The organism is Paraburkholderia rhynchosiae (genome assembly GCF_002879865.1).
Taxonomy (GTDB): domain Bacteria; phylum Pseudomonadota; class Gammaproteobacteria; order Burkholderiales; family Burkholderiaceae; genus Paraburkholderia; species Paraburkholderia rhynchosiae.
In genome coordinates, this window is sequence record NZ_PNXY01000043.1 from 1 (window position 1) to 41,423 (window position 41,423).

At 62.1% G+C, this 41,423-nt stretch carries 33 protein-coding genes and 3 pseudogenes; 19 read left to right on the forward strand and 17 right to left on the reverse strand.

Going from position 1 to position 41,423, the window contains the following annotated elements; genetic code table 11:
- Positions 1 to 20: 20 nt before the first annotated feature.
- Positions 21 to 938, forward strand: coding sequence for an NAD(P)-dependent oxidoreductase (locus C0Z16_RS32895; protein ID WP_102636193.1), 918 nt, complete (start codon positions 21 to 23; stop codon positions 936 to 938).
- Positions 939 to 969: 31 nt separating this feature from the next.
- Here C0Z16_RS32895 and C0Z16_RS32900 read toward each other — a convergent pair whose 3' ends face one another.
- The 3 genes from C0Z16_RS32900 to sauS all read right to left on the reverse strand — a co-directional run bounded on the left by C0Z16_RS32900 (position 970) and on the right by sauS (position 5,563).
- The gene (locus tag C0Z16_RS32900) at positions 970 to 2,352 is read right to left on the reverse strand and encodes an MFS transporter (RefSeq protein WP_102636194.1); all 1,383 of its coding nucleotides are present in this window, start codon (positions 2,350 to 2,352) and stop codon (positions 970 to 972) included.
- Between the two features lie 116 nt (positions 2,353 to 2,468).
- Positions 2,469 to 4,121 (reverse strand): AMP-binding protein, encoded by a 1,653-nt coding sequence (locus C0Z16_RS32905; protein WP_102636195.1) that lies wholly within the window; start codon positions 4,119 to 4,121, stop codon positions 2,469 to 2,471.
- Positions 4,118 to 5,563: an acylating sulfoacetaldehyde dehydrogenase gene (gene sauS, locus C0Z16_RS32910; protein ID WP_102636196.1), complete on the reverse strand. Its 1,446-nt coding sequence runs from the start codon at positions 5,561 to 5,563 to the stop codon at positions 4,118 to 4,120. Before sauS ends, C0Z16_RS32905 begins: the two co-directional genes overlap by 4 nt.
- Positions 5,564 to 5,776: 213 nt before the next feature.
- Here sauS and C0Z16_RS32915 point away from each other — a divergent pair, with 213 nt between their 5' ends.
- Positions 5,777 to 6,541: an IclR family transcriptional regulator gene (locus tag C0Z16_RS32915; RefSeq protein WP_102636197.1), complete on the forward strand. Its 765-nt coding sequence runs from the start codon at positions 5,777 to 5,779 to the stop codon at positions 6,539 to 6,541.
- Positions 6,542 to 6,632: 91 nt separating this feature from the next.
- On the opposite strand, the gene C0Z16_RS32920 is transcribed toward C0Z16_RS32915, so the two are convergent.
- Positions 6,633 to 7,940 (reverse strand): MFS transporter, encoded by a 1,308-nt coding sequence (locus C0Z16_RS32920; RefSeq protein WP_027798350.1) that lies wholly within the window; start codon positions 7,938 to 7,940, stop codon positions 6,633 to 6,635.
- Positions 7,941 to 8,136: 196 nt separating this feature from the next.
- Complete coding sequence (locus C0Z16_RS32925) at positions 8,137 to 9,792, reverse strand: GMC family oxidoreductase (protein WP_102636198.1); 1,656 nt, start codon at positions 9,790 to 9,792, stop codon at positions 8,137 to 8,139.
- 194 nt (positions 9,793 to 9,986) lie between these two features.
- On the opposite strand from C0Z16_RS32925, the gene C0Z16_RS32930 reads away from it, so the two are divergent.
- Both C0Z16_RS32930 and C0Z16_RS32935 read left to right on the forward strand, forming a co-directional pair.
- The gene (locus C0Z16_RS32930) at positions 9,987 to 10,841 is read left to right on the forward strand and encodes an IclR family transcriptional regulator (RefSeq protein ID WP_102636199.1); all 855 of its coding nucleotides are present in this window, start codon (positions 9,987 to 9,989) and stop codon (positions 10,839 to 10,841) included.
- Between the two features lie 195 nt (positions 10,842 to 11,036).
- Entirely contained in the window at positions 11,037 to 11,789 is a 753-nt protein-coding gene (locus C0Z16_RS32935) for an IclR family transcriptional regulator (protein WP_027798348.1), read from the forward strand.
- A gap of 27 nt (positions 11,790 to 11,816) precedes the next feature.
- On the opposite strand, the gene pdxR is transcribed toward C0Z16_RS32935, so the two are convergent.
- Positions 11,817 to 13,343: a MocR-like pyridoxine biosynthesis transcription factor PdxR gene (gene pdxR, locus C0Z16_RS32940; protein ID WP_102636200.1), complete on the reverse strand. Its 1,527-nt coding sequence runs from the start codon at positions 13,341 to 13,343 to the stop codon at positions 11,817 to 11,819.
- Positions 13,344 to 13,632: 289 nt separating this feature from the next.
- On the opposite strand from pdxR, the gene tauA reads away from it, so the two are divergent.
- The 8 genes from tauA to C0Z16_RS32980 all read left to right on the forward strand — a co-directional run bounded on the left by tauA (position 13,633) and on the right by C0Z16_RS32980 (position 22,452).
- Positions 13,633 to 14,667 carry a taurine ABC transporter substrate-binding protein gene (tauA, locus tag C0Z16_RS32945; protein WP_407070719.1) on the forward strand — a complete coding sequence of 345 codons (1,035 nt, stop codon included), beginning with the start codon at positions 13,633 to 13,635 and terminating at the stop codon, positions 14,665 to 14,667.
- A gap of 32 nt (positions 14,668 to 14,699) precedes the next feature.
- Positions 14,700 to 15,515 (forward strand): taurine ABC transporter ATP-binding protein, encoded by an 816-nt coding sequence (locus C0Z16_RS32950; protein ID WP_102636202.1) that lies wholly within the window; start codon positions 14,700 to 14,702, stop codon positions 15,513 to 15,515.
- Positions 15,508 to 16,428, forward strand: a complete 921-nt coding sequence (locus C0Z16_RS32955; protein ID WP_102636203.1) for an ABC transporter permease subunit — start codon at positions 15,508 to 15,510, stop codon at positions 16,426 to 16,428. Before C0Z16_RS32950 ends, C0Z16_RS32955 begins: the two co-directional genes overlap by 8 nt.
- 51 nt (positions 16,429 to 16,479) lie before the next feature.
- On the forward strand, positions 16,480 to 16,815 hold the full coding sequence (locus C0Z16_RS32960; protein WP_102636204.1) for a GNAT family N-acetyltransferase: 336 nt from the start codon (positions 16,480 to 16,482) through the stop codon (positions 16,813 to 16,815).
- Between the two features lie 219 nt (positions 16,816 to 17,034).
- Positions 17,035 to 18,492: a phosphonoacetaldehyde dehydrogenase gene (gene phnY / locus C0Z16_RS32965; protein WP_102636205.1), complete on the forward strand. Its 1,458-nt coding sequence runs from the start codon at positions 17,035 to 17,037 to the stop codon at positions 18,490 to 18,492.
- A 170-nt stretch (positions 18,493 to 18,662) separates the two neighbouring features.
- Entirely contained in the window at positions 18,663 to 20,495 is a 1,833-nt protein-coding gene (gene xsc, locus C0Z16_RS32970; RefSeq protein ID WP_175130761.1) for a sulfoacetaldehyde acetyltransferase, read from the forward strand.
- A gap of 152 nt (positions 20,496 to 20,647) precedes the next feature.
- Positions 20,648 to 21,694 carry a phosphate acetyltransferase gene (pta, locus tag C0Z16_RS32975; RefSeq protein ID WP_102636207.1) on the forward strand — a complete coding sequence of 349 codons (1,047 nt, stop codon included), beginning with the start codon at positions 20,648 to 20,650 and terminating at the stop codon, positions 21,692 to 21,694.
- Entirely contained in the window at positions 21,691 to 22,452 is a 762-nt protein-coding gene (locus C0Z16_RS32980; protein WP_102636208.1) for a TSUP family transporter, read from the forward strand. The genes pta and C0Z16_RS32980 overlap by 4 nt, the downstream gene beginning before the upstream one ends.
- Before the next feature lie 39 nt (positions 22,453 to 22,491).
- On the opposite strand, the gene C0Z16_RS32985 is transcribed toward C0Z16_RS32980, so the two are convergent.
- From C0Z16_RS32985 to C0Z16_RS33010, 5 genes are all read right to left on the reverse strand, one after another.
- On the reverse strand, positions 22,492 to 24,231 hold the full coding sequence (locus C0Z16_RS32985; protein WP_244201443.1) for a cobaltochelatase CobT-related protein: 1,740 nt from the start codon (positions 24,229 to 24,231) through the stop codon (positions 22,492 to 22,494).
- Positions 24,228 to 25,208: an AAA family ATPase gene (locus C0Z16_RS32990; protein WP_102636210.1), complete on the reverse strand. Its 981-nt coding sequence runs from the start codon at positions 25,206 to 25,208 to the stop codon at positions 24,228 to 24,230. The genes C0Z16_RS32985 and C0Z16_RS32990 overlap by 4 nt, the downstream gene beginning before the upstream one ends.
- Before the next feature lie 128 nt (positions 25,209 to 25,336).
- Positions 25,337 to 26,749, reverse strand: coding sequence for an amino acid permease (locus C0Z16_RS32995; RefSeq protein WP_102636211.1), 1,413 nt, complete (start codon positions 26,747 to 26,749; stop codon positions 25,337 to 25,339).
- A gap of 213 nt (positions 26,750 to 26,962) precedes the next feature.
- Entirely contained in the window at positions 26,963 to 28,363 is a 1,401-nt protein-coding gene (locus C0Z16_RS33005; protein ID WP_102636213.1) for an NAD(P)/FAD-dependent oxidoreductase, read from the reverse strand.
- 34 nt (positions 28,364 to 28,397) lie between these two features.
- The gene (locus C0Z16_RS33010) at positions 28,398 to 28,802 is read right to left on the reverse strand and encodes a nuclear transport factor 2 family protein (RefSeq protein WP_102636214.1); all 405 of its coding nucleotides are present in this window, start codon (positions 28,800 to 28,802) and stop codon (positions 28,398 to 28,400) included.
- A gap of 368 nt (positions 28,803 to 29,170) precedes the next feature.
- Between C0Z16_RS33010 and C0Z16_RS33015 the strand changes: the two genes are divergently transcribed.
- The 4 genes from C0Z16_RS33015 to C0Z16_RS33030 are packed head-to-tail and all read left to right on the forward strand — an operon-like array spanning position 29,171 to position 33,399.
- The gene (locus tag C0Z16_RS33015) at positions 29,171 to 29,380 is read left to right on the forward strand and encodes a DUF3311 domain-containing protein (protein ID WP_027798334.1); all 210 of its coding nucleotides are present in this window, start codon (positions 29,171 to 29,173) and stop codon (positions 29,378 to 29,380) included.
- 12 nt (positions 29,381 to 29,392) lie between these two features.
- Positions 29,393 to 30,778 carry a sodium:solute symporter family protein gene (locus C0Z16_RS33020; RefSeq protein ID WP_102636215.1) on the forward strand — a complete coding sequence of 462 codons (1,386 nt, stop codon included), beginning with the start codon at positions 29,393 to 29,395 and terminating at the stop codon, positions 30,776 to 30,778.
- A gap of 21 nt (positions 30,779 to 30,799) precedes the next feature.
- Positions 30,800 to 32,467, forward strand: coding sequence for an amidohydrolase (locus tag C0Z16_RS33025; protein ID WP_102636216.1), 1,668 nt, complete (start codon positions 30,800 to 30,802; stop codon positions 32,465 to 32,467).
- Positions 32,464 to 33,399: a CobW family GTP-binding protein gene (locus tag C0Z16_RS33030; protein WP_102636217.1), complete on the forward strand. Its 936-nt coding sequence runs from the start codon at positions 32,464 to 32,466 to the stop codon at positions 33,397 to 33,399. Before C0Z16_RS33025 ends, C0Z16_RS33030 begins: the two co-directional genes overlap by 4 nt.
- Before the next feature lie 37 nt (positions 33,400 to 33,436).
- On the opposite strand, the gene C0Z16_RS33035 is transcribed toward C0Z16_RS33030, so the two are convergent.
- Genes C0Z16_RS33035 through C0Z16_RS33045 form a run of 3 tightly spaced genes read right to left on the reverse strand, consistent with a single transcriptional unit; the run spans position 33,437 to position 38,141 of the window.
- The gene (locus C0Z16_RS33035; RefSeq protein WP_102636218.1) at positions 33,437 to 34,396 is read right to left on the reverse strand and encodes a dimethyl sulfoxide reductase anchor subunit family protein; all 960 of its coding nucleotides are present in this window, start codon (positions 34,394 to 34,396) and stop codon (positions 33,437 to 33,439) included.
- Positions 34,397 to 34,438: 42 nt separating this feature from the next.
- The gene (locus tag C0Z16_RS33040; protein ID WP_102636219.1) at positions 34,439 to 35,194 is read right to left on the reverse strand and encodes a 4Fe-4S dicluster domain-containing protein; all 756 of its coding nucleotides are present in this window, start codon (positions 35,192 to 35,194) and stop codon (positions 34,439 to 34,441) included.
- A 13-nt stretch (positions 35,195 to 35,207) separates the two neighbouring features.
- Positions 35,208 to 38,141 carry a molybdopterin oxidoreductase family protein gene (locus C0Z16_RS33045; RefSeq protein ID WP_102636220.1) on the reverse strand — a complete coding sequence of 978 codons (2,934 nt, stop codon included), beginning with the start codon at positions 38,139 to 38,141 and terminating at the stop codon, positions 35,208 to 35,210.
- A 369-nt stretch (positions 38,142 to 38,510) separates the two neighbouring features.
- On the opposite strand from C0Z16_RS33045, the gene C0Z16_RS33050 reads away from it, so the two are divergent.
- The 3 genes and pseudogenes from C0Z16_RS33050 to C0Z16_RS38440 form a co-directional block, all read left to right on the forward strand.
- Positions 38,511 to 39,008, forward strand: coding sequence for a Rieske (2Fe-2S) protein (locus C0Z16_RS33050; protein WP_244201444.1), 498 nt, complete (start codon positions 38,511 to 38,513; stop codon positions 39,006 to 39,008).
- Between the two features lie 466 nt (positions 39,009 to 39,474).
- Positions 39,475 to 39,702, forward strand: a pseudogene (locus tag C0Z16_RS33055) (DUF2384 domain-containing protein); the annotation flags it as partial.
- Positions 39,703 to 39,734: 32 nt separating this feature from the next.
- A pseudogene (locus C0Z16_RS38440) lies at positions 39,735 to 40,292 on the forward strand (hypothetical protein); the annotation flags it as partial.
- On the opposite strand, the pseudogene C0Z16_RS39070 reads toward C0Z16_RS38440, so the two are convergent.
- The 3 genes and pseudogenes from C0Z16_RS39070 to C0Z16_RS38445 all read right to left on the reverse strand — a co-directional run.
- Positions 40,218 to 40,444, reverse strand: a pseudogene (locus tag C0Z16_RS39070) (IS66 family transposase); the annotation flags it as partial. The pseudogenes C0Z16_RS38440 and C0Z16_RS39070 overlap by 75 nt on opposite strands.
- A gap of 71 nt (positions 40,445 to 40,515) precedes the next feature.
- Positions 40,516 to 40,830 carry a PX domain-containing protein gene (locus C0Z16_RS33070; RefSeq protein WP_102636221.1) on the reverse strand — a complete coding sequence of 105 codons (315 nt, stop codon included), beginning with the start codon at positions 40,828 to 40,830 and terminating at the stop codon, positions 40,516 to 40,518.
- A gap of 347 nt (positions 40,831 to 41,177) precedes the next feature.
- Positions 41,178 to 41,423 (reverse strand): hypothetical protein (locus C0Z16_RS38445; protein WP_208638658.1); only part of this gene is annotated, 246 nt, incomplete at its 5' end.

A 41,423-nucleotide genomic window follows, 5' to 3' on the forward strand; every position in this document is an offset into this window, starting at 1 on the left:
CCCCCGTCTACGGAGCCCCAATGAGTCATTCAGCAGCGCAGCCCTCCCCGCCCCCCGTTCGTCGCGTCGCGTTTCTCGGCCTCGGCGTCATGGGTTATCCGATGGCCGGCCATCTCGCGAAAGTCGGCCTCGAAGTGACGGTGTACAACCGCACCGCGTCGAAGGCAGAACAATGGGCGTCCGAATACGGCGGCCGGGTGGCGCGTACCCCGCGAGAAGCCGCCGAGGGTGCGGATCTGGTGCTCGCGTGCGTCGGCAACGATGACGATCTGCGCAGCATCACCCTCGGCGACGAGAGCGCGTTTGCCGGTATGGCGCCCGGAACCGTGTTTGTCGACCACACGACAGCGTCGGCCGACGTCGCGCGTGAACTCGCCGATATCGCTACACAGCAAGGCCTGTATTTCATTGATGCGCCGGTCTCAGGCGGCCAGTCCGGCGCGCAGAACGGCAAGCTAACGATCATGTGCGGCGGCGAGTCACCCATCTTCGAGCGAACGTCTTCGGTACTTCAGCACTATGCGGCGGCGGTCACACTGATTGGCCCCGTCGGCGCGGGGCAACTGGCAAAAATGGTCAACCAGATCTGCATCGCCGGAATGGTGCAGGGATTGTCGGAGGCAATTAACTTCGGTCAGCTGGCAGGTCTCGACATGGACCGGGTGCTGCAAGTGATCGGCAAGGGTGCGGCGGCAAGCTGGCAGATGGATAACCGCGGCAAAACCATGATCGACGGCAAGTTCGATTATGGCTTTGCAGTTGACTGGATGCGCAAGGACCTTGGCTTCTGCCTGGAGGAGGCAAGGCGCAATGGAGCATCCATGCCGGTGACCGCGCTTGTCGATCAGTTCTACGCCGAGGTTCAGGCCTTGGGTGGCAGCCGCTTCGATACATCGAGTCTGATCATGCGCTTACGCGCGCTCAAACCGGGCAGCTGAGATCGGCCGGCGCGCGTGCATCCAGTGCCCTTCACTTGCGCCATCGCAACGGGCGGCGCAAGTGGTGGCGCTCCAGCCGCACTGCCGGGCCTGCGTGCAGGAAGGCAGGCATGCCACCAATCTGCACGCCGGCCTCGCGCTCGCGTTCCTCGTCGGCCTCCACAGTCTTGGTGGTATCGATGAAAAGTGCCGCCACGATACCGATCGCGAGCAGGCCCGCCGAGATATTGAACGGGAGGCTGTAGCTGCCGCTCTTCTCAATCAGATAGCCGAATACCACCGGGGACACCATGCCCGCCACGCCGAAACCTGTGTTCATCATGCCGCCGGCCGTGCCCGCATACTTGCCGGCAATGTCGAGCGGCAAGGTCCACAGCACAGGATTGGTGATTTCGAGGAAGAAGAACGATGCAGACAGCAACAGCACGGCGGTCAGCGGATTGGACGCGGATACCATCGGCAGCAGAAACGCCAGCGAGCCGCCCATGCCGACCACCAGCACCGCGCAGCGCGCGAACCGCAATCGCCCGGTAACCTTGTAGATCTTGTCGGATACGACGCCGCCAAGCGTGTCGCCGATCACACCTGCAAGCAACGGCAACGCCGTGAACAATGCAAGCTGTTTGAGATCGAATCCCCGTGACTCCCTGAGGTATGACGGCAGCCAGGTCAGATAGACCCACAGCAACCATCCATAACAGAAGTCGACAAACGTGACGAGCCACATCCGGCGGATCAGCTTGCGCCACGGAGTGGCCGCGTGCTTTGCGCGGTCGCAGTCGCCCGTACGGTAGCCGATTTCCGCCGTTTCCTCGGGCGTGATGCGCCGGTTCTGCTCCGGCGAATTCGTGAACACGAAGAGGTAAAGCACCGTCCACGCGAGACTCGCGACGCCGAGCAGGATAAATGCGTCGCGCCAGCCGCCCGTCGCCACCACCGCTAGAACAAGCGGCGGCGTGACCGCACCGCCCAGGCGCGCAAAGCTATGTGTAATGCCTTGCGCAAAGCCGCGTTCGCCGACCGGCATCCAGTAGGTAAACGCACGCGTGGCGGTCGGAAACGCGCCGCCTTCGCCGATGCCGAGCGCGAAGCGCAGCAGCACGAGAGTCGTGACACTGCCGGCAAAACCCGTGGCGAACGTGGCAGCGCCCCATATCAGCGAAAGCACCGTAAGCACTACTTTCGGCCCGTACTTGTCGGCGAGCCAGCCGCCGACAATCTGCATCGCGGCATACGGATAAGCGAAAGCCGAAAATACCAGCCCAAGCTGGACCGTCGTGAGGCCCATTTCATGGCGAATCAACGGACCCGCCACTGCGATATTCACGCGATCGATGTACGAAATGAAGTACATCACGCACATGACCGCGAGGATGATATGGCGTGTTTTGACACGCCGGATACGCGTCTCCATACTGTCTCCTATCTCTCTTATGTGTGTCCAGGTCGTCCGTGATCCGCCGATGCATGTGACGGATCGCGACTACCAACGTGTACCTGCTGGCTCAACCGTCTGACGTCGGCGCTATCTCAGGTGGGCACCAGCTTGAGCCGCTGAACCTTGCCCGACGGCCCACGCGGAAGTTCATCGACAAAACGAAATTCCTTCGGCGTCTTGTAGCGGCCGAGTTCGCGCAGGCAGTGCTCGCGCAAATCCGCCGGATCTGGCGCGGGCTGCCCTTCTCTTAGGCGCGGCACCACAAAGGCGACGATGTCCTGTCCATAAGCCGGATCGGGCATGCCGACCGCTGCCGCATCCTGTACATCGGGATGCCTGAGCAACGCTTCGTCTATCTCGCGCGGCGCGATGTTTTCGCCGCCCTTGATGATCAGCTCCTTCGCGCGGCCGTTGATGTAAAAGTAGCCGTCGTCGTCGCGGTAGCCGAGGTCGCCCGTGCGCAGCCAGCCATCGGCGGTGAAGGCCGCCGAGGTTTCTTCCGGTTGTTTGTAATAGCCGCCCATCACCTGTTCCCCGCGCAAGACAAGTTCGCCGCATTCGTTGGGCGCGCACTCGCGGCCATTGCGATCGATCACTTTCGCCTCGCCACCCGAAGGCAGTCCGATGCTGCCGATGCGCCGGCGCTCTGAATCGTACGGATTGCTGAATACCGGCGCGGCGGTTTCAGTCATGCCCATAGTCTCGATCACGCCGATACCGAAACGCGCCTCGAAGGCACGATGGTGATCGACAGGCAACGCCGCCGATGCGCTGCGGCAGAACTTCAGCGCCGACAGATCGAAGGTGCAGGGTTCGTCGGCGTTGAGCAGATAGGCGACGATCGTCGGGACCACATTGATCCAGGTACACGCATGACGCGCGACGTCACGCCAGAACGTGCGGGCGGAAAAGCGCGATGTGATCACCACGGAACCGCCGTGAAAGAGCGGCGCGAGCAGCGTCACGACCAGGCCGTTGATGTGATAAAGCGGTAGCGATGCTAGCACGCGGTCATCAGCGTTCAGCCGGTGTTCGCCGGTGATGTTGCGCGCGTTCGCCAGCAGGTTGCGATGCGTCAGCATGACGCCTTTGGGCGTGCCTGTGGTGCCGGAGGTGTACATCAGCAGAGCCACGTCTTCGCCATCCGAACCGTATGTCGGGTTCTCTTCTGCAACGCGCTGCGTGGAAGCGGGGGCTGCTTCGAGGGCCGACGCAGACCGCGCCGTGCCGCGCGGCACCGTTTCCGCCAAAGCGGGCTCGCAGCGCGCTAGTTCCGGCGGTGCGATAGCGTCCGGTTCTGTTTGAATCAACGCGATCTCGCGACTCAGGCCGTTTACCCGCAAATCGGCCACGGCCGCTTCGATCGCGTCGTGCGTGTCGCGTGCGACGAAAATCATCCGCGTATCCGAATGCTCGACGATATAACGCGCTTGCGACGCCTGGCACAACAGATTGAGCGGGTTCGCAATCAGCCCGCTGTACATCGCGGCGAGCAACAGACGCGCGGTCTGAATGCCGTTGCCCATGAACACCGACACGACATCGCCGCGCTGCAGGCCGGCCTCCCTGAAGCGCGTTGCCAGCATGCGGCAGTCATCGCGCAGTTCACGAAACGTCAGTACCCCTTCATGCCGCCCGTCCAGTTGCATTCCTTCTTCGTCGAGCGCGGTCAGCAGAAAGGGTTTATCCGCGTACTGCGCGGCGCGCTCGTCAATGAGCGCACGAATCGTTGCGGGCGTTTTCATTGGCCGAACCTTTTGAAGAAGTCCCCGAGCAGTTCGTCCACGTCCGGTACGCGCTCTTCAATCGGATAGGCAACCCGCGTGATGTTCAGGTAATGGCGAAACCCAAGGTTGTCCGAGAAATTGTTGCGGCCCCACGTGCCGCAGCCCATTGAAAGCGAGAATGGCAGACCGTTATCGAAATTGCCGCCGGTAGCCAGGCAGTGCGCCTGATTCACGATGACGCGCGCGACCGGCAGCGTGACGCCGAGTCGAACCGCCTGGCCCGCGTCGCCGGAATGCAGCCCGACGGAATGTCCTGCGCCCATATATTCATAGATGTCGCGCACCACGCCGGCCGCCGCGTCGAAATCGGCCGCGCGATACACGGCGAGAACCGGCGCGAGTTTCTCGCCGGAGAAGGGATAGTCGGCGCCAGCACCGCTTTCCTCCACCATCAGAAAGGCGGGGCGGCGCGCGGCGACCTCTTCTAGGCCCGCGACCCGCGCGATCACTTCAGCCGACTTCGCGGTGCACTGTTCGGAAAGCTTGCCGTCGACCCACATCGCTGCCTGCAAACGGGCTTTCTGGGCGGCGTCGAGCAGCACGCCGCCGCATGCGTCCAGTTCGGACAACATCGGCTGATATACCGCGTCTTCGATCACGAGGCTATTTTCGGAAGAACAGCTCGTCGCGTTATCGAACGTTTTCGAGTGAAGAATCTTGCGCGCCGAATCCCGCAGATCGGCGGATGCGGTGACGATCGATGCAACGTTGCCCGCGCCCACCCCGAAGGCGGGCGTCCCGCTTGCATAGGCCATGCGCACGTTCGCCTGCGAGCCGGTCGCAACCACCAGATCGCAATGCCGCATCAGGGCCGCAGTCGCCGGCTTGCTGATCGGCGCGGGCAGCATCTGTACGAGGTCCGGATGAATGCCGGCCTTGTCGAATTGCTCGTGGATGAACTCGAGCAGCAGCGAGCAAGACGAATACCCTTTCGGCGACGGTGCGACAATTACCGCATTGCCGCATTTGAGCGCATTGATGATCTTGTTGGCCGGCGTCGCGGCGGGATTGGTGGACGGCGTGACCGCCGCGACCACGCCGGCCGCGCGCGCAATTTCGACAACGCCGCGCGCCTTGTCCACGGCGATCACACCCGTAGTCTTCTGGCCGTGCAGATCGCGCAGCAGGCCGAGCGTCTTGCGAAAGTTCTTGCGGTACTTGTCGTCCGCATTGCCGAGGCCCGTGTCGCGCACAGCGAGGTCGGCAAGCTGCAGGTTGCGCCCAGGCTCCATGATGGCCCACGCGGCTGCGGCTGACGCTGTGTCCAGCGCCTGCTGCCCCGCGCTCTCGAATCTGCGCTGCGCGGCGCGGGCGCGTACAACGAGCGATGCCGCGATGCGCTCCGCTTCGCTGTCCACGGGTGTGTTTCTGAGTTCGGCTCCAGTGTCCCTGGCATTCATACGTTCAGCTCCGGATGGAAAGAGTGGCTGCGGTGGTATCAATCTAGCGAGCCGGGTCCAATCCGAAGTCCCGTTTTTTGCGCTATCGCTTATAACGCACTCCATAGCATCGAAACATGCAAAATTCGGTACTTTCCTTAGTCCCGAAAAACGATCAAGTCGATGCAAAATTGATCTTGTGGATACGGATGAATCCGGCGGCCAGGAGAGGGAATGACGACTTCCAATCAGTCGAATGCAGCGGCGGTGCGCGCGTTTAGGGTCCTCGAAATACTCGCCGAAGCCGGCGTCCCAATGTCGATGACGGATCTCGTCAACGCGCTTGGCCTGCCCAAACAGACGGTGCACCGGATCCTCGTGCAATTGATGGACGCGTGGCTCGTCACACGCGGCGCGGGGGATCGTTTGTATGAATGTTCGCCGCGCGTGCGCACGCTCGCGGTCAACGTGCTGATGCACGCGGGGCCGGCCGCGGCTCGCCATGTGCTGCTCGAACAGCTGGTGGCGAAAATCGGCGAAACCTGCAATCTGACGATGCTCTCAGGCAACGACGTGGTGTACGTGGACCGCGTCGAAACGGAGTGGCCGCTGCGCATGCATCTTCAGCCGGGCTCGCACGTGCCGCTGCACTGCTCGGCGAGCGGCAAGCTGCTGCTCAGCTTTCTTCCAAAGGAAAGACGTGAGCGGATGATCGAAACGCTGCCGCTACGCGGCTATTCCGAGCGAACCATCACCGACCGGGACGCGTTGCGCAAGGAACTGACGACCACACGTCGCCGGTTGCTCGCGATCAACAATCAGGAGCACTTGCAAGGGCTGATCGCCATTGCCGTGCCCGTGATACTCGATCGTAACCGGGCGTGCGCGGCGATTGCCGTTCAGGCACCCATCGGCCGCGTCACGCTCGACGATCTGCTCACCTTCCTGCCGGACTTGCGCCACGCCGCGGAGGAGACCGCGAAGACATTCCGGGAGTGAGACAGGTGGACAATGGCCAGGCGGAGCATGCAGCCGTACCCAACGCACGCCGTGCGTACGTCGCGACTGGCTGCCCGTAAAACGTTGCCGGTCATCGTGCCTGTACGACTGCCCCGAAAGTCCCCATCCGTCTCTTCTCGATCGCACGCGCCGACCATGCCGACACCAGCGCCGCGAACAGCACATACGCGCAGACCGTCCACGGTTTGCCGCCGTTCATGCGTACCATCACCGTGGCGATGATCGGCGTGAGCCCGCTCGCGAAGATGCCGGAGAACTGGTACACGAACGAAATACCTGTATAGCGAACTTCAGCGTCGAACAGTTCAGCAAAGAGCGCGGCCTCGGGACCGTACACCACGGCGTAGAAAATGCCGAAGGGAATGATGATCGCTAGCCAGATCATCATCGTGTTGGCCGGCTGACTCTCCATCAGCCAGAACGCGGGGAATACCGACGCGCCGCAAATCAGCGAGCCCCAGCGATACACGCGAGCCCGACCGAGCAGATCGGACAGATTGCCGAACAACGGAATGAAGAAACACATGACGGCCGCCGCTATCATCACGCCGAGCAATGCATCGGTACGGCTCATCGAGACATGCTGCGTCAGGTAGCCGATCGAGAACACCGCGAAGACATTGAAGAACACGCCGTCGATATAACGCGCGCCCATGCCGAGCACCACTGCGCCGCGATAGCGCGTGATCATGTCGACAAACGGTATCTTCACTTCGCGCCGGTTCCTTTTGAGCGCAAGGAACTCGGGGGTTTCCATGACCTTGACGCGAATATAAAGTCCGATCAGGACGAGGCCGAGCGAGGCGCCGAATGCGATCCGCCAGCCCCACGCCAGGAACGCCGTTTCGGGCAGCAGCCGGGAAAGTCCCGCGACCATGCCGGAGGCGAGGCATAGTCCGATCGACAAACCGATCTGCGGCAGGCTGGCATACAGGCCGCGCCGTTGAGGCGGCGCGTATTCGTAGGCCATCAGGACCGCGCCGCCCCACTCTCCGCCCAGCCCGATGCCTTGTAGCACCCGCAGCGATAACAGCAGGATCGGCGCCCAGATGCCAATTTGCGCGTAGGTGGGCACAAAGGCGACACCCGCCGTCGAAACGCCCATGATCACGAGCGTCAGGATCAACGCGGACTTGCGGCCGATCCGATCGCCGAAATGGCCGAACACGATGCCACCCAGCGGCCGCGTGACGAAGCCGACTGCGAAGGTGGTGTAGGCGAGCAGCGTCGACACCAGCGGATCGTTCGCCGGAAAATACAGCTTGTTGAAAACGATGCCGGCCACGACGCCATAAAGAAAGAAGTCATACCATTCGACAGTTGCGCCGATGACGCTGGCGAACGCGACACGACGTACAGCACGGGAATCGATTGCCATAGCAGCTCCTCAATGGACGACCATGCCGCGCTGAGTCCTGGGTTTTAAGTCGTCAAGCAGCGGCCGGACGGTAGACCCCAGTTGTCTCCTCCGGGGCGGCTTATAGACAGCGCTCGCACCGCCCACGAAGAGGTGCCGCGAGCACTGCGTGTTGCGGCTGTCACAGACGGTGGTCCGTGGTCCGCGGTTGTTCGCACTAGACGGCCACTTCGCGCGCAGGCGTCGTCGCCGCGCCTCGATCGGCGCTGCGCGCGTCGTCGAGGATCATGTCCGACGCTCTCTCAGCCACCATGACGATCGGCACATTGGTATTGCCCGACACGAGAGTCGGCATGATCGAGCAATCGACCACGCGCAGACCTCGCGTGCCGTACACGCGCAAGCGTTCGTCGACGACCGCGAGCGGATCGCTGGCCGGCCCCATCTTCGCGGTTCCCGACGGGTGGAAAATTGTCTGTCCGTATTCGCGGCAGAAATGCAGGAGTTCGTCGTCGGTCTGCGCCTCTGCGCCTGGCCGCACTTCACGCTTCATCAGCGCGGCCATCGGCTTCGCGGCGGCGACGCGCCGCGCGAAGCGCAGGCCGGCAATCGCCGTGCGCCGGTCGAGGTCCGTGTCGAGATAGTTGGGCTGGATGGATGGCGCCTCACGCATGTCGGCGGCGCGAATGCGCACCGTCCCACGCGACTCGGGGCGCAGTTGGCAAACGGAGTAGGTGCAACCGGAAAACGCGTGAACGTCGCCGCCGGCGGAATCCGCCGATAAAGTGGAGAAATGAAACTGGATGTCCGGCGTTGTCGACTCGTGCGGCAACGCCCGGCAAAACATGCCGCCCTGGTTGATGCCGACCGCAAGTGGCCCGCTGCGCATCAGCGCCCACTGAAGGCCCATCTTCGCGCGGCCCGTCCAGGAGCGCAGTTGATCGTTTGTCGTGATCGGCTTGCTCACCTCATAGATCAGACGGATTTGCAGATGGTCTTGCAGATTTTCGCCGACGCCCGCGCGATTGGCCACCACCGGAATGCCGTACTCCCGTAACAGCGCAGCCGGCCCCACACCGGACAGTTGCAGCAGTTGCGGAGACTGCAACGCGCCTGCTGCCAGAATGACTTCGCGATTCGCGCGCACTTCCCGCAGCGCGCCATGTTGCCGGTATTGCACGCCACTGGCGCGCGTCCCCTCGAAGAGGATCTTCGAAGCCGTGGCTTCGGTCGCCACGTGAAGGTTAGCTCTGTGCCGTGCAGGCTTCAGGTAGGCCACGGCTGTCGAGCACCGCAAACCGTGCCGCGTCGTCAACTGATAGTAGCCGACGCCTTGCTGGTCGCCCGTGTTGAAGTCCTCGACGGTTTCTATGCCTAATGAATTCGAAGCCGCAATGAACGCGTCCACCAGTTCGTGCCGCTGCTTGATGGTCGAGGCCCACAGCGGACCGCCGACACCGCGCGTGGGCGATTCGCCCAGTTCGTTGTGCTCGAGGCGCTTGAAATACGGCAGGCACTCCTGCCAGCTCCAGCCGCCGTTGCCGAGCCTTGCCCAGTGATCGTAGTCGTCGCGCTGACCGCGCACGTAGATCAGACCGTTGATCGAACTGCAACCGCCGAGCGTGCGTCCGCGTGGCCAGTACAAACGGCGGTTGTGCATGTTCGGGTCGGGGTCGGTATAGAAACCCCAGTTGTAGACGGGATGGAACATCGTCCTGGCATAACCGATGGGGATGTGAATCCACATGAACCGGTCGGCAGGCCCGGCTTCCAGTAGACAGACGGAATAACGGCCTCCTTCGGAAAGCCGGTTCGCCAGCACGCAACCGGCCGATCCTGCGCCGACGACGACAAAGTCGAATCGGTCTGCCATGTGATGTGTCTCCTGTTTTAACAAAACCGGTACGTTTCGGTCGAATTTATGTAAGAGACGTTCCAAGTTCAAGGATTTCCCCTTACCATCGGTTCATGTGAAACGAAAACAGGCATTTTGTTTCATTCCGAGTTGGACGATGGGCCGCGCAACGGATGCGGAACCTCGACTCTTTTCGACAGCAAGGAAGCGCTATGCAAGAACCTTGTCCCGTCGCGCGCAACGACAAACTTGCCGAAGACTCACGGGCGTTGCGCGCCCTGTCCGTGCTTGAACAGCTCGCGGTAGCAGGACAGCCGTTTTCGCTGTCGCAGCTGTCGGTGCGGCTGCGCATTCCCAAAGCAACGCTGATGCGGCTGATCGAATCGCTTGAAGCACAAGGCTATGTGACACACCTGCCCGATTCGCGCGGCGCCGACCGTGGCATCACGCTGGGCCCGAGAGCGGCGCGGCTCGCGCTGACCACGCTCGCCAACAATACGTTTGGGCGCGCCTGCCGCTCGCTGCTGCGCTCGCTCGTGGAAGCGCTCGGCGAGACTTGCAACCTCACCGCGCTCGACCGCGACACCGTGCTGTACGTCGAGCGGGTGGAAACCGCCGAGCCGTTGCGCTTGCATCTGGAGCCCGGCACGCGCGTTCCGCTGCACTGCACAGCCAGCGGCAAGCTGTTTCTTGCGCATATGCCGGTGGCCGAACGCCGTCTCGTGCTTGCGCGGCTGACGCTCGACCGGAAAACCCACGGCACGCTGACTGAATCGAGTTTGCTCGAGGCCGAACTGGATCGCCTGGCCGCCCGCGGCATTGGCATCGACAACGAAGAATTCGTGCGGGGCATGGTCGCCGTCGCAGTGCCCGTGTGGAACACTGCCGACGCCCATGTGCTCGCGGCGCTGGCCATTCATGCGCCTACCGCGCGGGCGAGCCTGCAGGAATTGCTGCAAGCCGTGCCCCGGCTTAAGGAATCCGCCTTGAAGATCGCCCCGCTGCTCAGTGCGGGCATGCCCGCGGCAAACCATGAGAATGGCGGCTCACGCTTTCGAGGAGATTGAGCAATGCACATCGACCCTGAAGCCCGTGCGACAACCGGCGAAGTCGCCGAATCAAATTTTGCGCAGGCCCCGCGTTCCGGAAAACGCAACGGTGCCGCGCCGAATCCGGTCTCCGCGTCAGTCGATCGGTCGACGAGCCGCCCGGATCAAGGTGGCGTGTACAATGATGCCGACCAATTTTCCGGAACGGCGGACGTGACTAAAGCGGATACCCCGACGCTGCGCGCATTCGCGCTGCTCGAACACCTCGTCAACACCGAAGGCCCCGTCTCACTGGCGGACATCGCGCAAGAGGTCACGCTGCCCAAGGCTTCGCTGCATCGCATGCTTGCTTCACTGGAGGCGGGTGGCCTCGTGATCCGCGAGCCGGGTCAGAAAAACGCTTATGTGATCGGCCCGCGACTGGCGCAACTGGCCGTCGGCGTCATGATGCATTCGGGCTCGCGCCGCTTACGCCATGCGATCCTCGCGCGGCTCGTCGCCGATCTGGGCGAGACCTGCAACCTGACGATGCTGCATGAAACCGACGTGCTCTATCTCGACCGGGTGGAAGCGCCGTGGCCGTTGCGCCTCGATCTCAAGCCCGGCTCGCACGTGCCCGCGTATTGCAGCGCAAGCGGCAAGCTGCTGCTCGCCATGCAGCCACGCGAACAACGCGCGGCGCTCGTGCGCGCGCTGAAACTCGAACGCTTCACGCCGAACACCATCACCGATACCGAATTGCTCGAAGCCGAACTCGACCGGACCTCGCACAAGCGCATTGCCATCGACAACGAGGAGTTTGTGGCCGGGATCGTATGCGTGGCGGCGCCGATTGTCGATGCGAGCGGTACCTGCATCGCGGCGGTCGCCGTCCATGCACCGGTGTCGCGCGCACCGCTTTCGCGGGCGCTCGAATTCGTGCCGCGGCTCAAAGAAGCCGCGCGAGAACTCGTCGAGACGTTCTAGGGAAGGACCGTCGCGGCTCTGCCGTATTCAACCCTTCGGCTGCTGCTCGCGCACGAGTTGGGCCAGGAGGCGCACGCCCGCATCGATCTTGTCGAGCCTGATCGCCGAAAAGCCCATGCGGAAGCAATTGTTCTGCTCCCGTCCGTTCATAAAGAATACGCTGCCCAACTCGATCAGGATGCCGTGCGCCTCGGCGTCGGCGGCGAGGCGCGTTGCGTCAAGCCAGGGCGGCCCCTCGACCCAGCATGAAGCGCCGCCGGTAACGGGAAAATGACGGGCTTCGGGCAGATGAGCGTCGAGGGCGGCCATCAGCACCTGGGCGCGTTCGCGATATGCGTACGCCAGCTTGCGCAACAGCGCGTCGTGGTGGCCAAGCGCGAGAAAGGTAGCGAATGCGCGCTGGATGTATGCCGCCGGGTGACGCACCATCAGCCGCCGTAATGCGCGCAACTCGGTAACCAGTTCGCGGGGCCCGACGATATACCCGAGGCGCAAGCCGGGCGCAAAAGTCTTCGACAGACTGCCAATGTAGATAACCCGATCCGCCGTATCCAGGCTCTTTAACGCCGGGTGCGGAGTACCGGAGAAATTGTTTTCGCTTTCGTAGTCATCCTCGATCAGCACAAAGTCATGTTGCTGCGCAAGTTCCAGTAGCGCATGCCTGCGTTGAATCGGCATGGTGGCCGTTGTGGGACACTGGTGGCTCGGCGTCACGTAGACATAATCGCACTGTCGAAACAGGTCGGCGTCCTCGACGGGACGCACCCCTCCTTCATCCACCGGCAGCGGCAACAGCAGCGCATTACGGTTTTCAAAGATGTTCCGGGCATCGGGATAGCCGGGGTTCTCGAATCCCACGGTGGTGTGCTCGCGGGCAAGCAGATCGGCGACGAGATAGAGCGCCTGCTGGCAGCCGATCGTGATCACGATTTCGTCCGGCATTGCAAAGACGCCGCGCCGCGGCAGCACTCGCGTGCGGATTTGCTGGATCAGCGTGTCGTCGTCGCGTCCGATCAGATCGGGCGCCCAGTTGCGGATCTCCATCACGGAAAGCGCCTTCATGCAGCACTCGCGCCAGTCGTTGGTCGGGAACAGCGACTGGTCGAACTGTCCGTAGATAAACGGGTACTCGTAACTTTGCCAGTTGCCGGGCTTAACGATATTGCGCTGGTCAGAAGGCCGCCGCTGAACCCGGTGAGCCCAATCTGGCCGCGCGATGGTCTCGTTGGCCGGGCACGTGGCAACCGTCTGTGCCGCGAAGGTACCAAGGCGCCCTTCGAGCATCGCCGGATTAACGAAGTGCCCGCTGCGCTCGCGCGATATCAGATAGCCCTCTTCCACCAGTTGCTGATAGGCCAGCACGACCGTATTCCTAGCGACGCTCAATTGATCGGCCAACTCGCGGCTCGACGGCAACGCGGTCTGCGGCGGCAGTTGCCCGTCCAGAATTGCGGCGACCAGCATCTGGCGAATCTGCCCTTGCAGGCTCATATTGGAGTCGGTCGAACGCTGAAAACGCTGGGTCCAAAGAGCCGTCGAAGTACGGCTAGACATGCTTCCTCCTGAAATGCGATGCACCGCGCGGCTGCGGCGGCGTGGGTGCGCATGGCCACTATTGTCGGCGCGCGTTGCGTTTCGGCAAGGGCGCACGGAGCGCCTGCGAACCGGCAATGTGGACTCAACGATCGGCGGCGTCTGGCACTAACTTGCTCTATTTTTTACTGACGATACTCGAATCACCCCGTTCGCCGCGATCGGGACAAGCACCGGTCGTGCTCGACACGACTTCCTGCTCCATAGCCCGCTACGTGAGAGACCTATTATGAAACACCATAAAAACTCGATATCCCGCTCGCCCTTCCTATGGACGGCGCGCGTCCTGTCTCTCGTGCTGGCGGCGGCCGCGAGCCTCGTGGCGGCACCGTCCTATGCTGACGATAAGGAAATCACAATCGCCTACCAGCAGATCGTCGATCCCTGGGTGGTCAGCATCGCGAACGGATCGATCGAAAAAGCGACTGGCTACAAGATCAACTGGCGGCAATTCGAGTCTGGGGCGAAAGTCGCCACCGCGCTTGCATCCGGTGACGTGAAGGTTGGCGTGATCGGCTCCAGTCCGCTCGCTGCGGCCGTCAGTCAAGGTCTCGATCTGAAGCTTTTCTGGATTCTGGACAACATCAACCAGGCCGAAGCGATGGTCGTGCGTAACGGCTCCGGCGTGACGAAGCCCGCGGATCTGAAGGGCAAAACCATCGGCGTGCCGTTCGTTTCCACGACCCACTATCACACCATGTTCGCGCTACAGCACTGGGGCATCAATCCATCTGACGTAAAGATCCTCAACATGCAGCCGAACCAGATTGTCGCAGCCTGGGAGCGTGGCGACATTGATGCTGCCTACGTGTGGAATCCGGCGCTCTCCGAATTGAAGAAAAGCGGCAAGGTGCTGATTACTTCCGGCGACCTCTCCAAGCTCGGCAAGCCCACGTTTGACGGGATTGTGGTCGATCGCAAATGGGGCGAGGATCATAAGGAGTTCATGGCAAAACTGGTCCGGGCGATTGCCGACGCCGACGAGCAATATCGGCGCAATCCTTCGCAATGGAACGCGACGTCGCCGCAAGCCGCGGCCATCGCGAAAATGATCGGCGGCTCACCGGCGGAGGTGCCGGGATCGCTGTCGCTCTATGCCTTCCCGACGCTCCAGGAGCAGGCGTCCCAGCAATGGCTCGGCGGCGGCACAACAAGCCGCGCCGCTCTTGCGCTGAAGGACACGTCGGAATTCCTCAAGAACCAGAAACAGATCAGCACCGTTCTGCCGGACTACTCGAAATTCGTGACGCCGGCTTATGCCGAGGCCGCAGCGAAGCTCAAATGAACTGATCAAAATCCGCCGGACCTGGAGGCAACATGGAAAACATGACAGTCAGAAACGTGAGCGTGGTCTTTCCGGGACGGCGTCCCGGTCAGACCGTGCAGGCACTTGACAACATCAACCTGACGATTCGCACCGGCGACTTCGTAGTCGCATTGGGCGCGTCGGGATGCGGCAAGACCACACTGCTTTCGCTGATGGCCGGCTTCATCGCGCCGACTGAGGGTGAACTGCTGCTCGGCGGAGAAACGATCGCCGGCCCGGGCGCCGACCGCGGCGTGGTGTTCCAGAAGCACGCGCTGTTGCCGTGGCTCAACGTCATTGATAACGCCGAATTCGGTCTCAAGCTTCAGGGTGTGCCGAGAGCGCAGCGGCGCGAGATCGCAGTCCGCAATCTGGCGCTGGTCGGCTTGCAGGACTTCCACAAGCACATGATCTACCAGCTCTCCGGCGGCATGCAGCAGCGCGTCGGGATTGCCCGCGCACTGACCTGCGATCCCGCGATGCTGCTAATGGACGAACCAATGGCCGCGCTCGACGCGCTCACGCGCGAGACTATCCAGGAGCTCCTGCTCGACGTCTGGAAGAAGACCAACAAGATGTTCTTCTTCATCACCCACAGCGTCGAAGAAGCGCTATTTCTTGCGAGCCATCTGATCGTGATGTCGCCGCGGCCAGGCCGTATCACGCATACCTATGAACTTGGCTTTAACCGGCGCTTTCTCGAAACACGCGACGCACGCGCTATCAAGTCGAGTCCGGATTTCATCGAAATGCGAGAGCGTGTTCTCAACATCATTTACGGCGACGAGAAGATGCACGGCGCCCAAGCCGAGGTGGCGCATGTTTAGTTCAAAATCTGCTCACGCCGTGATGCACGGCAATGCGGCTCCCCGGGAAGCGGACGCAGCCGTTCGCCCTCCGCGGAAACCCGGCCGGGGCCCTCGTGTTCTCGCGAAGAAGCCCGCCAAGCCCGGCGACACATTCGGTGTGCCGGGGCAAGGAAGCAGTGTCGCGACGAGCCTGATCACCGTTGCCGCCTTCATCGCGCTCTGGTTCGCGGCGACCAACCTGCACTGGATCAAGCCCCTGTTTTTGCCGTCCCCGCAGGCCGTCTACGCGAAGTTCGTCTATGTCGCCACCGAGGGCTTTGCCAATTCGACACTCGCGCAGCACACCGGTATCAGCCTGTTGCGCGTGTTCGGCGCTTTCGCGCTGGCCTGTCTGACCGCCATCCCTGTCGGCGTGATGATGGGCGTGTCGCGTTTCGCGCGCGGCGCATTCGATCCACCGATCGAGTTCTACCGCCCGCTGCCACCGCTCGCCTATCTGCCGCTCATCATCATCTGGTTTGGCATTGGCGAATTCTCCAAGGTCCTTTTGATTTACCTCGCCATTTTCGCACCGCTTGCCATTGCGGCGCGCGCGGGCGTGCGCTCCGTATCGATCGAGCAGATCCATGCCGCCTATTCGATGGGAGCCTCGCGTACCCAGGTGGTCCTCCACGTGATCCTGAAGTCCGCGCTGCCAGAAATCTTTACTGGCATGCGCATCGGCATCGGCGTCGGCTGGACGACCCTGGTGGCCGCCGAGATGGTCGCATCGACCAGTGGGTTGGGCTTTATGGTGCTTAACGCGGCGGAGTTTCTGGCGAGCGATGTGGTCATCATGGGAATCATCGTGATCGGCTTTTTCGCGCTCTGCTTCGATCTGCTGATGCGTTATATTGAGCGCATGCTGGTCCCCTGGAAAGGCAAAGTATGAGGAAAACCGATTCCCGGCACATCCCAGTGAACGCCACTTGAGGAAATTGTCATGCGCGTACTCGTCTTTAAGGACCGTTGCGATCGAGTCATTCAAATTGAGCTTGACGTCGACTGCACGCGCGCTGTTGCCTATCACCATGGCGAGCCTGTTGGCGAGTTAGGTATCGAGATCGATGCCAGCGGGGCCGATGGCTCTGCGTCACTCGCCAATCTGTTTGTAGAGCCGGCATACCGGCGCAGTGGCATTGCGCACACCATGCTCACCTACGCGTCCCGGGAAATCGGTCATTCCATCAATGTCGACCGACCCTCGTCGCACGGCTCACCTGAGTTCGAATCGCTGTGCCGATGCCTCGCAGTGGAAGGCGCCGTCATCTTCAACTGATGCGTGCCCTTCCGGCTCTTCGCGCCTTCGCCGCACAGCGCGCGACGCTGGCCTCAGCGACTCTCCCAAGCTGGCTCTACTCCTCCGCCGCCCCCTTCGGCAATATCGGTCTGAACCGTAGAACATTTCGGTGACCGGCCGGTAAACGCACTTTGCATGACCTGCAAGCTTACCGGTGCGTTTTCACCTACTACGCCGTCAATCCAATCAGGGGTGCGCATGAACGCGATCGTCAAGCGAAAGCCGTCTTCGACAGTTCGGCACGAAGCTATGCGCATCGGTGGGGAGAGAATAACGCGCGCCGAGGTGATCGAAGTCTTGAACCCGTACACAGGAGCCCTGGTAGGCAGCGTCCCGAGGGCCACGGTGGACGACGTGCGCCGCGCTTTCGACTACGCGCACGCGTACCGCGCGCAATTAACACGTTATGAGCGCTCGCAGATCCTGCGCCGCGCGGCAGACATCGTGCGCGAGCGGACCTACGAAATATCCGACCTCATCACCGCTGAATCCGGCCTGTGCCGAAAAGATTCCATCTACGAAGCAGGCCGCGTCAGCGACGTACTGATCTTCGGCGCCAACGAGGCGTTGAGAGACGACGGCCAGATCTTTTCCTGCGATCTGACGCCGCACGGCAAACAGCGCCGCGTATACACGCAGCGCGATCCGCTGCTTGGTGTGATCTGCGCAATCACGCCGTTCAATCATCCGATGAACCAGGTCGCGCACAAGATCGTGCCGGCCATTGCGACGAATAACCGGATCGTCGTCAAACCGTCCGAGAAGGTGCCGCTGTCGACCTGCCTCCTCGCGGACATTCTCTACAGCGCCGGCTTGCCGCCAGAAATGCTTCAGGTGGTGACCGGCGATCCGCGGGACATCGCCGACGAGCTCATCACCAACGAGCACGTGGATCTGATCACATTCACCGGCGGTGTTGCCATCGGCAAACATATCGCGGCCCGGATGGGCTATCGCCGCGCGGTGCTGGAGCTCGGCGGCAATGATCCGCTCATCGTCATGGAAGACGCGGACCTGGAAGAAGCCAGCACGCTCGCCGTTGCGGGCTCGTACAAGAACTCCGGCCAGCGTTGCACGGCAATCAAGCGGATGCTCATTCACGAGGCGGTGGCGGACCGCTTCGTCGACTTGCTGGTGGAAAAGACCCACGCGGTGCGCTATGGCGATCCCGCCGATCCGGACACCGACATGGGCACCGTCATCGACGAAGCCGCCGCAAGGTTCTTCGAGGCGCAAGTCAACGACGCGCTCAGCCGCGGCGCGCAACTGCTGGCCGGCAACGTTCGCCGAGGCGCGCTCTATTCGCCGACGGTGGTCGATCGCGTCACGCCGGACATGCCGCTCGTCAGATATGAAACGTTCGGCCCGGTGTCGCCGGTCATCCGCTTCCGGGATATCGACGACGCGATCCGGATTGCCAATTCGACCGAGTATGGCCTGTCCTCGTCGGTCTGCACGAACCGTCTCGACTACATCACGCGCTTTGTCTCCGAATTGCATGTGGGCAGCGTCAATGTGCGCGAGGTGCCGGGCTACCGGCTCGAACTCACGCCCTTCGGGGGCATCAAGGATTCGGGACTGGGGTACAAGGAAGGAGTCCAGGAAGCGATCAAAAGCTTCACCAACCTGAAAACGTACTCGCTGCCGTGGGACTGATTGCGCGCCACGGGGTCGAATCGACGCTGGCGAGTTCATTTTTTGATACAAAATGTCTCGTTTATTATAAATAAAAGTTGACCGCTTGATCGTGCATGACCTACATTTTAAACATCACTGGTTTTGGTATTTTTTGTTCCGTTTAATCTCAAAGAGCCGGAGACATATTAATGAGCGAGCATAACCCCACTACCCGCGAGGCCACCACCGCCACCCAGGCCAGCGGCCCTCAAGCAATGACGCCGTCCGAGGCGTTCGTCGAAACCCTCGCGGCCAATGGCGTGACCGACATGTTCGGCATCATGGGCTCCGCGTTCATGGATGCGATGGACATCTTCGCGCCCGCCGGCATTCGCCTGATTCCCGTCGTGCATGAACAAGGCGCTGGCCACATGGCCGACGGCTATGCCCGCGTCTCCGGACGTCACGGCGTGGTGATCGGTCAGAACGGCCCGGGCATCAGCAATTGCGTCACAGCGATCGCGGCCGCTTACTGGGCGCACAGCCCTGTCGTGATCGTCACGCCGGAAGCGGGCACGATGGGCATCGGCCTGGGCGGCTTCCAGGAAGCCAAACAACTGCCGATGTTCCAGGAGTTCACCAAGTACCAGGGCCACGTGACCCACCCTGCGCGCATGGCCGAATTTACCGGCCGCTGCTTCGACCGGGCCATGGCGGAAATGGGCCCCACCCAGCTCAATATCCCGCGCGATTACTTTTACGGTCAGATCAAGACGGAAATCCCGCAACCCCAGCGTCTCGATCGCGGCGCGGGTGGCGAGCAGCGTCTGAACGAAGCGGTGGAACTGCTCGCCCACGCCAGGTTCCCCGTCATCATTTCCGGCGGCGGCGTGGTAATGGCCGACGCGATCGAAGAGTGCAAGGCGTTGGCCGAGCGTCTGGGCGCACCGGTCGTCAACAGTTACCTGCACAACGACTCGTTCCCGGCCAACCATGCGCTGTGGTGCGGCCCGCTCGGCTATCAGGGTTCCAAGGCCGCCATGAAGCTGCTGTCACGCGCCGACGTAGTGATCGCGCTCGGCTCGCGGCTGGGACCCTTCGGCACGCTGCCCCAACATGGCATGGACTACTGGCCGACCAATGCGAAGATCATCCAGATCGACGCCGACCACAAGATGCTGGGTCTGGTGAAGAAGATTTCGGTGGGCATCTGCGGCGACGCCAAGGCCGCCGCTGTCGCCCTGACGGAGCGCCTCGCGGGACGCAAGCTTGCCTGCGACGCCACGATCGACGAGCGCGCAGGCCAGATCGCCGCCGAGAAGGCTGCCTGGGAGAAAGAGCTCGACGAGTGGACGCATGAGCGCGACCCCTACAGCCTCGACATGATCGAGGAGCAGAAGAACGAGCGCACCCCCGGCGGTGGAACGTACCTGCATCCGCGCCAGGTGCTGCGCGAGCTTGAAAAGGCAATGCCCGAAGACGTGATGGTCTCGACAGACATCGGCAATATCAACTCGGTGGCCAACAGCTACCTGCGCTTCAACAAACCGCGCAGCTTCTTCGCCGCGATGAGCTGGGGCAATTGCGGCTACGCGTTCCCGACGATCATCGGCGCGAAGGTCGCAGCGCCGCACCGCCCGGCCGTCTCGTACGCCGGCGACGGTGCCTGGGGCATGAGCCTGATGGAAACCATGACCTGCGTACGTCACAATATTCCGGTAACCGCTGTGGTGTTCCATAACCGCCAGTGGGGCGCCGAGAAGAAGAACCAGGTCGACTTCTACAACCGCCGCTTCGTCGCCGGCGAACTCGACAACCAGAGCTTTGCGGAAATTGGCCGCGCGATGGGTGCCGAGGGCATCGTGGTGGATCGGCTGGAAGATGTCGGCCCCGCGCTCAAGCGTGCGATCGACATGCAGATGAACGAGGGCAAGACGACCATCATCGAGATCATGTGCACGCGTGAATTGGGTGACCCGTTCCGTCGCGACGCGCTTGCGAAGCCAGTACGCATGCTCGACAAGTACAAGGATTACGTCTGAGAAGCTGAGCATCGACGGGGTCCTGTAGCCGTTCGGGATTCGTTGGTGCTCACAGGCCGGAAATGGGTTACGCCGGGCGTTTTCGGCCTGGCCCTCCGTTTCCGGCCTCTTTGTTCCGCTTTTCACCCTTCGCAACGTCACCGACGACTTCCATGAAAGCAATCAACCGCATCATCGACAGCGCGCGCACCAAGCCCATGCGCATCGTGTTGAGCGAGGCGGAGGATCCGCGCGTCCTGCTGGCGGCACAGCGAGCCGTCCGTGAAAGCATTGCCCGCATTGTGCTGGTGGGTGACGCCGCACAGATGCGTGAGGTAGCCGCCGCTCAAGCCATCGACCTGTCCGGCATGGAACTGGTGGACCCGGTCAGTTCGGCGCTCGCGCCGTCCTACGCGGATGAACTGTTTGCCTTGCGCAGCAGGAAAGGCATGACGCCAGACGGAGCGCGGCGCGCGATTCTCAACCCCTTGTGCTTCGCCAACCTGATGGTGCGGCTCGGTCACGCAGACGGCTCGGTGTCGGGAGCCGTCAACACTACGGCGGACGTGGTCCGCACCGCGATCCAGATCATCGGCATTGCGCCTTCGTTCAAGCTCGTTTCCAGCTTCTTCCTGATGATGCTGTGCGAGCCGTTCCACACGCTCAAAGGCGGCCTCATCTTTTCCGACTGCGCGCTAGTGGTCGAACCCGACGCGGGCCAGCTCGCCGAGATCGCGATGGCCGCAGCGGATAGCGCGCGCAACCTGCTCATGGACGACCCGCGCGTCGCCATGCTGTCGTTTTCGACGAGCGGCAGCGCGCATCATGCGGCTGTCGACAAGGTCATCGAGGCAACGCATCTGGTGCAAGCGCGCCGCCCTGGTCTCGCCATCGACGGTGACGTTCAACTCGACGCGGCCATCGTCTCCGAGATCGCGCTGCGCAAAGTCAAGCACTCGCAGGTGGAAGGGCACGCCAACGTGCTGATTTTCCCGAGTCTCGAAGCGGGCAACATCGGCTACAAGCTGGCCGAGCGGATCGGCGGCGCGAAGGCAATCGGCCCCTTGCTGCAGGGCCTGCAAAAGCCGGCCAACGATCTCTCGCGCGGCTGCAGCGCGGACGACATCTACTACGTCATCGCCGTCACGGCAGTCCAGGCGCAAGCCGCCCTGGCTGGCCGGGGCGCAGACATCCCCGCATCCCACTCCTCTCATTCATGATCGCTCAGAAGTTGCTGCCCCTGCTCGCGCTGATGGGCGCCGCGAGCTATTTTCAAACCATCACTGGCTTCGGCCTCAGCATGATCGTGATCGGCGCCGCTAGCGGCATGGAGCTTGCACCGGTGACCAGTCTCGCCACACTGGCCAGCCTCGTTACGCTCGCCAACAGCGCAACCGCGTTGCCCGGCAAGCTGCATCACATCGATTCGCGCGCCGTGTGCGCCGCGATCCTCGGCGTATTGCCGGCCGTGGTCGCGGGCGTGCTGGTGGTCAATGTTCTGAGCAGCGCCGCTTCAGGCATTTTGCAATTGCTGTTGGGCGCCGTGGTGCTGTACGGTGGCTTGAGCGCGGCGCTACGTCCCACGCCGCTGGCGCAACGCTCCGGCGACCGCAGCTTCTTCGTCAGCGGTTTGTTCGGAGGGCTGCTCAGCGGCATGTTCGGCGTATCCGGGCCACCGCTGATTTTTCAGTTTTATCGCCAGCCTCTCCCGGTGGTGCAGATTCGTTATGCGCTGATTCTGATATTCACGGTGACGTCGACGGCCCGCACGCTGCTCAGCGCCTACGAAGGTCAACTCGACGCCGAAATCTGGATGCAGGCCGCGTTCGCGCTGCCCGTGGTGGCATTGATGACGATCGTCGCGCGACACTATCCGCCGCCGTTATCGGGCGTGGTCACGCGGCGCATTGCCTATGCAATCCTGGTGGTGATCGGCGGCTCGTTGATACTGCACGCGTTAGCGCATCTGATCGTCTAGAACTACGACTACGGCACGCCGCAGCGTGCTTGCACGCGCCTACCGGCGCGCGCCAATCCATCCGGCAAGTTCGTTGAACAGCGACATCCCCGGCGGCGCCGACAGATCGATCGCGCGACAGCGGCGGTAATACGGGCTGAGATCGAGTCCGACGCCGAGGGCGAGCAACTCCACGTCGCGCAAGGCTTCGTGGTGTGCCACCACCTGCTTCAGATGATGATCGAGGTAGAAGGTGTCGTTGACCTGAGCGGTCGCGCTGTCCATCGGACTGCCATCGGAAATCACGACCAGGATGCGCCGCGCTTCGGCGCGCGCGCGCAGCCGTGAGCACGCCCAGTCGACCGCCTCGCCGTCCACGCCTTCGCGGAACAGGTCCGCCTTGAACAGCGCTGCAATGCCGGCGCGAGCGCGCCGCCAGCTCGTCGCCGCGTCCTTGAAAATGAGGTGGGAGACTTCATTGAGCCGGCCCGGATGCCGGGGTCGTCCGCCCGCCAGCCAGTCGAGCCGCGCGCGGCCGCCGTTCCAGGTGCCGGTCGTAAAGCCCAGCACCTCGGTGGCGACGCCGGCCTGATCGAGCGCGCGCGTCAGCACGTCCACCAGCATCGCCACCCGCTCGATGTGGGTCCTCATCGAGCCCGAGCAATCGATCAGGAAGCTTACGGCGCAGTCGGCCAGCGGCCTGTGCCGTTCGAGCAGGAATACGCGCCGCTCGGCCGGCGAACTGACCACTTGCGCGAGACGGCGGCCGTCGATGCGGCCATGTTCTTCGCCGAATGACCATCCGTCGCGCTGGGCCACGGCGAGCGCGGCCTTGAGCGCATACGCGAGCCGAGCCACGTTGATGCCCTGCGCGGCGATGCGCTCGTTGAGGCGCTCGCGATACTCCGCGAGCAGTTCCTTGCGGATCAATGCGCCCGGCACGACTTCGCGGTCATAGCGTGTCGTGTAGGCGCGGTAGCTTTGCCCGACGACGCTTAAGGTGCGGCTCTCGCCGGTGGCGGCAAGGCCCATCTCGACCGGCTCGCCGGCTTCGGGATCGAGCCACAGCGTGAACATCGCGAGGGCCGCTTCGTCATCGTCCGGATTCTGTGCCTCGTCTGCGGCCCATTGCGCGCTCTCGGCGACGATCATCCGACTCACGATGTGCGCCATCTCGAGCGCGTGAACCACGAACGCCCCCTGCTCCGCGCGATGCCGCCGCAGCGCCGCGAGCGAGGCACCTAGCGCCGGCACGATCGCCGCGCGCGTGGCTTCGATCAGGCCTTCGGTTTCCTCCAGCACGGGCCAGCCCGACAGGCGCGACCACGAAATCTGCGCGACCGTATAGAGCAGGATGCCCAGATGCCCGTCTACCAGTCCCGAGCGGCAGAAGGCACGCGACCACGTCTCGAACCGATGGCGCAGATTCTGCGCGAGGCCTGGCATGCCGGCCGGCGCTAGAGCTTCGCAACGCAATTGTTCGAGCAGTTCGAATACCAGCCGAGCAACCGGATCGCCGGGACAGAGACCCGCGTGCAAAGCCCTGTCGGAGTGCGTAAGACGCAATGCCGCGCCGTCTGCGGCGCCGCGTAGCGAGGCAAGATCGTCCACGGCCGGATCGACGCGCAGATGCGGCGCATGGAGCGGCAGCGGCCGCAGTCCGCGGCACAAACGCCCGCCACGGTAGTGCAGCTCGGCCTCGCCGGTCAAAGCACGCGCCGCCGCAGCGCATAAATTTTGACGCCGTTCCGCGCGGCGGGCCGCTCGCCGGTCGGCGGCTGTCGTGGCGTCCGCGCTCACGCGTCCTCGCGCTCGATAACAGTGCCGGCTTCGAGTTCCGCGCCGAAGCAGCGCTGAAAATACTCGGCTACGATGGGCCGTTCGGCCTCGTCGCATTTGTTGACGAAGGTCAGGCGAAACGCCAGCGCAGGATCGCGGAAAATCTGGCAGTTCTCCGCCCAGTCGATGACAGTGCGCGGCGACATCAGCGTGGACAGGTCGCCGGCAGCAAAGCCTTTGCGCGTCAATTCCGCGACGCTCACCATCGACTCGATGAGCGCGCGGCCGGCGTCGTCCGCCAGTTCCGGCACACGTGCGAGCACGATGCCGGCCTCTTCGGCGCGCGGCAGGTAATTGAGCGTGGCCACCACGTTCCAGCGGTCCATCTGCGCGTGATTCAGCATCTGCGTGCCGTGATACAAGCCGTTCAGATTGCCGAGGCCAACCGTGTTGGTGGTGGCGAACAACCGGAAGTACGGATGCGGATGGATCACGCGGTTCTGGTCGAGCAGCGTGAACTTGCCGGCGCGCTCTAGAATGCGCTGGATCACGAACATCACGTCCGGGCGACCCGCGTCGTATTCGTCGAAGATCAGCGCCACCGGCCGTTGTAGCGCCCACGGCACGATGCCCTCCTGGAACTCGGTCACCTGCAGGTCGTCGCGCACGACAATGGCGTCCTTGCCCACCAGATCGAGGCGGCTGATATGGCCGTCGAGATTCACGCGCACGCACGGCCAGTTGAGCCGCGCCGCAACCTGTTCGATGTGCGTCGATTTACCCGTACCGTGCAGGCCCTGCACCATCACCCGCCGGTCGCGCATGAATCCGGCGAGGATCGCCAGGGTCACTTCGGGGTTGAACCGGTATGCCTCGTCGATGTCCGGCACATGGTCGTCGCGCTCGCTGAAGGCTGGCGCCATCAGACTCGAGTCCATGCCAAACAACGTGCGTACCGAAACCATTCTGTCGGGCTTGCCTGTCACGATATCGGTCACTTCGCTCTCCTTGCCACTTCGTCACCACGACCGTACGCGCATCGAACTACCGGCGCCGCGTTATGCATCATCTTACACACTTGTTTTTCGATACAAATCATATCGTTTTTTCGCCGATGGTTACGCCGCTATTCGACGGTGTCCGGTGTCAGAAACGGGGCGTTGTTCCGGCGAGCGCGCGCCAAGTACGCCAGAAGCAGCACGCCGAGGCTCACCACGCCGAGCCACAGGGGCTGCCGCTGTTCGGGGATAAACGCCATCGCCACCAGAATGCCGATCATGCCGAGAATCGCCAGCCACGTGAGATACGGGTAGCACCACATTCTGACCCGCAGCGTCTGCGGCGCATCGCGCTCGATCCGGGCGCGCAGCTTCAGTTGCGAAATCGCGATCAGTACGTAGACGAAGATCGCCACCGTGCCGTATGAATTCACGAGAAACGCGAAGACGGTGTCGGGAGACACATACGACATCACGACCGACGCATAGCCGAATACGGTGCCGATCAGAATCGCGCGAACCGGCACGCCACGGCGGTTGACCCTGGCGAGCGCGGCCGGCGCGTCGCCGTGACGCGTTAATGCGAAGATCATCCGCGACGCCGCGTACAGCCCGGAATTGAGCGCTGACAACACCGCGGTGAGCACGATCGCGTTCATCACGCTTGCGGCGGCCGGGATACCCATCGCATCGAGCGCGCTGACATACGGCGTTGCCATGTGCGGAGAGTTCCAGGGCACCAGCGAGACCACGAGCAGAATCGAGCCCACGTAGAAGACCAGCACGCGCGTGATCACCGAGTTGGTCGCCTTGGCTACCGCCTTGGCGGGTTCCTGCGCTTCGGCCGCCGCGATCGTGACGATCTCGGCCCCGAAGTAAAAACCCGTGGCGGCGACGGCACCGCTCAATACGGGTCCAATTCCTTTAGGCATCAGCCCGCCGTGCGAGAGCAAAGTGGGCAGAACCGCGGTCACATGCTTCGCAGCGGGCCACAGTCCCAGCATATACATGCAGCCAAGGAACAGGAACACCATGATCGCCGCGACCTTGATCGACGCGAACCAGAACTCGAATTCGCCATAGCTGCCGACCGACACAAGGTTGGTTGCGGTAAGCGTCACCAGCAACACCAGGCTGATCGCCCACGCGGGGACGTCCGGCAACCAGAACTGAACGAGTTTCGCGCCCGCCACCGCTTCGACCGCGACGACGATCACCCAGAAGTACCAGTACATCCAGCCGGTCAGAAAACCGGCAAGGTTGCCGGACCCGCGTTTGCCCCCAAAGGCGAGGCGCGCGTATTCATAGAACGAGCCGACTGCGGGCATCGCGCAGGCCATCTCTCCCAGCATCCGCATGACCAGCACGACGAGCGCGCCGGTAATCAGAAACGACAGCACGGCAGCGGGCCCGGCCTGCTGGACGACGACACCGCTGCCGACGAATAGGCCCGCCCCGATCACGCCGCCAAGCGCGATCATTGTCATGTGACGCTGCTTGAGGCCCGCTTTCAATTGAGTCTTGTCTACAGATGGTTGCATGTCACCTCCAAGTTCCGTTATCCGTTCGCCGGGCGGCTCATTGCGAATTCGCGGCGCCCGCCTCTCGACGTCTTCGATACTGGATGGGGCGAGGACGCTTGCGCGTCTCGCCATCTATTTTTGTCGTTCAAGGGATCGCGCACCGCCGAACGGTGCGCGGCATATTGCGATTTCGGGGCCGCGTGACGCCTGTGCGGAGATTCGCCCGGCGCGTCAGGGTTTCTCGTCGCGGCGGAAGTAGAGTTGGTACAGCATCCGTTGCCCGATCCGCCGAAACGGTGCAAACGGATGACCCGGCAAGGGCGACGTAAAGATGGGCAGCGTCTGCTTCGCGCCTTTTCCCGCGATGCGCTCAGCAAGCCGGCGGCCGGCCTGCTGCGAATACGATACGCCGTTGCCGCCGTAGCCCAGCGCGTAGTACACGGACTGCTTCGGATCGGGCTGGTACACGCGCGGCATCATGTCGTGACTGACATCCACCCAGCCCCACCACGAGTAGTCAATCGCAACACCGCGCAAGGCCGGAAATTTGCGGCACATGCCTTCGACCAGCAACTCATAGTGGCGTGTATTCGGCGCATCGGCACCGGTAATCGCGGAACGGCTGCCGATCTGCAGACGGTTGTCCGGCAGGAAGCGATAGTAGAACCGCAAGGTGCGCGTGTCCGTGAGCACCTGGGTCGTGCGAAAGTTACACGCGGCGATCTCCTGCTGCGTGAGCGGACGCGTGACCATCGAATTCGACAGGATCGGCATCACTCGGCTCCTGAGCGCCGGGTGCAGCGTTTGGGCCGTATACGCGCCTGTGGCGATACCGACTGCCCGAGCCCGCACAATGCCGCCAGGCGTGCGCAAATGGTGAATGCCGTTGATGGTTTCCCAACCAAGCACCGGACTCGCCGGATGCACCTTGGCGCCCGCCTCGCGGGCCAGCCGTAGATAACCAAACGCCAGTTTCAACGCATGAATGCCGATCCCCTCGGGTTCGTGCAGCGCGCCGGCGGCTTCCGCGTCGTTGACATACTCGCGCTGGAAAGTGCGCTTATCGATGAGCTCGGACGGGTAGCCGAATACGTCCTTCCAGACCTTGGCCTCAGCGGCGAGTTTCTCCATGATGCGCGGCCGATGCGCGATCAGGAAGTGGCCGCCGGGTTGCGGATCGCAATCGATCTCCGCGACCAGCGACTTGAAGTTGGCGAAACCTTCCTGAATCTCGTCGTGCATTTTTAGCGCGACGTCCTTGCCCCACCGTTCAATCCATTGCGAACGCGAGAGCCGTCCCGAAGCGTTCTGACCTTGCCCGCCGTTGCGGCTACTGCAGCCCCAACTGGTCTTGTTGGCTTCGAGAACGACTGCCTTGATGCCGTGCTCGCGCGCGAGACAGAGCGCGGTCGCGAGTCCGGTATAACCGCCGCCGATGATCGCCACGTCCACGTCGACATCGCCGGTAATCGGGCCGTCGTCGGCCGGCGGCGTGCCGGCGGTCGCGACCCAGTACGTCGGCGCATATTGCTTGCCCCAGCCGGGCCCGGGTGATACGAGCGGGTCGTATGTCGGGTCATAGCGGGTGTCGTCTTCCCGGCTGGACGGCACGTCTTGCGCGACGCGTTCCATTTCACTGTGCTCCATACGAAGCTCCTGATCAGCGTCAAACGTTCTGTTTCGGACGTTCCTTGCGAAATGCCCGCTTGACCGCGATGAGTCCATCGCGAAACTCGAACAGGTCGCAGCCCTCCGCCTCGATACGCCAGCCTTCCGCGTGTGTCCCCGTGAACAGCCATTCGGATACGCCACGTTCGCCGATCACGTAGTGGCGGCCGTTGCCCCAATGGGCATCCGGAAAGGTCTTGAATACGGCTTCGAACGCTGCGCGGGTGGCGGCCTTGCCGACAAAGCGTGTGCCGAACACTTCGGGGCCGCCTGCTGCGTCGAACACGCAATCGTCGGTCATGAAGGTCATCAACGCCTCTGCGTCGTGACGATTGAACGCATCGGAAAACGCGGCCAGCGTATCGGCCGTAACCTGACGTACTGGGGTCTGTATTTGAGCCATTGCTCTCTCTGCTCCTGGATGATTTTCGATTAGCCGTGGGATGCCGCGACCGGTCGGCGATCCGTGGGGAAATTGTAGGCAGGGGGTTTATCCGGCCGGTAGGTCCAGTGCGCTGCTTTCGGTTGGTGCAGCGTCTAGGGCGCGTGTGGGGCGGGTCACGACCACTTGTCCGGCATCTGCTGAATTGGACTCATCGACTCCCCTCAACTGGCTCTATGGCTCTGTTTTTTTGTTCGGCAACACTGGGGAAACGGACATTTAGCGGTTTTGTTTTCAGCGGTTTTTTGGCCTGTCTTATGCGTGTCCTTGCGCGAACGCCAGATGCGATGGCAGCGCGTGTCCCTCACTTCACGCTGCATGGAGTCGATGTGCTCAAACTGTTTATCGGACTCGGTGTCCCTTATCTGGGTGTGATCGGCCTTTTACCGTGGGTCGCATCCGTCGACAGGTTCGTACTGGGCGTGCCATTCATCTATGCGTGGATCTTCGCGTGGTTCGTTCTCACGTCCGGCTGCCTGCTGATCTGCTGGCGCGTATTCGACAGCCGCCACGACGATACCCACCCGCAAAACCGCTAAAGGAGTTCCCGGATGGCCACCGCCGTATTCCTCGGCTTCATCGCTTTCTCGCTCTATCTCGCGGTTCGCTCAAAACAGGGACGCGGCCCGCAAAGCGTGCATGACTTCTTCGTGGCGTCGCGGCAATTCGGCGCTTATCTGGTGTTTTTCCTCGCAGCCGGCGAGATCTACAGCATCGGCACGATGGTCGGTTTTCCTGGCGGCATCTATGCCAAGGGACCCACTTATGGCGTCTGGTTTCTGGGCTACATTCTGCTGGCCTATCCGGTGGGCTATTTCATCGGGCCGAAGATATGGCAAGCGGGCAAGCGCTATAACGCGATTACGCTACCCGATCTGTTCAAGGGTCATTTCCAGAGCCGTTCGCTCGAACTGATCGTCGCGGGCTCGGCCATCCTCTTTCTGTTGCCGTGGGGCCAGTTGCAGTTCACCGGGCTCGTCGCCGCGTTGAACGGGCTCGGCTGGCACTTCAAGCCGCTGTACCTGATTCTGATATCGGCGCTGCTCGCCTTCACGTACATCGCCATCGCGGGCGTGCGCGCGTCCGCCTATATTGCGGTACTCAAGGACATTCTGATGGTCGCCGCGATCGTCGTAACCGGCGTGGCGGTGTCGATGGAAGTCGGCGTGACCGATGTCTTTCATGCGGCAAGCCTGCATGTGAGCAACCGGATGAATCCGCACCAGTTGACCTTCTCGATGAGCACCATGCTGTTCCAGTCACTCGGCTTTTACGTGATGCCGTTCGCTGTGCAGAATTTCTTCACCGCGAAGAGTGCCAACACGATCCGCCGCACGCAGGTCGCGATGCCACTTTACATGCTGATGTACCCGTTTCTGGTGGTCGCGTCGTACTACGCTATCAGTCAGAATCTGCATCTGGCGTCGCCGAACGAAGCGTTCTTCGCCGCCGCGGTTCGGCTCTTGCCCGGCTGGCTGCTCGGACTCGTCGCGGCCGGAGCGTCGCTTTCCGGCTTGCTGGTGCTGGCCGGCATCTGCCTCGCTATCGGCCCGATCGTGACGCGCAATCTGCTGCCGAATCTGCCCGAAACCCGGCAGAAAAAGAGTGCGAAGATGGTGATCGTGCTGTACCTGCTGATATCGATCGTCATGACGCTGCTTACGCCGAATCTCATGCTCACGCTAATCAACACCACTTACTACGGCGTAACGCAGTTCTTCCCCGGTGTCATGATCATTCTGTTCGGTCTGCGTGTGCGGCCCGCCGCGATTGCGGCCGGCATGTTGACGGGACAGATCCTCGCGATCATCCTCTACGTGCTGCAAATCGATCTTGGCGGCTTCAATCTGGGATTGCTGTGCCTCGGCGTGAACCTGCTCGTCCTCACCGCGGTCAATCTCACGGCGAAACCGAGCCGTGCGCACGCATTGTCCTGACCGACCTTCCATAAACGCCCAATGAACCAGACAGGAATCACAAGCATCACGAGCCCGATACAGGTTTTCGTCGCCAGAAAAATCGTGACGATGAACCCCGCCCAGCCTCATGCCACCCATGTCGCCGTACGCGACGGCCGCATTCTCTCGGTGGGCAACGCCGAAGACGTGCAGCAATGGGGCCCCGCCGAAATCGTCGACACCTTCCGCGACAAGGTGCTGATGCCGGGTTTTGTCGAAGGCCATTGTCATCTGATGGAAGGCGCGATGTGGGACGCCGTCTACCTCGGCTACTACGACCGCCGCGGACCGGATGGTCGGCGCTGGCCTGGCCTGAAGACGCTGCATGCGGTGATCGAACGCCTGCGCGAGGCGCAAGCGGAGATGACATCGCCGGACGACCCACTTCTTGCGTGGGGCTTCGATCCGATCTTCTTCGGCACGAGCCGCCTCTCGGTGCGCGAACTCGACACGGTGTCGTCGGAGCGGCCAATTGTGATCCTGCATGCGAGCGTGCATCTGATGAACGTCAATTCGGCGATGCTGTCCCGCGCCGGCATAGACGAAGAGACGGATATCGACGGCATCGACAAGGACGAAAACGGACAGCCTACCGGCGAGTTGCAGGAGTTCGCCGCGATGTTCCCCGTGTATCGGGTAATCGGAAGCGGCCTTTCCATCGCCGCGAGCGAGCGCAAGGAGGCCATCTGGAATTTCGGCCGCGTCGCGCAGCTTGCGGGAGTGACGACGGCCACCGACCTCGTCAACGACTTCTCCGAACTGGGGAACCGCAACCTGCGCGAAACCACCGCGGACCCGGATTTTCCGGTGCGGATCGTGCCCGCCTTCGCGCCGCAACGCAGTCCTGAAGGCGGTGTGCGGCAGGTACTGGCCGCGATGAAAACCGCCACGCCGAAGCTGCATTTCGGGCCAGTCAAATTTATCGTCGACGGTTCGATCCAGGGCTTTACCGCGCGCCTCAAATGGCCCGGTTATCTGAACGGCAAGCCCAATGGCCTATGGCTGATTCCTCCAAGCCAATTTGTCGAGGTATTCACGCCGTTTCACGAAGCGGGTCTGCAGCTCCATATCCACACCAACGGCAACGAGGCGACTGAACTCGTGCTGGATGCTGTGGAACAGATGCTCGCGCGCCATCCGCGTCGCGATCATCGGCATACGCTTCAGCACTGCCAGATGGCGGACGCGAGCCAGCTCGCGCGTGCGGCGAATCTCGGCCTGTGCATCAACTTCTTCTCGAATCACCTCTACTACTGGGGTGACGCGCACTACATGCAGACCATAGGCGCCGACCGCGCGAATCGCATGAACGCGGCTGAATCGGCACGCCGTCTGGGCATTCCGTTCGCATTTCACTCCGACGCGCCCATCACCCCGCTCAATCCCCTCTTCACCGCATGGTGCGCGTCGCAACGCGAAACGTCGTCGGGCCGCATTCTGGGCGCGGGCGAACGTGTGCCGATCGCGGATGCGTTGCGCGCGATCACGCTTGGCGCCGCCTACACGCTCAGGCTGGACCATCTGGTGGGCAGCATCGAGGTCGGCAAATTCGCGGACTTCGCCGTGCTTGCGGAGGATCCGGCGAAAATTGCGCCGCAGCGTCTAAAGGATCTGGAAGTGTGGGGCACGGTGCTCGGCGGCCGCATCTTTCAGGCGCCAGCGGGATGAACCGGATTCCGCTCGTCGTCGTTGGCGGCTATCTCGGCGCGGGAAAGACAACACTGCTCAATCATGTGCTGAGGAACGCGGGAACGCGACGTATCACAGTGCTCGTCAACGACTTCGGCTCGATCAATATCGACGCGTCATTGATCCGCGAGCGCACCGCCGACGTGATCAATCTGGAGAACGGCTGCGTCTGCTGTTCGATCGGCGGCCGGCTCGTCGAGGCGCTTCTCGCCATCAGCTCGCGGGCCGACGCGCCCGATTTGCTGATCATCGAAGCGAGCGGCGTCTCCGATCCGCTGCGGATTGCGCAGATTGGCCTGCTCGACCGTGCTTTCCGGCTCGACGGAATCGTCGTGCTCGTGGATGCCGAGCGCATTGCGGAGACGCTTGCCGATCCTTATGTCGGCGATATTTCACGACGGCAGATTGCCGGTGCAACAGCCATTGTGCTGAACAAGATGGATTTGCTCGACCGGCCTTCCAGGGAAGCGATAGTCGCGCGTGTTGAAGTACTGGCGAGTCATTGTGTGATGTTGCAAGCGACGCGCGGTGCGATACCGCTCGGCCTGATTTTCGATCAGAACGTACGGCACGCGAGGCGCGATACCAGCAGCGCGCCACTGACGGGCACGCCTCTTCCATTGGACCTGACCAGCTTCTCGTTCGTCACCGGCGCGCGCCTGGATCGAACGAGGCTGAAAGAAGCGCTTCAGGGTTTGTCCGCGAAACTGTTGCGAGCAAAGGGCTTCGTGCGTCTGGAAGGCGGCGGCGCATTGCACGAGTTGCATGTCGTCGGCAGCCGCGTGGTAATGAGCCGGCGCCCGGATCGAACGTCTGCCGAGTCTTCCATCGTTCTTATCGGCAGGTTCAGCGCCGAAGACGAAATGCGGGCAAGGGCCGCGTTGGAAGCGGCGGAGGTAGATCAGTCGTAGAAGTTTTGCACCGTGGAATATCCACGGCGCAATATCTTCAGGACGCCTGCCGATAGTAGAGATTCTGGGGATGCCGCGCCTCGGCAAAGAAAAACCACCGCTCGGCGACAAGCCCCGCATACTGGATCAAAGCGGCCGCGCACAGCAGCCACAGCGAGATAGCGGCCGATGGCACGGCACCGCCCAACGCGATGAGCGCAAACGGCAACGCAAAGGCGGCCACGAGAAACGTGATCTTGATGCGTCGCAATGTCTGCGCGGTCCGTCCGTGAAAGAACTCACGCAGGTTGAACGCGCCCGCGGTAAAGCCGCGGGACTTCTGCACCACATTCGGCGCCTTGATGCCCGTTGCGCTTTGCACTGTCGATTTCGGCCGCAAGCGCGCATTGCGCCGCAAAGACGCGACGCGGCTCGCACAACCCGCCAGCGTCAGCACGCACGCGCCTCCGGCAAGCACGGCGACAAGCGCGGGCGCGAGCCACGCCGCGCAGGCCGTCGCGACGGTGAAGCCGGACGCGCAACCCAGCAGCACGAAGTTCACGAGCGTAAGCGGTGTCGCCCATTCCTGCAGGAAACGAAGGCACGCATAGATCATTGCGGTGCACAGGAACAGCGTGGCGCTCGCGAGCACGCAAAGCGCTCCAATCGCGAAGGACCACGGCGAACCGAGCCAGTGCGCGATGCCATAGGCGCACGCGCAGCCAAGAAAGACCGGCAGACACAGACATTCGCGCGACAGCCACGACGTACGCCACATCGCAATCGCTCGCCACGCGCGCTCCGGATGCCCGAGATGGAAAAACGACGCGAGCAGCCCTAACGCGCCGAGCAGTACGGACAGCGCGGCGCCGACCACAAAAAACATCTGCGACGGCAGCGCGGCCGCCGCGATCAACCCGAGCCGAGCCGCTAGTTCGACGCCGAACAGCGCGATCAGCAAGCCTTGGGCAGCGCCGCTTAGGGTGGTCAGAAAAACGACTGAGAATGCAGGTTTCATACTGTTTGCCTTGGCCAAGTACCTGAACAAAGTGTTACCGCGTCAGATGCGTTTTGCCGCGCTCACGAGGTTGAGCATCCCGCGTTCGAGTTGGGACTCGATCGGATCGACAGACGACGCCGGCACGGCAGCGGCTTCGGCTTCATTGGAACCGCATGAACATGAAGTGCTCGCGCAACCGCCCGTCTTTTGCCGCGGGAGGTAATGATTCGCGGGACGCGTGTTCCATTCGGGCATCAACTGATAACCGCCGCGCTCGCGAATCGCTTTCGACACGATCGAGTCCGGATCGTGAATGTCGCCGAACAATCGCGCCGACGTTGGGCAGGCCAGCACGCATGCCGGCTTGCGATCCCGTTCGGGCAACGCTTCATTGTTGATGCGGTCCGAGCACAGCGTGCACTTGGTCATCTCCTTGCGCTCTTCGTCGATCTCGCGCGCGCCGTAGGGGCACGCCCACGCGCAGTACTTGCAGCCGATGCAGCGGTCGTAATCGACCAGCACGAGCCCATCTTCCTCGCGCTTGTAGCTCGCGCCGGTCGGACAGACGGGCACGCACGGTGGGTCTTCGCAATGCAGACACGACTTCGGAAAATGGATTGTGTCGGTTAGCGGATATTCGCCCGCCTCGAAGGTCTGCACGCGATTGAAGAAGGTGCCCGACGGATCGTCGTCGTACGGACGGAAATCCGCGAGGCTGCCGGCCTCGCCCGACGTGTTCCATTCCTTACAGCTCGTCACGCAGGCATGGCATCCCACACAGACGTTCAGATCGATCACCAGCGCCATCTGGGTCATCGCACGCTCCTTCTCATTTGGTCTTGACCGCACTGCGCAAGCGCGCCGCGAATTCGCCCCGCCCCGCGAAATACGCCTGCACCACGCGCTGGACGACGCCGGTCGAACCGGGCAAGGCTTGCATCGGCGGGAACTGCGGCAGCGTGTGGTCGGCGTCCGCTTCGGCCGGATACACGCGCACGCGCACGTCGTACCATGCGGCCTGACCGGTGATCGGGTCGGAATTCGACACGCGCGAACGATCGGGCGTGCTGCCGTTCTTCGCGCCCGGCAGCTCGTCGGTTATCAGATGGTTGAGCAGAAAACCATGCTGCGATTCGTTCGCGCCAGGACCGAGATTCCACGCGCCGGCCGCCTTGCCGATCGAGTTCCACGTCCATACGGTGCCGGGCTCGACGGCTTCGCTATAGCGCGCCATGCAGCGCACCTTGCCCCACTGCGATTCCACGTATATCCACCCGCCGTCGTCGATGCCCTGGTCGCGCGCCATCAACGGATTCATGAACAGGTAGTTCTCGCCATGAATCTGCCGCAGCCATGCGTTTTGCGAGTCCCACGAGTGATACATGGCCATCGGGCGTTGCGTGATGGCGGCGAGCGGGAATTGCTCGAGGTCCGTGGCGCCGAATTCGAGCGGCGCGTACCAGAACGGCAACGGATCGAAATAACGCTCGACGCGTGCGCGCAAATTGTCGGGCGGCTGACGGCCCTTCGTCTTGCCTTGAGCCGCCAGCCGGAACTTCTGCATCACGTCCGAGTAAAGCTGAATCACTATCGGCTCGCCGAATTTGCGAAAACCTTTCTCCACGGCCCACTGCAGATAGGGTCCGTTGCACCCGCGCATATATTGCAGCGATTCAGGCAGCGTGTAGTGATAGACGCAGTTGTGTTTCGCGTACTGTTCCCACTGCCTCGGATTCGGCTCGCCCACGAGCGCCTTGTCACCGTCCTTGCCGCGCCAGCCGATCAGAAAGCCGACGCCCGACTCCGGTGCGGTCTGAAAATTAACGATGAAGTCGGGATAATCGCGGAACTTGCGGCCCCCCGCGAGCGTGGTAAAGGCAGGCAGTTTCAGTCTGCCGGCCAGCTCGATCAGCACTTCCTGGAATGGCTTGCATTCGCCGGTTGGCGGCACGACCGGCACCCGCACCGAATCCACCGGACCGTCGAATTCGGAAATGGGCCGGTCCAGCACCGACATGGCGTCGTGTCGTTCCAGGTACGTCGTGTCGGGCAAAATCAGGTCCGCAAATGCGGTCATCTCCGACTGGAATGCGTCGCACACGACCAGAAACGGAATCTTGTAGTCGCCGCTCTCCTGTTTGTCCACGAGCATCTTACGGACCTCGACTGTATTCATCGATGAATTCCATGCCATGTTGGCCATGAAGATCATCAGCGTGTCGATCGGATACGGGTCTCCACGCCAGGCATTCGTAATGACGCTGTGCATCAGCCCATGAACGGCGAGCGGAAATTCCCATGAGAACGCCTTGTCGATACGTACCGGCTCGCCGGCCGCATCGATAAAAAGGTCCTCGGGCGCGGCGGGCCAGCCGAGCGGCCCTGTTGCGAGCGGCGTGTTCGGCTGCACCGCATCCGGACCGTTCGGCGGTTTGGCCGATGGCGGCACCGCGCGCGGATACGGCGATTTGTGGCGGAAGCCCCCGGGCCGGTCAATCGTGCCGAGCAACGACATCAGCACGGCCAGTGCACGAATCGACTGAAAGCCGTTTGAGTGCGCGGCAAGCCCGCGCATCGCGTGAAAGGCGATCGGGTTGCCGGTGACCGTCTCATTCTGCTCGCCCCAGGCATCGGTCCATTGGATCGGCAGCGTGATCCTGTGATCGCGTGCCGTTTGCGCCATTTCGGCTGCGAGCCGGCGGATCGTATCGGCGGCAATACCGGTGGTCTCGGCCGCCCACTCCGGCGTGCAGTCGGCGACGCGTTCACGCAGCAATGCGAACGATGGCGTGACCGGCGTACCGTCGTCGAGGGTATAGCGGCCTGTCAACGCCGGCACCGCGCCACGCGTGTGATGCCTCACCGCGCGCTGCGTGTTCGTGTCCCACCACAGCCGGTTTTGCGGAAACAGCGGGTTGCCTTCGGGGAGCGCGGGATCGGCCACGAAGAGGCCGAATGCATCGCTGTCGGCGTTCATGTTCAGCAGTTCCGCAGCGTTCGTGTAGCGCGCGACGAATTCGTGATCGTAAGCGTTGGCTTCAAGCAGTTCGTGGATCAACGCCATGAACAACGCGCCGTCGGTGCCCGGACGGATCGGCACCCATTCGTCCGCGATCGCGGCATATCCGGTGCGAACCGGATTGATCGCGATGAACCGGCCACCCGCGCGCTTGAATCTGGAAATTGCGATCTTCAGCGGATTCGAATGGTGATCCTCGGCAGTCCCGATCATGAAGAACAGTTTCGCGTGATCGAGATCTGGGCCGCCGAATTCCCAGAACGATCCGCCGATCGTATAGATCATGCCCGCCGCCATGTTCGACGAACAAAACCCGCCGTGCGCCGCGTAGTTCGGTGTGCCGAATTGCTTGGCGAAGAGACCGGTCAGCGCCTGCATCTGGTCGCGCCCGGTGAAAAGCGCGAATTTCTTCGGATCGGTGGCGCGAAGATGGGCGAGGCGCTGTTCGAGCGTATCGAATGCCACCTTCCACGACACAGGTTCGAACTGCGCACTGCCGCGCTCTGAACCGGGCTTGCGCATCAGGGGCTGGGTCAGGCGAGCCGGAGAGTACTGTTTCATGATGCCCGACGAACCCTTCGCGCAGATCACCCCCTGGTTCAGCGGATGATCCGGATTGCCGTCGATATAGCGGACTTCGCCGTCCCGTAGATGCACCCGAATACCGCATCGGCACGCGCACATGTAACAGGTTGTCGTCTTGACGTCGAGCGTTTCATTCTGGGTGCGAGCGCGGTGTTCCATAACGCCTCCCTAGGCTGATTGGTTACCAGCGTATAGGGAGCTAACGCAAAAGAAAAATCGCCATTCCGGACGTAAAATATCCGCCTACCCGATACTTTCCGCCGGCAAGCGGCATTGTCCGCTGTGGACCCACAACACCTCGCGATTCAATGCCCTCTACCGCGCGGGCCGTTAACTGCTTGTGCATAAGCGTCCAGCGTGTACCGTTCCCCGCTTGGCGTATTTACATTCGCCCTGGCTCTGGGGAAACGCAGCCTTCGCGTTCCGGTCGCACGCACGTCCCGGCGCTTTGCCCGGTGTATGCTTGTGTTTGCACGCCAGCGCACGTAGCTGTGGCGCCAGTGCAGAGAGGAATGCCGGAGACCGAATATGGATGCAGCCGATGACGGATTCGTGCTTGCGGGAAGCCTTGAAGAGCTGCGAGCGAAAGGGCGACGCATTGTCCAGGGCGGCTATGGTCCCATCCTCGTTATCCATGAGCGCGGCACTGTTGAAGACGGCATTCTGACCTGTCACTGGCACCACGCCCGCTTCGATCTGGAGAGCGGCTGCACCTTCGACCTCTGGGCGGACGATGTACCGGCCTGCGCAGTCGAGCTGCGCAATGGCGACGTTTGGGTGGCGACCGCGTTCGGACACTCCGATCCCGCCACACACTGGCATCAGCGACTTGCGGACGGGCTCGCACACGACCTCGGACTCGTCATCGCCAAATCCGTGCAGGGCCAGCTCGCGGCCGGCGTGCCCGTGGCCGAGATTGTGCGGCAGGTCGCGCGGTTCGGAGCGAAGAACCGCGATGGCTGGGGTGTCGGTCTTACGGTACTGACGGCGCTCGCTAACCTCTTGTCTGTACTCCCCGAAGGCTGATATAAAGGGTAAGAGCCCGCTCGATATCACGCTCCTGCGATCTTCCGTGAAACCGAAAAGTCAAAGATGTAGGGGTCCTTTCAGCGAGTCGCGGCAAGATCGGACTGCGGCCGGTGTAACGTTTCCCTGAAATCGGTCACCGTGCTGCCGCTTCTCGTATGAGCGGCCGTCTCAATCTGCATCGTCGACACTTGACGTGGGCAGCCGGACGCCTAGAGTCGCCATACTAGCTTCGCTGCCCTGGATCCTTGAAGTTGTGGAGCAAGGTGCACAGATGGAACGATGAGATTTGTGCAACAGGCTGCTGCACAATTGCCATGCGACCAGGCCTGCGCCAAGGCGTGCATTTATCTCCGATGATCTCTCGCCCGAAATTCTGGCCTGGTGCATATATTGTGCACGGATGGAAATGAGCCCTGAAACCCTCGTCGTCGGCCCGAATGCGGGCTCCAGTTTCGAACAGTTTATGGCATCGCTGCCCGACCCGGACAGCCCTGCGCCGGTGGTTTCGGCCCGTCGCTTCGGCGAGGCGCTGCATATTGACCTGCAGACGCTGGCTCAGCAGGCGCATGTGCATCGCAATACACCCAGTCGTCAACCCACCTCTGAAAGCGTTCAGCGGTTCCTGCGCGAAGCCCTCCGTGTTATCCGTGCAGCGACGGATATATGCGGGGACGTGAGCCAGGCCCTGTTCTAGTACAGAAATGACCACCGGGCACGCTCGTCAGTTACCAGTTGACCATCGATCCTGTTGTCGATTTCACCGGTGGGTATCAAGGTGGCAGATGGGCTGCGCTCTCGGAAGACTTCTACTGCGACTGGCGTGGTTGCTGGTTCAATCAGCGCATCGAACCACCGAGTTGGATACTTGGTGACGAAGTCGTGGCTGCCGGCGCAAAAGGAATTCTGTTCAGGTCACGGCTGTCGCCGCAGGGAGTGAACCTGCTTCTGTACGTGGATGAGCTCGGACCGACAGACCGGCTCGAGGTGCACGACCCGCAGCGCGTGCTTCCTCGAAATCAATCGTCGTGGACGGAGAAGGCCGTACCGAAGCAAACGGGTCGCTGTCGTGCCTCGCGTCGGGTTGTTTGTTGCTTCGCCAAAGCGGCGCAGCATCCTCTCGACTTCGCCCGCGTGCGTCTCTTCGCTTCGATGGCTCAGTTCGGCCGTAAGCGTGGCGCCAGCGACGCCTTGACTGGAGATCGCGTTTCAGACGGCAGTGCGGAACCGATCGGCGACGACCCATTGTGCGAGGTCGGCGATGCGTGCGAGCGTGAAACGTAGATGCGCCTCAGGATCGACACGGTGGAGCTTTGCGGTACCGGCAAGGTGTAGATTGCGGCAGCACGTCCGCCGCCAGAGTCTGCTCCAGCAAACAGATAGTTATGCTGACCGTATGCGCCAGCCCCGGCGAGGCGCCGCCCTCCCGACAGATTTACGCGAAATTCCGGAAAAAAGCGAACGTGCGCTGGGGTTTTAGCGTTAGTGCGAATGATCAACAAATCCATCAGTCATCAGTGGCCAACGCGTCGAGCGATTTAAGACCCTCATCGGCCCACGTGACGAATCCCGTCACTTCGTCGCGAAGTCGCTCCAGTTGATCGTCGCCTTCGACCGCCTTCATGTCCCTCAGTATCATCGTCCACGCCGCGCCAGTCTTTACAAAGCCTTCTAGCAAAGCGCGCCGTCTTTCCATGAAATGGATTTTGAACTGGTCTGCCAGCGGGATTTCCATGTCTGTTGCCTTGCGCCATAGGTCCATCGATGCGCGCAGAACGTCGGGGTTAAAGTCCACGATGACGCGGCTTTCTCCGTTGCTCATGGTTGGGCTCTCCGTTAGAGGTCGTTACAGGCACGAATCTATCCGCTTTCCGCGGCACTCGCTATTTCCTCTTTCTGTCGCGACATTTTCAGGAAACCTCTCGATACATTGCCGCGCGACCGACGGGGGCAATGCCTGGCGATACGTGGCGAACGATTTTGGCAGTTTAAGACGAGGACGCAGGCTCAGGCGAAAGCGTTTTTTGCGCTGAAACGGTGGGTGACTCTTGCAATGTGTGCGCAGAACCCATCCGTCCGCCACTGACCAATTCTAAGGGCTCGCAACATAAGCAGTAATTTTCATTTCCATATCGCTCGCTCTTTAGTCTTACCGCGAGAAAACCTCGATCACGGACTGGGTCGCCGTGTGATGACCGTGCGATCGCTGCTGGCGGCAGCAATGCTGCTGTTGTTGTCGGCCACGTCGTCTATCACGAAAGTTTTTGTTGCGTGGATCGGACTCGGTTTGTAGTGGTCTAATTTCCTCGGACAGGTCGATAGGGGGACAATCCTGAATCGACGAGGAAAAAGAGCAAGATGACAAGAAGGCGCCGACAATTTGACGCCAGCTTCAAGCTGGAAGTAGTAAGGATG

Excerpts from the sequence above, each read along its gene's own strand:
- C0Z16_RS32995 (WP_102636211.1), bottom strand. The coding sequence starts at position 26,749 with ATGCAACCATCTGTAGACAAGACTCAATTGAAAGCGGGCCTCAAGCAG.
- C0Z16_RS33025 (WP_102636216.1), top strand. The coding sequence starts at position 30,800 with ATGAACCAGACAGGAATCACAAGCATCACGAGCCCGATACAGGTTTTC.
- C0Z16_RS33040 (WP_102636219.1), bottom strand. The coding sequence starts at position 35,194 with ATGACCCAGATGGCGCTGGTGATCGATCTGAACGTCTGTGTGGGATGC.
- xsc (WP_175130761.1), top strand. The coding sequence starts at position 18,663 with ATGAGCGAGCATAACCCCACTACCCGCGAGGCCACCACCGCCACCCAG.
- C0Z16_RS33050 (WP_244201444.1), top strand. The coding sequence starts at position 38,511 with ATGGATGCAGCCGATGACGGATTCGTGCTTGCGGGAAGCCTTGAAGAG.
- C0Z16_RS32955 (WP_102636203.1), top strand. The coding sequence starts at position 15,508 with ATGTTTAGTTCAAAATCTGCTCACGCCGTGATGCACGGCAATGCGGCT.
- C0Z16_RS32980 (WP_102636208.1), top strand. The coding sequence starts at position 21,691 with ATGATCGCTCAGAAGTTGCTGCCCCTGCTCGCGCTGATGGGCGCCGCG.
- pdxR (WP_102636200.1), bottom strand. The coding sequence starts at position 13,343 with ATGTCTAGCCGTACTTCGACGGCTCTTTGGACCCAGCGTTTTCAGCGT.
- C0Z16_RS33005 (WP_102636213.1), bottom strand. The coding sequence starts at position 28,363 with ATGGAACGCGTCGCGCAAGACGTGCCGTCCAGCCGGGAAGACGACACC.
- sauS (WP_102636196.1), bottom strand. The coding sequence starts at position 5,563 with ATGAATGCCAGGGACACTGGAGCCGAACTCAGAAACACACCCGTGGAC.
- C0Z16_RS33045 (WP_102636220.1), bottom strand. The coding sequence starts at position 38,141 with ATGGAACACCGCGCTCGCACCCAGAATGAAACGCTCGACGTCAAGACG.
- C0Z16_RS32915 (WP_102636197.1), top strand. The coding sequence starts at position 5,777 with ATGACGACTTCCAATCAGTCGAATGCAGCGGCGGTGCGCGCGTTTAGG.
- C0Z16_RS32925 (WP_102636198.1), bottom strand. The coding sequence starts at position 9,792 with ATGGCAGACCGATTCGACTTTGTCGTCGTCGGCGCAGGATCGGCCGGT.
- C0Z16_RS33030 (WP_102636217.1), top strand. The coding sequence starts at position 32,464 with ATGAACCGGATTCCGCTCGTCGTCGTTGGCGGCTATCTCGGCGCGGGA.
- C0Z16_RS32960 (WP_102636204.1), top strand. The coding sequence starts at position 16,480 with ATGCGCGTACTCGTCTTTAAGGACCGTTGCGATCGAGTCATTCAAATT.
- C0Z16_RS33020 (WP_102636215.1), top strand. The coding sequence starts at position 29,393 with ATGGCCACCGCCGTATTCCTCGGCTTCATCGCTTTCTCGCTCTATCTC.
- pta (WP_102636207.1), top strand. The coding sequence starts at position 20,648 with ATGAAAGCAATCAACCGCATCATCGACAGCGCGCGCACCAAGCCCATG.
- C0Z16_RS32900 (WP_102636194.1), bottom strand. The coding sequence starts at position 2,352 with ATGGAGACGCGTATCCGGCGTGTCAAAACACGCCATATCATCCTCGCG.
- C0Z16_RS33010 (WP_102636214.1), bottom strand. The coding sequence starts at position 28,802 with ATGGCTCAAATACAGACCCCAGTACGTCAGGTTACGGCCGATACGCTG.
- C0Z16_RS32930 (WP_102636199.1), top strand. The coding sequence starts at position 9,987 with ATGCAAGAACCTTGTCCCGTCGCGCGCAACGACAAACTTGCCGAAGAC.
- C0Z16_RS32920 (WP_027798350.1), bottom strand. The coding sequence starts at position 7,940 with ATGGCAATCGATTCCCGTGCTGTACGTCGTGTCGCGTTCGCCAGCGTC.
- C0Z16_RS32905 (WP_102636195.1), bottom strand. The coding sequence starts at position 4,121 with ATGAAAACGCCCGCAACGATTCGTGCGCTCATTGACGAGCGCGCCGCG.
- phnY (WP_102636205.1), top strand. The coding sequence starts at position 17,035 with ATGAACGCGATCGTCAAGCGAAAGCCGTCTTCGACAGTTCGGCACGAA.
- C0Z16_RS33070 (WP_102636221.1), bottom strand. The coding sequence starts at position 40,830 with ATGAGCAACGGAGAAAGCCGCGTCATCGTGGACTTTAACCCCGACGTT.
- C0Z16_RS32950 (WP_102636202.1), top strand. The coding sequence starts at position 14,700 with ATGGAAAACATGACAGTCAGAAACGTGAGCGTGGTCTTTCCGGGACGG.
- C0Z16_RS32895 (WP_102636193.1), top strand. The coding sequence starts at position 21 with ATGAGTCATTCAGCAGCGCAGCCCTCCCCGCCCCCCGTTCGTCGCGTC.
- C0Z16_RS33035 (WP_102636218.1), bottom strand. The coding sequence starts at position 34,396 with ATGAAACCTGCATTCTCAGTCGTTTTTCTGACCACCCTAAGCGGCGCT.